The sequence below is a fragment of the Vibrio rumoiensis genome (genome assembly GCF_002218045.2).
GTDB classification, from domain to species: domain Bacteria; phylum Pseudomonadota; class Gammaproteobacteria; order Enterobacterales; family Vibrionaceae; genus Vibrio; species Vibrio rumoiensis.
Genome location: NZ_AP018686.1, coordinates 692,059 through 749,729 on the forward strand (window position 1 = coordinate 692,059; position 57,671 = coordinate 749,729).

54 protein-coding genes and 2 pseudogenes (2 of these 56 only partly in view) are annotated in these 57,671 nt (G+C 39.5%); 24 read left to right on the forward strand and 32 right to left on the reverse strand.

The genetic code is table 11. The annotated features are described in order from the left end of the window. Positions 1-534, reverse strand: the beginning of a protein-coding gene (locus tag VRUMOI_RS15600; RefSeq protein WP_089140350.1) for a chitinase. Its footprint begins 1,143 nt before the window's first position; 534 of the gene's 1,677 nt are visible here — the first part of the coding sequence; the start codon lies at positions 532-534; the stop codon falls past the left edge of the window. 323 nt (positions 535-857) lie between these two features. On the opposite strand from VRUMOI_RS15600, the gene VRUMOI_RS15605 reads away from it, so the two are divergent. The 3 genes from VRUMOI_RS15605 (at position 858) to VRUMOI_RS15615 (ending at position 3,160) form a co-directional block, all read left to right on the forward strand. Next, positions 858-1,739, forward strand: coding sequence for a hypothetical protein (locus VRUMOI_RS15605; RefSeq protein ID WP_089140351.1), 882 nt, complete (start codon positions 858-860; stop codon positions 1,737-1,739). 251 nt (positions 1,740-1,990) lie between these two features. Further along, positions 1,991-2,653, forward strand: a complete 663-nt coding sequence (locus tag VRUMOI_RS15610) for a Bax inhibitor-1/YccA family protein (RefSeq protein ID WP_089140352.1) — start codon at positions 1,991-1,993, stop codon at positions 2,651-2,653. Between the two features lie 177 nt (positions 2,654-2,830). Further along, positions 2,831-3,160, forward strand: a complete 330-nt coding sequence (locus VRUMOI_RS15615) for a TusE/DsrC/DsvC family sulfur relay protein (protein WP_089140353.1) — start codon at positions 2,831-2,833, stop codon at positions 3,158-3,160. A 39-nt stretch (positions 3,161-3,199) separates the two neighbouring features. Here VRUMOI_RS15615 and yccX read toward each other — a convergent pair whose 3' ends face one another. Further along, positions 3,200-3,472 carry an acylphosphatase gene (gene yccX, locus VRUMOI_RS15620; RefSeq protein WP_089140354.1) on the reverse strand — a complete coding sequence of 91 codons (273 nt, stop codon included), beginning with the start codon at positions 3,470-3,472 and terminating at the stop codon, positions 3,200-3,202. 154 nt (positions 3,473-3,626) lie between these two features. Here yccX and VRUMOI_RS15625 point away from each other — a divergent pair, with 154 nt between their 5' ends. Both VRUMOI_RS15625 and VRUMOI_RS15630 read left to right on the forward strand, forming a co-directional pair. Continuing rightward, positions 3,627-4,814: a class I SAM-dependent methyltransferase gene (locus tag VRUMOI_RS15625; protein WP_089140355.1), complete on the forward strand. Its 1,188-nt coding sequence runs from the start codon at positions 3,627-3,629 to the stop codon at positions 4,812-4,814. 88 nt (positions 4,815-4,902) lie between these two features. Then, on the forward strand, positions 4,903-5,253 hold the full coding sequence (locus tag VRUMOI_RS15630) for a DUF2750 domain-containing protein (RefSeq protein WP_089140356.1): 351 nt from the start codon (positions 4,903-4,905) through the stop codon (positions 5,251-5,253). 69 nt (positions 5,254-5,322) lie between these two features. Here VRUMOI_RS15630 and queC read toward each other — a convergent pair whose 3' ends face one another. The 3 genes from queC to VRUMOI_RS15645 are packed head-to-tail and all read right to left on the reverse strand — an operon-like array spanning position 5,323 to position 7,971. After that, positions 5,323-6,012: a 7-cyano-7-deazaguanine synthase QueC gene (gene queC, locus VRUMOI_RS15635; RefSeq protein WP_089140357.1), complete on the reverse strand. Its 690-nt coding sequence runs from the start codon at positions 6,010-6,012 to the stop codon at positions 5,323-5,325. Between the two features lie 10 nt (positions 6,013-6,022). Then, positions 6,023-7,471: a bifunctional NUDIX hydrolase/phosphatase PAP2 family protein gene (locus tag VRUMOI_RS15640; protein ID WP_162598434.1), complete on the reverse strand. Its 1,449-nt coding sequence runs from the start codon at positions 7,469-7,471 to the stop codon at positions 6,023-6,025. A 23-nt stretch (positions 7,472-7,494) separates the two neighbouring features. Beyond that, on the reverse strand, positions 7,495-7,971 hold the full coding sequence (locus tag VRUMOI_RS15645) for a GNAT family N-acetyltransferase (protein ID WP_089140359.1): 477 nt from the start codon (positions 7,969-7,971) through the stop codon (positions 7,495-7,497). Between the two features lie 181 nt (positions 7,972-8,152). Between VRUMOI_RS15645 and VRUMOI_RS15650 the strand changes: the two genes are divergently transcribed. Next, positions 8,153-8,776: a LysE family translocator gene (locus VRUMOI_RS15650; RefSeq protein ID WP_089140360.1), complete on the forward strand. Its 624-nt coding sequence runs from the start codon at positions 8,153-8,155 to the stop codon at positions 8,774-8,776. Positions 8,777-8,986: 210 nt separating this feature from the next. Further along, positions 8,987-10,363 (forward strand): L-cystine transporter, encoded by a 1,377-nt coding sequence (locus VRUMOI_RS15655; RefSeq protein WP_089140361.1) that lies wholly within the window; start codon positions 8,987-8,989, stop codon positions 10,361-10,363. Positions 10,364-10,460: 97 nt separating this feature from the next. Here VRUMOI_RS15655 and VRUMOI_RS15660 read toward each other — a convergent pair whose 3' ends face one another. Next, positions 10,461-10,991: a 3'-5' exonuclease gene (locus tag VRUMOI_RS15660; RefSeq protein ID WP_089140362.1), complete on the reverse strand. Its 531-nt coding sequence runs from the start codon at positions 10,989-10,991 to the stop codon at positions 10,461-10,463. A 349-nt stretch (positions 10,992-11,340) separates the two neighbouring features. Here VRUMOI_RS15660 and VRUMOI_RS15665 point away from each other — a divergent pair, with 349 nt between their 5' ends. From VRUMOI_RS15665 to VRUMOI_RS15680, 4 genes are all read left to right on the forward strand, one after another. Beyond that, positions 11,341-11,967, forward strand: a complete 627-nt coding sequence (locus VRUMOI_RS15665) for a DUF2760 domain-containing protein (RefSeq protein ID WP_089140363.1) — start codon at positions 11,341-11,343, stop codon at positions 11,965-11,967. Beyond that, positions 11,967-13,781 carry an Hsp70 family protein gene (locus VRUMOI_RS15670; protein WP_089140364.1) on the forward strand — a complete coding sequence of 605 codons (1,815 nt, stop codon included), beginning with the start codon at positions 11,967-11,969 and terminating at the stop codon, positions 13,779-13,781. Before VRUMOI_RS15665 ends, VRUMOI_RS15670 begins: the two co-directional genes overlap by 1 nt. A gap of 105 nt (positions 13,782-13,886) precedes the next feature. Next, the gene (locus tag VRUMOI_RS15675) at positions 13,887-16,697 is read left to right on the forward strand and encodes an Hsp70 family protein (RefSeq protein ID WP_089140365.1); all 2,811 of its coding nucleotides are present in this window, start codon (positions 13,887-13,889) and stop codon (positions 16,695-16,697) included. Positions 16,698-16,795: 98 nt separating this feature from the next. Continuing rightward, complete coding sequence (locus VRUMOI_RS15680; protein ID WP_089140366.1) at positions 16,796-17,470, forward strand: SDR family oxidoreductase; 675 nt, start codon at positions 16,796-16,798, stop codon at positions 17,468-17,470. Between the two features lie 73 nt (positions 17,471-17,543). On the opposite strand, the gene VRUMOI_RS15685 is transcribed toward VRUMOI_RS15680, so the two are convergent. The 10 genes and pseudogenes from VRUMOI_RS15685 to VRUMOI_RS15730 all read right to left on the reverse strand — a co-directional run bounded on the left by VRUMOI_RS15685 (position 17,544) and on the right by VRUMOI_RS15730 (position 30,134). Further along, positions 17,544-18,872: a mechanosensitive ion channel family protein gene (locus tag VRUMOI_RS15685; RefSeq protein WP_089140367.1), complete on the reverse strand. Its 1,329-nt coding sequence runs from the start codon at positions 18,870-18,872 to the stop codon at positions 17,544-17,546. Positions 18,873-19,055: 183 nt separating this feature from the next. Beyond that, a complete protein-coding gene (locus tag VRUMOI_RS15690) occupies positions 19,056-20,351 on the reverse strand; it encodes an NRAMP family divalent metal transporter (protein WP_089140368.1) in 1,296 nt (431 codons plus the stop codon). Positions 20,352-20,727: 376 nt separating this feature from the next. Then, entirely contained in the window at positions 20,728-20,916 is a 189-nt protein-coding gene (locus tag VRUMOI_RS15695; RefSeq protein ID WP_089140369.1) for a hypothetical protein, read from the reverse strand. Positions 20,917-21,154: 238 nt separating this feature from the next. Next, positions 21,155-21,768 (reverse strand): annotated as a pseudogene (locus tag VRUMOI_RS15700) (fumarylacetoacetate hydrolase family protein). A 49-nt stretch (positions 21,769-21,817) separates the two neighbouring features. After that, complete coding sequence (locus tag VRUMOI_RS15705; protein ID WP_089140370.1) at positions 21,818-25,561, reverse strand: AAA family ATPase; 3,744 nt, start codon at positions 25,559-25,561, stop codon at positions 21,818-21,820. Then, the gene (gene sbcD, locus VRUMOI_RS15710; RefSeq protein ID WP_089140419.1) at positions 25,558-26,874 is read right to left on the reverse strand and encodes an exonuclease subunit SbcD; all 1,317 of its coding nucleotides are present in this window, start codon (positions 26,872-26,874) and stop codon (positions 25,558-25,560) included. The genes VRUMOI_RS15705 and sbcD overlap by 4 nt, the downstream gene beginning before the upstream one ends. An 851-nt stretch (positions 26,875-27,725) precedes the next feature. Continuing rightward, positions 27,726-28,559: a CsgG/HfaB family protein gene (locus VRUMOI_RS15715; RefSeq protein WP_089140420.1), complete on the reverse strand. Its 834-nt coding sequence runs from the start codon at positions 28,557-28,559 to the stop codon at positions 27,726-27,728. Between the two features lie 16 nt (positions 28,560-28,575). After that, a complete protein-coding gene (locus VRUMOI_RS15720) occupies positions 28,576-28,980 on the reverse strand; it encodes a curli assembly protein CsgF (RefSeq protein ID WP_089140371.1) in 405 nt (134 codons plus the stop codon). Between the two features lie 9 nt (positions 28,981-28,989). Next, a complete protein-coding gene (locus VRUMOI_RS15725) occupies positions 28,990-29,460 on the reverse strand; it encodes a curli production assembly/transport protein CsgE (RefSeq protein ID WP_089140372.1) in 471 nt (156 codons plus the stop codon). Then, positions 29,457-30,134 (reverse strand): LuxR C-terminal-related transcriptional regulator, encoded by a 678-nt coding sequence (locus VRUMOI_RS15730; protein ID WP_089140373.1) that lies wholly within the window; start codon positions 30,132-30,134, stop codon positions 29,457-29,459. Before VRUMOI_RS15730 ends, VRUMOI_RS15725 begins: the two co-directional genes overlap by 4 nt. 328 nt (positions 30,135-30,462) lie before the next feature. Here VRUMOI_RS15730 and VRUMOI_RS15735 point away from each other — a divergent pair, with 328 nt between their 5' ends. From VRUMOI_RS15735 to VRUMOI_RS15745, 3 genes are read left to right on the forward strand one after another with little or no spacing between them, the layout of a single operon-like run. Next, a complete protein-coding gene (locus VRUMOI_RS15735) occupies positions 30,463-31,038 on the forward strand; it encodes a hypothetical protein (protein ID WP_162598435.1) in 576 nt (191 codons plus the stop codon). A gap of 15 nt (positions 31,039-31,053) precedes the next feature. Beyond that, positions 31,054-32,271: a beta strand repeat-containing protein gene (locus tag VRUMOI_RS15740; protein WP_089140375.1), complete on the forward strand. Its 1,218-nt coding sequence runs from the start codon at positions 31,054-31,056 to the stop codon at positions 32,269-32,271. Between the two features lie 2 nt (positions 32,272-32,273). Next, positions 32,274-32,627: a hypothetical protein gene (locus VRUMOI_RS15745; protein ID WP_162598436.1), complete on the forward strand. Its 354-nt coding sequence runs from the start codon at positions 32,274-32,276 to the stop codon at positions 32,625-32,627. Positions 32,628-33,243: 616 nt separating this feature from the next. On the opposite strand, the gene tdh is transcribed toward VRUMOI_RS15745, so the two are convergent. Both tdh and VRUMOI_RS15755 read right to left on the reverse strand, forming a co-directional pair. Beyond that, entirely contained in the window at positions 33,244-34,278 is a 1,035-nt protein-coding gene (gene tdh / locus VRUMOI_RS15750) for an L-threonine 3-dehydrogenase (protein ID WP_089140377.1), read from the reverse strand. A 20-nt stretch (positions 34,279-34,298) separates the two neighbouring features. Further along, positions 34,299-35,495, reverse strand: coding sequence for a glycine C-acetyltransferase (locus VRUMOI_RS15755; RefSeq protein WP_089140378.1), 1,197 nt, complete (start codon positions 35,493-35,495; stop codon positions 34,299-34,301). A 146-nt stretch (positions 35,496-35,641) separates the two neighbouring features. Here VRUMOI_RS15755 and VRUMOI_RS15760 point away from each other — a divergent pair, with 146 nt between their 5' ends. Next, the gene (locus VRUMOI_RS15760; RefSeq protein ID WP_089140379.1) at positions 35,642-36,553 is read left to right on the forward strand and encodes a LysR family transcriptional regulator; all 912 of its coding nucleotides are present in this window, start codon (positions 35,642-35,644) and stop codon (positions 36,551-36,553) included. A gap of 7 nt (positions 36,554-36,560) precedes the next feature. On the opposite strand, the gene VRUMOI_RS15765 is transcribed toward VRUMOI_RS15760, so the two are convergent. Then, positions 36,561-37,310: a phosphatase gene (locus VRUMOI_RS15765; protein WP_089140380.1), complete on the reverse strand. Its 750-nt coding sequence runs from the start codon at positions 37,308-37,310 to the stop codon at positions 36,561-36,563. A 238-nt stretch (positions 37,311-37,548) separates the two neighbouring features. Here VRUMOI_RS15765 and VRUMOI_RS15770 point away from each other — a divergent pair, with 238 nt between their 5' ends. After that, on the forward strand, positions 37,549-38,670 hold the full coding sequence (locus VRUMOI_RS15770) for a DUF3541 domain-containing protein (RefSeq protein ID WP_089140381.1): 1,122 nt from the start codon (positions 37,549-37,551) through the stop codon (positions 38,668-38,670). Positions 38,671-38,717: 47 nt separating this feature from the next. Here VRUMOI_RS15770 and VRUMOI_RS15775 read toward each other — a convergent pair whose 3' ends face one another. The 7 genes from VRUMOI_RS15775 to VRUMOI_RS15805 all read right to left on the reverse strand — a co-directional run bounded on the left by VRUMOI_RS15775 (position 38,718) and on the right by VRUMOI_RS15805 (position 42,856). Next, the gene (locus VRUMOI_RS15775) at positions 38,718-39,032 is read right to left on the reverse strand and encodes an AzlD domain-containing protein (protein ID WP_089140382.1); all 315 of its coding nucleotides are present in this window, start codon (positions 39,030-39,032) and stop codon (positions 38,718-38,720) included. Then, entirely contained in the window at positions 39,029-39,766 is a 738-nt protein-coding gene (locus tag VRUMOI_RS15780; RefSeq protein ID WP_089140383.1) for an AzlC family ABC transporter permease, read from the reverse strand. The genes VRUMOI_RS15775 and VRUMOI_RS15780 overlap by 4 nt, the downstream gene beginning before the upstream one ends. A gap of 32 nt (positions 39,767-39,798) precedes the next feature. Beyond that, entirely contained in the window at positions 39,799-40,647 is an 849-nt protein-coding gene (locus VRUMOI_RS15785; protein ID WP_162598437.1) for a tetratricopeptide repeat protein, read from the reverse strand. Between the two features lie 109 nt (positions 40,648-40,756). Then, a complete protein-coding gene (locus VRUMOI_RS15790) occupies positions 40,757-41,290 on the reverse strand; it encodes an NUDIX hydrolase (protein ID WP_089140385.1) in 534 nt (177 codons plus the stop codon). Between the two features lie 46 nt (positions 41,291-41,336). Then, positions 41,337-42,044, reverse strand: coding sequence for a phosphonate utilization transcriptional regulator PhnR (phnR, locus tag VRUMOI_RS15795; protein WP_089140386.1), 708 nt, complete (start codon positions 42,042-42,044; stop codon positions 41,337-41,339). 147 nt (positions 42,045-42,191) lie between these two features. Further along, positions 42,192-42,353, reverse strand: a complete 162-nt coding sequence (locus tag VRUMOI_RS15800; RefSeq protein WP_089140387.1) for a YqaE/Pmp3 family membrane protein — start codon at positions 42,351-42,353, stop codon at positions 42,192-42,194. Between the two features lie 107 nt (positions 42,354-42,460). Further along, on the reverse strand, positions 42,461-42,856 hold the full coding sequence (locus VRUMOI_RS15805) for an OsmC family protein (RefSeq protein WP_089140388.1): 396 nt from the start codon (positions 42,854-42,856) through the stop codon (positions 42,461-42,463). Between the two features lie 307 nt (positions 42,857-43,163). On the opposite strand from VRUMOI_RS15805, the gene VRUMOI_RS15810 reads away from it, so the two are divergent. From VRUMOI_RS15810 to VRUMOI_RS15825, 4 genes are read left to right on the forward strand one after another with little or no spacing between them, the layout of a single operon-like run. Then, positions 43,164-43,463: a hypothetical protein gene (locus VRUMOI_RS15810; RefSeq protein WP_038151902.1), complete on the forward strand. Its 300-nt coding sequence runs from the start codon at positions 43,164-43,166 to the stop codon at positions 43,461-43,463. Positions 43,464-43,465: 2 nt separating this feature from the next. Beyond that, positions 43,466-44,011, forward strand: coding sequence for an ABC-three component system protein (locus VRUMOI_RS15815; protein WP_079859494.1), 546 nt, complete (start codon positions 43,466-43,468; stop codon positions 44,009-44,011). Continuing rightward, positions 44,005-44,520, forward strand: coding sequence for an ABC-three component system middle component 5 (locus VRUMOI_RS15820; protein WP_069540689.1), 516 nt, complete (start codon positions 44,005-44,007; stop codon positions 44,518-44,520). The genes VRUMOI_RS15815 and VRUMOI_RS15820 overlap by 7 nt, the downstream gene beginning before the upstream one ends. Continuing rightward, the gene (locus VRUMOI_RS15825; RefSeq protein ID WP_089140389.1) at positions 44,517-46,406 is read left to right on the forward strand and encodes an ATP-binding protein; all 1,890 of its coding nucleotides are present in this window, start codon (positions 44,517-44,519) and stop codon (positions 46,404-46,406) included. The genes VRUMOI_RS15820 and VRUMOI_RS15825 overlap by 4 nt, the downstream gene beginning before the upstream one ends. A gap of 308 nt (positions 46,407-46,714) precedes the next feature. Here VRUMOI_RS15825 and VRUMOI_RS15830 read toward each other — a convergent pair whose 3' ends face one another. Next, positions 46,715-48,328 carry an IS1634 family transposase gene (locus tag VRUMOI_RS15830; protein ID WP_089140390.1) on the reverse strand — a complete coding sequence of 538 codons (1,614 nt, stop codon included), beginning with the start codon at positions 48,326-48,328 and terminating at the stop codon, positions 46,715-46,717. Positions 48,329-48,836: 508 nt separating this feature from the next. On the opposite strand from VRUMOI_RS15830, the gene VRUMOI_RS15835 reads away from it, so the two are divergent. From VRUMOI_RS15835 to VRUMOI_RS15845, 3 genes are all read left to right on the forward strand, one after another. Next, positions 48,837-49,985, forward strand: coding sequence for a DUF6035 family protein (locus tag VRUMOI_RS15835; protein ID WP_069544682.1), 1,149 nt, complete (start codon positions 48,837-48,839; stop codon positions 49,983-49,985). A gap of 124 nt (positions 49,986-50,109) precedes the next feature. Continuing rightward, positions 50,110-50,733 carry an AbiEi antitoxin N-terminal domain-containing protein gene (locus VRUMOI_RS15840; RefSeq protein WP_069544681.1) on the forward strand — a complete coding sequence of 208 codons (624 nt, stop codon included), beginning with the start codon at positions 50,110-50,112 and terminating at the stop codon, positions 50,731-50,733. A gap of 1 nt (position 50,734) precedes the next feature. After that, on the forward strand, positions 50,735-51,766 hold the full coding sequence (locus tag VRUMOI_RS15845; protein WP_089140391.1) for a nucleotidyl transferase AbiEii/AbiGii toxin family protein: 1,032 nt from the start codon (positions 50,735-50,737) through the stop codon (positions 51,764-51,766). A gap of 87 nt (positions 51,767-51,853) precedes the next feature. On the opposite strand, the gene VRUMOI_RS15850 is transcribed toward VRUMOI_RS15845, so the two are convergent. From VRUMOI_RS15850 to VRUMOI_RS15870, 5 genes and pseudogenes are all read right to left on the reverse strand, one after another. Then, the gene (locus VRUMOI_RS15850; RefSeq protein WP_089140392.1) at positions 51,854-54,010 is read right to left on the reverse strand and encodes an AAA family ATPase; all 2,157 of its coding nucleotides are present in this window, start codon (positions 54,008-54,010) and stop codon (positions 51,854-51,856) included. Positions 54,011-54,289: 279 nt separating this feature from the next. Next, positions 54,290-54,406: pseudogene (locus tag VRUMOI_RS15855) on the reverse strand (OsmC family protein); the annotation flags it as partial. A gap of 30 nt (positions 54,407-54,436) precedes the next feature. Next, positions 54,437-54,835: a YccF domain-containing protein gene (locus VRUMOI_RS15860; protein ID WP_089140394.1), complete on the reverse strand. Its 399-nt coding sequence runs from the start codon at positions 54,833-54,835 to the stop codon at positions 54,437-54,439. Positions 54,836-54,940: 105 nt separating this feature from the next. Beyond that, positions 54,941-56,308 (reverse strand): TrkH family potassium uptake protein, encoded by a 1,368-nt coding sequence (locus VRUMOI_RS15865; RefSeq protein WP_089140395.1) that lies wholly within the window; start codon positions 56,306-56,308, stop codon positions 54,941-54,943. A gap of 10 nt (positions 56,309-56,318) precedes the next feature. Beyond that, positions 56,319-56,981 (reverse strand): potassium channel family protein, encoded by a 663-nt coding sequence (locus VRUMOI_RS15870; RefSeq protein WP_089140396.1) that lies wholly within the window; start codon positions 56,979-56,981, stop codon positions 56,319-56,321. A gap of 314 nt (positions 56,982-57,295) precedes the next feature. Between VRUMOI_RS15870 and VRUMOI_RS15875 the strand changes: the two genes are divergently transcribed. After that, positions 57,296-57,671 carry the beginning of a mechanosensitive ion channel family protein gene (locus VRUMOI_RS15875; RefSeq protein WP_089140397.1) on the forward strand. The gene runs 782 nt beyond the window's last position, so only the first 376 of its 1,158 coding nucleotides appear in the window; its start codon is at positions 57,296-57,298; the stop codon falls past the right edge of the window.

The following is a 57,671-nucleotide window of genomic DNA, read 5'->3' on the forward strand; positions in this document are numbered from 1 at the left end:
TCTCACGTGCACTAATGCTTGTTGCCACTCTTCTAAAGCAAGTGGGTTATCGGAAACATTATCTTTCGCGATATGCCCACCCGTTTCTTGTGAAAAATGAGCAAATGCGGTGATGATGGATTTTTTACATATCGCATCCGAATCACGGCCATCGGTATACTCCCCACAGAAAGCAGGAAACTTACCTATGGCTTTTAAAAAACGGCTATAGGTATATTCTGGAGCCGCCATTTGGGTTAAATAATTCCAATCAGAAAGCGGAAATACCCGTTCAACACGCTTAACGTTGTCCGGGTTAGTCTCAGCTCCCGGTTCAATCGCATCAACGATACTGTTATCTCTGGTTTCAAGCGCTTTCGACCATACCGCATACATAGGATCTGCGGTCTTTTGTTGCTCTATCGCTTCAAGCTCGCCACGGTCAACAACATAACCAGTCGGGTTATCCGGATCCGGTTGAATCGTCATGTTTGCATAAGTTGGGAGGGCGTAAAATGCCGCTAAAGCGACAACGATCGTTTTCCGTTTAAACATAGGTGTCTCCTTATTGTTTTGAACCACCTAGAGATTAGTGCCGGATAAGGGAATAAAAACAGCATCAAAACTGAGGATATATTGCTTTTGCGAGTGATTTAAAGATCACAGTGAAAGTAATTGAATTAACGGAGAAAAGGTATGAGAAGTAAACTGACATGCTGAGGTCAATGCTGGAATTTACGTAATCAATGTAATTGAGTAATTGAATAGTTCAAAGTGGCTCTCAAAAAAGCACCAACAGCTCGATGCTGTATAGCCGTCACATTTTTGCCTGATTAGAATGCCCACTACTTTACCGATCAAGATGGGCCTAGAGCAGTATGAGTTTACCTACCCAACGCGCCAAATTACTTTTGAACGTCACGTCGATTCAACATGATGGTTTTATACAATATTTATTGTCATCAAAATGCTATGACTCTGAAACCGGTTTTTTTTCTGTCACTTGCGACATTATCCAGCATCCGAGTCATTGGTATGAAGGGATAGAAACGAGTTTGCAATGGCTCATCCCTAAAGGACTAAAAAAGTACGGGGTTGCTTTATTAGCAGATAAAGAATCGCGACACATTAGGGCTCAAGACGTCCTATTTTGCTCTCCTGAACTCAAACTGGGAGACAATACGGTTGCCATTTTACAATCGATTCCTAACGCTTTAGATGAATCTCTTTTATTCGAGTACTTAGGCGTCAACACGACTTCACCTCATCATCAAACCCTATTTTGGCAATCCGCTTTAGGTACACTTTCCGATGGCTCACTGGGAAAGAGTGTTGTTGATTTATTTGGTTTACCTCATAACAAACAATCTAAAATCACTTCACGCTTTAATGGTCAATCATGGTTAAAGTCAAGTATTGAAACATTATGCGAACGAAAAGAAAGCCAGCTATGTTACGCCGTTTCACGTAACCAAAATGACCGTACACAATATCTTTCCTTCGATACTGACGACACCAATAAATTAGTCAATTTGCAGTGGAAAGAATGTGTCAGTAAGGCTTTTTTATTTGCCAAAATCCCACATTCTCAAGTACAAGAGATCACCTCAGCTTATAAAGATGAACACCAAATTAACAAAGTGTTACGAGAATATTGTCATTTCCAACAGCAGCTAGAAGCATTAGAAGATATGTTACCTTTCTTACGAACCATGGATAATTCGGTCAAATTAGATTGGGTCACATTGAATGAAACATAATAGTTAAATAACCGTTTATTCTATAGGCCGTTACCTTTTCATATCATGTTACAACTTACCCTTACGGCCACAGCCAAATTCCCGTAGAATAAAGTTACTGAGTATATTTAGTGAAGGCCTTGAAAAAGTGAACTTTTACCACCATAAATGTACTTAACGATACTTAGTTTATTTTTTAAGTAAGCCAATAGCATTAACCAAGTACTCAAATTTTAATGTTATAGGTATCAAGTGTATTAACGAGGGAAACTATGAACAGTCCACTAACATCACGCTCTGCAAGAAGCGAAAGCGTTGTACAAACAAACCGAGTGTTACGTAACACTTACTTTTTATTGTCAATGACACTACTTTGGTCTGCGGTTGTGGCTGGTGTATCAATGGCGCTAAACTTACCTCGTCCAGGCATTATCCTGATGCTAGTTGGTTTCTATGGTTTACTTTTCTTAACGGAAAAAAACCGCAACTCTAGCTTAGGTTTAGTCTTCGCTTTCTTATTCACGGGTTTCTTAGGCTATAGCCTTGGTCCAATCCTGAATATGTACGTTGGTGCTGGAATGGGTGATGTTATTGTCACTGCACTTGGTGGTACTGCTTTATCTTTCATGGCAGCCTCGGCTTATGCATTAACCACTAAACGTGATTTATCAGTGCTAAACGGCGTTATGATGGCAGGTGCAATTGTATTGATCGTTGGTATGGTGGCAAGTTTCTTCATCCAAATTCCGATGTTCCACCTAGCTCTAAGCGCAATGTTTGTTCTATTCTCAACTGGCGCTATTTTGCTGACAACACAGAACATCGTACGTGGTGGCGAGACGAACTATATCTCAGCGACGATCACTCTGTATGTTTCAATTTATAATATTTTCATTAGCTTATTGAGCATCTTAGGTATTACAAGCCGAGATTAATTCTGCTACTGAAATGATTAAATATACTAAAGCCTGAAGGGAAACTTTCAGGCTTTTTTGTGTCAATTTAATGCAGCTAAAAAGTTTTGATACCAATATCATTAGATTCAGCCTCTGATTACTATTATGATTACCGCCAGCAATGAATATTCAGCTAACGCTGACAGGACTGTATAAATGTATCAATATAACGGCAAAACCATCGAAACAGATAAAGAAGGCTACCTTCTCAACCACGCAGACTGGGACGAAAATCTTGTTCCTATGATCGCAGAACATGAAGGAATTGAACTTACTGACGCGCATTGGGAAGTCATTCTCTTTGTCAGAAAGTTTTATCTTGAATTTAATACTTCTCCTGCGGTACGTATGCTGGTTAAAGCAATGGAAAAAGAACATGGCCCAGAAAAAGGCAATAGCAAATACCTGTTTACATTATTCCGCAAAGGCCCGGCGAAACAAGCCACAAAATTAGCCGGTTTACCGAAACCTGCAAAATGCTTATAAACATGAAAACTGGTCATATTAAGGGATCATGCTCTACCACTATAAAATAGCGAAATCCCTTTCTGTGACTAAGTTCGTTTCAATTTCTTTTACCGACTCAACATAAGCAGTTCTTGGCCCTTTCTTTAACCACTCATAGAACTCCGCGACCTTTTGTTCATTCCCGCACGCGAGCACTTCAACATCACCGTTCGTAAGATTTTTGGCGTGACCGGTCAAACCTAGTGTCAGCCCATAATGTGCTGTTTGATAACGAAACCCGACTCCTTGCACCCTACCTGACACCACAAACATTCGGTTTACCATCGTCATATACGTACTCCTATTTTTACGTTCATTTATTCTTCGTTCCTATATAAGCTTAGTGATAAAGCATCGGATACAAAACATTTATAGCGATTCATTTGCTTTCCTACTCACATTCCATGAAAATAGCGCATCCTATTTTTTCAGGCAATTTCTAACTATGTCAGCAGCTATCTATCTCGTTAAAGGCAGAGAAAAATCTCTACTTCGTCGCCACCCTTGGGTTTTTTCTCGTGGTATTCAAAGAATCGATGGAAAACCAGCATTAGGAGAAACGGTAGATATCTATTCCAACCAAGGACAATGGTTAGCGAAAGCCGCTTTCTCTCCACAATCTCAAATTCGTGCTCGTGTTTGGAGCTTTGAGAAAGAAGACATTAATACCGATTTCTTTATTCAACGCTTAACTGATGCTCAAAATATGCGTAATGCGATTATCGAACGTGGTGGATTGACTGGTTATCGTTTAATCGCAGGTGAATCGGATGGACTACCTGGTATCACCATTGATCGCTACCAAGATTTTCTCGTATGCCAACTACTCAGTGCCGGCGCAGAAGCAAAACGTGAAGAACTCATTGAAGCATTAAAAGTCGTTTATCCAACTTGTAGCATCTACGAACGTTCTGATGTATCGGTACGTAAAAAAGAAGGCTTAAAAGAACGTCAAGGCGTCTTGCATGGCGACACACCACCAGATGTTGTCGTTATTGAAGAAAATGGCGTAAAGATTCAAGTTGATATTAAATCTGGCCATAAAACTGGTTTTTACCTTGACCAACGCGACAGCCGTCAGCTTTCAATGAAATATGTCGATGGAAAAACCGTACTGAACTGTTTTTCCTACACTGGTGGATTTGGTCTTTATGCATTAAAAGGTAATGCTGAACATGTTGTAAATGCTGATGTATCACAACCTGCCCTCGATAATGCTAAAGCAAACGCGGAATTAAATGGTTTTGATATTTCTAAAGCTGAATTCTTAAATGCCGACGTATTTAAACTTTTACGCGAGTATCGTGAAAATGGCACTAAATTTGATGTCGTTATCATGGATCCACCAAAGTTTGCCGAATCAAAAGCGCAATTAAATGGAGCTTGTCGTGGTTATAAAGACATCAATATGTTGGCCATGCAGATTTTAAAACCGGGTGGCACTTTGCTGACTTATTCATGCTCAGGTCTTATGGAGCAAAACCTATTCCAGAAAATCTTAGCTGATGCAGCTTTAGATGCTGGACGTAAAATGCAATTTATAGAACGTTTTGGACAAGCAGCTGATCACCCTGTAGATAGCGCCTACCCTGAAGGTTTTTATCTTAAGGGATTTGCCTGTCAGGTCATTTAGTGGCTATTGTGTATCCATACCTGATCTTACTTACAATATGCCTAACTTTTAAACAAAATTCATAAAACTCACAGTAGAGAGTAATAACATGTCAAAATTAACATCGGACATTCAAGCTAATCTTGATCTTTTCGTACAAGAGACTCAAGAAACAAAATTGGTTTGGGGACTTAAAAATGAAGATGGCTGGTTAGCTTGTGATTCTTCAGAGTTTGAAAATAGTGAAGTGATGCCATTCTGGTCATCAAAAGAAGACGCTCAAATGCACAATGTTGAAGAGTGGGCGGATTTTGAAGTTCTAGAGATTCCGTTAGATATCTTTGTTGAAGACTGGTTAATCACGCTTTCTGAAGATGGTGTTTTAATTGGTACTAACTGGAATACTCAACTTGAAGGTAAAGAAGTTGAGCCGAGTGAGCTGGCTAAAATGTACCTTTAAGTACAATTGGCAGTAATAACCGAAAAAGCCCTTCATCATCGAAGGGCTTTTTTATGGCGGAATAAAAATTTAAGATTGTTTCGCGTTCAAAGCCGCCATGATTGCTTCTCGGTTTTCTAAGTAATCGACTAAACCCGCCTTTCGAAGATCACAGGCAGGACAGTCACCACACCCATCGCCGATGATTCCGTTATAACAGGTTAATGTTTCATTTCTTACGAGATCTAATGCATTAAATTGATCCGCTAGTGCCCATGTTTCCGCTTTGTTTAACCACATCAGAGGAGTTTCAATGGTAAATTGACGATCCATACCTAAAACTAAAGACTGATTAATTGATTTCACAAACTCATCACGGCAGTCAGGATAACCAGAAAAATCGGTTTCACAAACTCCGGTGATGACGCTATGAGCCCCAATTTGATAAGCATAAATCCCAGCAAGGGTTAAAAATAAGATATTACGCCCAGGCACAAATGAATTAGGTAGCCCATTAGCTTGCAATTCATGCGATACCGGAATGTCGTCACGAGTTAACGAGCTTATCGCCAATTCGTTTAACAGACCAACATCCATCACTTTATGAGCTTTAACCCCTAGCTTTTTTGCTAGAGATTGAGCCACTTCAATTTCTAATTTGTGCCTTTGACCATAATCAAAAGTAATGGCATGCACTTCATCAAATTCTTTTAAGGCTTTCACGAGACAAGTGGTTGAATCTTGCCCACCACTGAAAACTACAACCGCTTTAGATGTCATGAGGATTTCTCTATTTTTTCGGATAACTACCAATACAACTGATTTTAATGACAATATACGTTAATACAAACCAAAAACCACATTGAGCAAAATAACCACTAATTGAGCTTTGAGTAATAGAAGTTAGCCAGTGTTGTTGGGTGATGAAAATTCCGTAGGTAATCAAACACGTTGCTACCATTTTTACGATTAAATAAGGTAACGTTAAATGAGGAACTTTGATTAGACTTGGTAATGAAATCACAAAAGCAAATGTGATCCCAGCAAGGTTAGCTAACTGTATTGAATGTAGGGAGTAAGCCAGTATAAGTAAACCACCAAGGGAGCCCCACCACAATGCTGGTTGTAACATAATAAGCTTCGCCGCGACAGACTGTTTATCATCAAGGCGAATGTAATGCCACAAAATTAATAGCCCTATAACATATCCAAATAGTACATCCGAAATAAATTGCTCTCCGAGCATAATGCTGGATAGCCCTTGAATAAGAGTTACACCAATCAACAACACTAAACATCGCCAGATAGACTCATATTCATACATTTTCTTCCATATATGAAAAAGATAACCAATCAGCACGATACTAAGTGCCGTTCTTATACTTGGTGTACTAAAGCCTAATATATCCGTTAGCTGCAACGGTGGTAGATAGATAAAGGGTCTTGGAAACTTTAATCCCAATTGAATTAATAACGTAATCGTTACCGTTACGATACCAACATATGCCATTTGTAAGCTCGGCTTTCCACCAAAATAATAAATCATTATTGGCATTAAGAATAAAACGCCAAAAATACTTGCCGTTGAATTAAACACTTTCAATACATCAAAAATAAACGCTGAAATCCATTTGGGCAGCAACGAAATTGTCGACTGTATTTTTTCAATAACAGGCAACTCAAATTGATGCATTAAAGGGGCTGCACTTATGGCCGAATCGATATATTGAATAGGTGCATTGGGTACATCATGATTAAGCACTTGTTGATGGTATTGAGCTGGATAACGATATTCTTGAGGTTTAATCATATCTGCATAGCCAAGCAATACTTGTTTCGTTTCAATACCAAAATCAGGGGCAAACCATGCTGGTAATACATGAAAACCATGGTGATTTCGAGCCGTAAAAGCGATGACACCGGATGCAGGCTCACAGTGAAAAACTACCGCAGTTTCAGTTTGAGTGAGTATTTCTTTTGCGGTGACAACCAACCCCGTTTCTTCCCATGTTTCTCGTTCTGCTGCTTTATTAGCGGCTTCGTTTAGATCAATCGTTCCACCTGGTAACGATAGCTTTTGCGTAAATACTTCCTTAACAAAAACAACCTGATCATCTGATTGTATGTAGCACAAAGCGCCTTTTATGTTCGATGGAATTTTTTCTGGCACGGGCTGTTGAGCAGCAGATACCATTAATGGTGCTATAAAAAATAAAAGCAAAAATAGATATTTATTCACTCGATGACCTAAATTGAACCCAACTAAACCACTGACTTTCGAAGCCAATGAATATGTGCGGAAAATCCCCGTTTGTTATATAAAGACTGAGCGGCTTGGTTAAAATTCCATACTTCAACAAAAATTTGTTGGACGCCATAATCAATCAAGGTGTGCTCAATCTTAGATAGAAGCTGGTCCGCTACGCCTGTTTTTCTATATGCAGGAAGAACAAATAACTCATCAATGCTTCCCATAGGAACAGCTTTACTCACTGTTGAAACTAATTCACAAAAATGTCCAGTAACAAAACCAATAATGACACCAGAATCTTCCTTCGCGACATAAACGAGACATTCGGGTGAATCTAAATATCGAGCGATGCTTTTTTCTTGCTCTATTTCTTCAGGCGTTTTAAAAAAGTCGGGACATGACTCATGATGGTGGCTATGAAGTTGAAACATGAGCTCATCCAGTTGAGGTAAGTCTTTTTGCGAAGCTGCACGTATTTGAATCGTCATATCCAGTTGATTATTTTCTTAAAATAGCTATCAAACTAAGTATTCTACTGCATTAAATTGATTTTGTACTTAGCATGTTACTGATTTTCTTTATTGACGTGCGGTGACAGCAATAACTCAACCCTTTCTTATTTTTGCGAATTCTATTACAGTAAAAACCTCCTTCCAAATGGATCCGATTATGCTCGATTACGCACTTTTATCTGCCTTTATTCCAACGTTTTTCTTTGTATCAATCACTCCTGGCATGTGCATGACACTCGCATTAACACTCGGAATGAGTGTGGGTATTAAACGCACTCTCTGGATGATGGTTGGAGAACTGGCAGGCGTTGCATTAGTCGCAACATTGGCAGTGATTGGTGTCGCAGCAATTATGCTCAATTACCCTAACTTATTCATTGCACTAAAATGGCTAGGCGGCTCATACCTCATCTGGATAGGCATTAATATGTGGCGCAACAAAGGTAAAATGTCACTAAACCTTGAGCAATCAAACCAGCCAACTGAACGTTTAAAACTAATGAGCCAAGGTTTTGTCACCGCAATTGCAAACCCTAAAGGCTGGGCGTTTATGATTTCTTTGTTACCTCCCTTTATTAATATTGATAAATCCGTACCACACCAAATGGTCGTACTAATTAGTATTATTTTGACGACAGAATTTATCTCTATGATGGCTTATGCTACTGGAGGTAAAAGTCTTCGACTCTTTTTGACTCGTGGTGATAACGTGAAATATCTTAATCGCATAGCTGGGACGCTAATGATTGGCGTAGGTATTTGGTTGGCTATTATTGATTAAGTAAACAAGGCAACGCTGTATTGGAAAGCCATTTCTTTTGATGGCTTTTCATCTGCCTATCACGCTTCATCTAGTCGATTATTTCATCTATATAACTAAACGTCATAGTTCATACCTTATTTGGCTTTGTGAATACTTATTCTCACTGTAAATTTACCTTAATTAAGAATACTTCCTCTCTTTTGAATAAACCATTTTAAGGATTTCATTATGTCACTTGCAGTTATCGCTAACTTAGCGGTATTTGTGCTCATTCTTTTCTTTTTATTTCAACAACAAAGAAAATCTAGCACGTTATCTCGCCTCGTTTTATTAGGTCTAGTACTTGGTAGCGCATACGGGTTACTTATCCATGTCTTCTATGGTGAAGGTAATCCAATTATCAAAAATACTCTAGATTGGGTCAATGTGGTCGGCAGTGGTTATGTCGGCTTACTTAAAATGGTGATCATGCCACTGGTATTAATTTCCATGATTTCAGCCGTAGTCAAACTGGACAACTCTGGTTCACTAGGCAAAATCAGCGGATTAACCATTGGCGTATTACTGTTCACTACCATGATCTCGGCTTTGATTGGTATTGCAGTGGCACATGGTTTTGGCTTATCAGCCGAAGGTTTATCAGAAGGTGTTCGAGAAACCGCTCGTATGGCAGTGCTAGAAAACAGAATGGGCAGTGTTGCCGATCTTACTATCCCGCAAATGTTAATAAGCTTTATCCCAACTAATCCATTTGCTGATTTAACAGGGGCACGTTCAACCTCTATTATTGCCGTGGTGATTTTCGGAATTTTAGTCGGTATTGCAGCGCGTCACGTGATGAAAGAGAAGCAAGATCTTGAGTCACCAATACGCACGTTTGTTGATGCAGTGCAATCGATCGTTATGCGTCTAGTGAAAATGATCATTGCCCTTACCCCATACGGTATTGCGGCACTAATGACAAAAGTCGTCGCAACTTCTAGCCTTAATGATATTTTAAGCTTAATTGGCTTTATTGTTGCCTCTTATGTTGCGATTTTCCTAATGTTTGTGGTGCACGGCATACTGGTTTCTTTCGTTGGTGTAAGCCCAAAAGAATACTTCAAGCGTATTTGGCCAGTACTTACCTTTGCATTCACATCTCGTAGCTCTGCGGCGACGATTCCTTTGAACGTAGAAGCGCAAATTACTAAGTTAAAAGTGCCACCAGCTATTGCCAACTTAGCAGCTACCTTTGGTGCGACTATCGGTCAAAATGGTTGTGCGGGCATCTACCCTGCTATGCTTGCCGTCATGGTTGCCCCTACTGTTGGTATAAACCCAATGGATGTGAACTTTATTCTTTCATTAGTCGCAATCATTACTATTAGCTCATTTGGTATTGCAGGTGTGGGTGGCGGTGCAACATTTGCGGCGCTTATTGTCTTACCTGCTATGGGTTTACCCGTCACTATTGCTGCACTATTGATTTCAATAGAGCCGCTGATCGATATGGCTCGTACCGCTTTAAACGTTAGTGGTGCAATGACAGCTGGTACCATCACCTCACGTTTACTTGGTGATAAAAAAGAAATCAATAAAAGCTTTGATGAAGCGAACGCTTAACCCCGTTACACAAAAATGAAAAAGCCCGCTTAGTTAACTTCAACTAAGCGGGCTTTTTAATGACTCAAAGTTTTAATAATTTTCGGTATATTGGTCGCTATAAAATCGCTAAAGCTAATTTCGCCAAATTATACGCATCCACGTACCCTGAATGTTGACGTCCTTCCCACTCGATATTCAAATTTTCTTGTGCCGCTTTATGACCGATTCTTTTATCTTTCAAACGATACTTCATTCGATATAAAGTGGCCAAGTTTAAAAATTCTTTAAAAGGAAATTCTAACCCTTTTTCCAGACACTCATTCCGCAGAATATCATCATCATGCCCCCAAGCAGCATAGATCTTATTCGGACCACCAAAATTTTTGATCATCGACTTCAAGACATCTTCCAATGGGCGGCCTTGTTTTTGTACCTTACGTGGTGTAATGCCCGTTAGCTCAAAGCAAAATGCAGATATTTCATCATGTTCAGGTCGTACGTAATATTGAGCACGCTTAACGATCTCACCTTTGTTAAGGTCAATCTCGGCTAAACCCACTTCAATAATTTCACCGGTTGTGCCAACACCATCGACATTCCAGCAACACATTTCTAAATCGAAACAGACGACTCTGTTATAGTTCATGCGACAATTTACCCATAAAAATCAAGAGTTGAATTCTAACCAAGATCCAATAATTTCTCGACCCCAATTCGTTCATAGCGTCATCAACTAAACCACCAAACGTACTTTATCTGTTATTTTAATCGCTTAACCACTTATGTATAACGACAAATAGCCGCCAGATAGCACAAAGAGTAACCAATAGTCTTAATGTAGGCATGATTCTATAATGGAATTTAACAAGCTTATGTTAAAATATCTGACATTGCGCTTAAGTGCTCTCTGATACTTGTGAATTCAATTTTCACCCTAATATGATCACTTAGAATCGAATTTAACTAATCAAATTAAGCTACGAGATAAAATAATCATGACTTTTGACTTATCGGCAATTCCAACCACTATCGATTTATTCCATACCATCTTAGCGGTAACAACACTCCTATTTCTTCTATTGAGCTTTCGAACTAAAACGGTAGAAAAAATCGTCGAAAAACCTGTCGAAAAAATTGTCGAGGTAGAAAAGCCGGTTGAGAAGATCGTTGAAGTGGAAAAAGTCGTCGAAGTCGAAAAAGTAGTTGAGAAAATTGTTGAAGTTGAATCTAAATTAAAAAGCGCTCCAACCGACTCAGCACTTCAATTAATGTCTATTTTCCAGCAAGAAGCACGTTTAATTGATTTCTTATCTGAAGATTTAACTGGCTTTAGCGATGAAGAAGTCGGTGCAGCAGCTCGCGTGATTCACATTGGTGGCCAAAAAGTCTTAGCCGATCACTTCAAATTAAGTCACATTCGCGCAGAAGACGAAGAATCTCGCATTATCATTGAAGAAGGCTTTAATGCACAAGAAGTTCGCTTAACCGGCAATGTATCAGGTCAAGCGCCATTCACGGGTACGCTGGTTCATAAAGGTTGGAAAGCCGATACCATCACCCTACCAAAGCTATCTGAAAATTACGATGCCAAGGTATTAGCCCCAGCAGAGGTTGAGCTGTAATGTCTACTAGTCAATATTTTATCGGTATCGACTTAGGTACTACCCATTGTGTTTTGTCGTATTGCCCAATCGGTGTCGATGAACCACAAGTGAATGTGTTTGCTGTGCCACAATTAATTGCTCAAGGCCAAGTTGATTCATTAAACCAACTTCCGTCATTTTTATATCAAGCGCATGACAGTGAAATGGCTTCAGGCACCAATACCCTACCTTGGTCACACTCGACGTCAAATACACTCGTGGGTAGTATTGCTCGCAACATGGGTAATAAGACTCCAATGCGTTTAGTCGCTAGTGCTAAAAGTTGGTTATGTCACGGTGGTGTCGACCGTCGTAGTGCTTTTTTACCACAAGGTAGTGATGACGAAGTACAAAAAGTCTCGCCATTGAAAGCAACACAACTATATCTAGAGCATTTAATGGCCGCTTGGGATCATCAGTATCAAGATGCACCTTTGCGCGAACAACAAGTGACGATCACCATTCCAGCTTCATTTGATCCTGCCGCGAAAGAACTGACAGCTGAAGCGGCACGTAATGCAGGCTTCCAGAATGTGACCTTATTAGAAGAGCCTCAAGCTGCACTTTATAGCTGGATTGACAGTAATAGCGCCGCTTGGCGTGAGCAAGTAGAGCTGGGTGACTTAGTTTTAGTGGTCGATATCGGTGGTGGTACCACAGATTTGTCGTTAGTTTCGGTCACCGAACAAAACGGCAATCTTGCTTTAGAACGTATTGCGGTTGGCGAGCATATCTTGCTTGGCGGTGACAATATGGACTTAGCTCTTGCCTACCGCCTCAAAATGAACCTAGCTCAACAAGGCAAACAATTACAACCTTGGCAAGTTCAAGCCATGGCGCACCTATGCCGTGATGCGAAAGAAGCGCTATTAAATGATCGAACTTTAACGTCTGTACCGATCGTCGTACCTAGCCGAGGTTCAAAACTATTAGGTAGCACCCTCAAAACAGAATTAACGCAACAAGATGTTGAACAAACACTGCTTGAAGGTTTCTTCCCGACAGTGACGGTTAACGAACATCCGGTTCAATCGGCTCGCAGTGCTTTAACCCAACTGGGCTTACCTTATGCGCAAGATGCCGGTATTACTCGTCATATCGCGGCTTTCTTATCTCGTCAAAGTCAGCAAAATGATTCCAGCTTTATTAAACCTACCAAAGTATTATTTAACGGTGGTGTATTAAAATCTGAGCTTATTTCTGAGCGTTTGCTTGGCATTATTAACTCTTGGTTAACTCAAGAGCATAACGAAAAAACACAAGCGCTAACTGGTGTTGATCTTGATTTAGCGGTCGCTCGCGGTGCAAGTTACTACGGCTTTGTTCGCCATAATATGGAAAACAATAACAGTGGTGTTCGTATTCGCGGTGGTATTGCAAACAGCTACTATGTAGGTATAGAAAGTGCCATGCCGGCTATCCCAGGAATGGCACCACCGATGGAAGCGATTTGCGTTGCACCATTTGGTATGGAAGAAGGTAGTCACGTTGAACTGTCTAGCCAAGAATTTGGGTTAGTCATCGGTCAACCTGTACAGTTCCAATTCTATGGTTCTACCATTCGCCGCGAAGATGTCGTCGGCACCCATCTCGATTATTGGGCACCAGAGGAACTCGAAGAGCTTCCAGAAATTCATGTCACTTTGGATGCCAAAGAAGGTCGAAATGTAGGTGACGTGGTCGTAGTGAACTTGGCCGCAACCATTACTGAAATTGGCACCTTAGAACTTGAAGCCATCGCCAAAGATAATGGCCAAAAGTGGCTAGTTGAGTTTAGCGTTCGTCAGCAGTAACGAATTAGACCACACACTCTACATCAACTAAGGGCATTGAATTGAATAGATACTAACGCTTTCATTCAATGCCCTTTTGTTTTTATTTTGCTTTAGGAAAACATCATGAATTCTCCAATCAAATCAAATGCCCGTTACCTAATTGGAATTGATTTAGGCACCACCAATAGCGTGCTTGCCTACTGTGAAATTCAAGATGATTTAGCCCAAAGCCAGGTGAATATTTTTGAAATAGATCAACTGGTTGGCCCTGGTGAAGTAGTGCGTAAGCCTCTGCTTCCCTCATTCCGCTTTCACCCGACTCAAGGACAATTTCAATCATCTGATATGTCACTGCCTTGGGATTTACAACCGGTTGAAGGTGAGTTAGAACAAGTCATAATTGGTGAGTGGGCCCGTGAATTAGGCGCTCAAATTGAAGGCCGCCAAGTCGCCAGTGCCAAGAGCTGGCTATCTCATGATGCGGTTGATCGAGAGTCTGAAATCCTACCTTGGTCGAGTTCGGATAACGTAGATAAAGTTTCCCCGTTGCTTGCGAGTGCCAGCTACTTAAATCATATCCGTCAAAGTTGGGATCATCATAACCCTAACCACAAGCTAGCAGAGCAAGAAGTGGTCGTGACCATCCCGGCATCCTTCGATGAAACCGCCCGTAACCTCACCTTAAAAGCGGCTCAATTAGCCGGCCTACAACATATTCATTTATTGGAAGAACCACAGGCAGTTTGTTACGACTGGTATAGCCGTCATATCGATACTGCAGCGACTCAACTGAAAGATATTCCATCAATACTCGTTTGTGATGTTGGAGGGGGGACCACTGACTTGAGTTTGATTGAAGCCCAATATCAAGAACAACAGCTCACACTGAACCGTATTGGTGTGGGCGATCATCTCATGCTAGGTGGCGACAATATCGATTTAGCTCTCGCCCATTTGGCAGAGCAACGTCTAAATCAGCATAAAAAACTCAATGCCGCTTCGCTGATGAAACTTATTCAACAGACACGTAAAGTGAAAGAAGACTTATTACGTCCTGATGCGGCAGAAGAAGCAAAGATTTCCATTTTAGGTAGTGGTTCACGTTTGATTGGTGGGACAAAAAGTGCACCGATTACGAAGCAAGAGATCCATCAAATTGTTATCGAAGGCTTCTTTCCTTTAACTCAACCAAACGAAATGCCACAACAAAGAAAAACCGCCGTGGTTGAGTTTGGCCTGCCTTATGCAGCAGATGCTGCCATCAGTCGTCACTTAGCTGAATTTATTCAACACCATTCTCCCGATAGTAAAACGCCGACAGGGCTACTACTCAACGGCGGCGTATTTAATAGTGAGCTCGTTGAAAATCGTATGGTTGAGCTACTTAGCCAATGGCATGGCTCTCCCATTACTCTACTTGATAATCCTAGCCCAGACTTATCCGTCGCTTACGGTGCAGTCGCTTATGCCAAAGCTCGTCATGGCGCACAACTTAAGATTGGTGGTGGTTCGGCCCGCTCATACTTTCTACACTTAAAACAAAAGAATGTTTCGGCGTCAAAAGCTTTATGTGTTCTCGCTAAAGGCACGGATACCGGGCAAGAAATTCGCCTAAATGGCCGTCAATTTTTACTCACTCTAGGTGAACCCATTCAAATTGATTTATTAACCTCAACGCAAGAGCAATTTATTGATGCCAATGGGGCTTTAACACCACCGCAAAATAGCTTATTACTCAACGTACAAACCAACTTAGAGCGCGCTGCGTTTAAACCTCTCCCACCCTATATTGCGACATTAGAAGGCAGCCAAGCGCGTGAAAGTTTGCAAGCCAATCAGAAAGATCGAGTGGAAGTGATGCTCGCTTGCCAACTGACCGAAGTGGGCACCTTAAAAATTGAATGTGTTAGTACAACAAACGACAATCAACGTTGGTTACTCGAATTTGATACACGAAAGCATGAAGAATTTGAACAAGCCCAAGCTCACCCTCGACTAGAACAAGCAAAACAACTGATTTCAGCCGCCTACTCTGCCAATAAAAAATCGGACAACACCAAGTTAATTAAAACTTTAAGTAAAGATCTAGAAAAGCAACTGGGTAAGCGCGAGCAATGGGACTTTTCCATCCTACGCCAATTATTTGATACCTTTGCTCTCGGTAAAAAACGCCGTCGTCGCTCAGAAGCACATGAAAAGCAATGGCTGCGCCTCGCCGGTTTTGCCCTACGTCCAGGCTTTGGCGACCCTACGGATGAATGGCGCTGCGAGCAAACCTGGGCGCTATATCAACAGGGTATTCAATTCCCTTCTCATCAAACCTGGTCGGATTGGTGGATTTTTTGGCGTCGCATTGCCGGTGGACTTAACCAAGAACAACAAGAAACCATTTTGGCCGATATCGCAAAATACCTACACCCTGGCGCTCATCGTGGTAAAGGAACTGGCAAAGAAGCCACTGAGCATGGATATGAAGCCATGGTTCGTCTCTCGGCATCACTAGAGCATTTAGACAGTGAAGATAAAATCCTATTATCTAATTGGTACTTAAGCCGTGCGCAAAAGTCCTCCGAATATGTGCAAGCACATTGGTGGGCTCTAGGTCGCCTTTCTTCTCGCACTCAAATGTACGGCAGTCAGCATAATATTGTGCCTGCTGCACAAGTGAATCAATGGCTATTAAAAATGCTTGAACTTGATTGGAAACAAGAACCAATGATTGGCTTCGCCGCGGTCATGATGAGCCGTAAAACGGGTGACCGCAGTATCGATATTAGTGAAGATATTCGCGAGAAGATTATCGAAAAGCTCACGGCGAGTCGTGCAACTCCAACGTGGATTGAATTAGTCAGAGACGTAAAACAACTCACAGAAGATGAATCGAAAAGAGTCTTTGGCGATTCTATTCCCGCGGGTCTGCAAATGGTGAATTAATGACTTAATCACATATCGAAATTTGATTGGAATACGGTAAAGCCACTGAAATAGAGTGGCACACAACATGTTATAGCTATAAGGATAGAGATAAACTCATGAAGATACTTATCACAGGTGCAACCAGCGGTATCGGGCTAGAAACAGCAAAATTACTTGTAGAACAAGGCCATCAAGTCGTTGCGACCGGACGAAATCAATCCATATTGAATGAATTAAAAGATCGCCATCAATGTTATGTTATTCAAGCTGACTTAACCGACTCCGACCAAGTTATCACCATGTTTAATGAAGCTTATCAGCACCTTGATGGACTCGATGTGCTAATCAACAATGCCGGTATGAACACTAGAAAGTGCAACATTGAAGATATCACTCTAGAAGAATTGGATCTGCAATATGCTGTCAATTTAAGAGCGCCAATATTACTCGCCCGTGAAGCCTTAAAAGTCATGCAGCCCCAAAAATCTGGCTATATTCTTAACGTTGTCAGCACCGTCGCTAAACGCTCAAATGAATCGATGAGTGTTTATACCGCAATGAAGCAGGGTTTTGCTGGGTTTAGTGCCATCTTAATGAAAGAGGCGCAGCCACATGGTATTAAAGTGACATCATTATTTCCGGGCGGTGCCGATACCAACTTTCGTGAAGCAGACAGACCACAATATATGTCACCAGCAAGTGTTGCTAAAACCATCTGCCATGTATTAGCGCTACCAAGTGATGTGATCATGCATGAAATGACATTTCGACCGCCAGTTGAAGTGGAATAATAGTCAACAATCACCTTAAACCTGTTAGCGAAATAAAACGAACTCAACCTGAGTTGCGATTCCCCCTCGCAATTCAGGTGGTTTTATTAACATCAACATGGTCATCAGAACGTAGTACTCGTACTTCTCGTTGAGGGAATGGAATAACAAAGCCATTGTCACGCATCGCTTCAAAAATCAGTAAAAGAAGATCCCCTCCAACGCGGTTTTTCCCATCGTCGATCCCTTCCATCCAAAATTCGACGAACATATTGACTCCTGAATCACCAAATCCCGCGATTTCACAATCGGGTTGCTCTTCAAAGGGAACACCTTCCCCACTGATCACTTGTTCATGGCCAGCGACCGTTTCTTTAATGATCTCAACTAACTTACGAATATCAGTGTCGTAAGCGACAGAGAAATCAACACGGTATCTTTGTTTCTGATTTTTATGCGTCCAGTTAGTAAAGCTCTCAGTCACAAATTTTTCATTAGGCACCATGATGTCTTTACCATCAAAGGTTTCAAGTGTCGTAGATCGTAACGTTAACTCACGCACGACCCCTGTTCGACCATCGTCTAATTCAATATAATCATCAATCGAAACTGAGCGATCTAATAAAATGATAATGCCCGAAATAAAGTTAGACGCGATCGCCTGTAAACCAAAACCAAGCCCAACACCAAGCGCTCCACCAAAAACGGCTAATGCAGTTAAATTGATTCCCATCACCTTGAGCAATAACAAGAAGAAAAAGACAAATACCGTGACTTCAAACAGCTTAGCCGCCACTTCTTTGGTTCTAAAATCAAGCTTGTCTTGTCGGCGGATCAGCTCTTTACCTGTGACATTAGAGATTCGCCCAAGCCAAAATAATACCGAGCCAAGTAAAACAACACGGACCACATCATAAAAAGAGATTTGAATCTCACCGAAGCCTAGCTTCATAGACTCTAAGATATTGATAATAGGCGCTAACAAATTCACTAGATGTAGAAATAGCAGCGGTATGCCAATCCAGCGAAAAACAAAGCGAATAAAATGAGACCGAACAAAGTCATGAGTGACACGATTACAAATCAGTAATATCGCGATGACCAACGCGGTATTGATTAGCCAAAAGTGTCCTAATAATCTTTGGACAATCTCGATTGAAAGCATAAGGGTAAAAACCGTAATAAGAGGAAACACTAAATTACCAAATTTACTCGAAATTTTACGGAGTTGATTTGCCTCTTCTACCGGGTTTATTTTGGTTAAAGCAGGCACATTTTTACGAACAGTCTTAGCAAAAAGAAAAGAACACCCGAATACAATCAGCACAATAAAAAGCTGTATATAGGTTGCCGTTTGCGTCAAAGCATCAAAAACTTGCTGACTCATTTGTTGCAGTAGATGGGCGTAGTATTGAAAGTCCAATCTGATATTCCTTGATCGTTAAAATGCAGTGAAGAAATCATCTTCAGACCATGCTTATTAAACAAACTATAGGTCATCTTTCATGGATTATATGCTTGATTTCATACATTAATACGATGCATAAAGAAAAAGCCTAAGTAGATCCCACTTAGGCTTTAAAAATGAAGAATATCTTTACCCAGGTTACATGAACCAGCTCCACCAGATGAATGCAGCGAGGAAACCGAATAAATACACAAACCCAACCCATGATAAGGCTTTCAACTTACCGCCAAACTTTAGGTTGTCAGGTAAATCGGTTTTCGTCACTAAGCGGTAATTCAATACAGCAAAAATTGGCGTGGTCATAAAGGCAAGAATCATCGCGAAATGCATCATCGCCATTAGAGATGAAGTGAAAAATAAGATCACAGATAATGACAATACACTTACAATCACCATCCATATGTTTAGAATACGTTTTGCTTCAACAGGATGGTTATCTTCACTTTTCTTACTCAGCAATAAAGTACTTTCCGTAAGCACTCTAGAGTAGCCATCAATACAAGTAATCGTACTACCAAAAATACAGAAGAACGCGATCACCGCAATCAAGTAACGTGACCATTCGCCAATTGAGGCAGTATACATGCTGACTAATTGGTGTGAAAAGCCAATACCCGACGTTTTAAGTGTTTCACCGCTACCATTCAGTACCAATGCGCCTAATGATAAGAACACAATGGCTAAAATCGCTGTACCAATATACCCCACATTAAAATCAAACAAAGCGGAACGAGCCGTTACTTTCTGCTCTTTGCTTTGCGATTTTAACCATAACGAATTAAAACAAGAAATTTCGATTGGCGCAGGCATCCAACCCATCATGATCACAATAAACCCGAAGGCCGCCATCGTCCAAGCTGAAGGGCTCTGATAGTCCGCTGGTGCAACCGCCCCTTTACTGGCAGCAATCATAACGGCCAACACTGTTGTTATCACTAGGACGGCCATAATCACTTTAGATAGCGTACTTAATGCATGAAAGTGCCCAGCCATCAAAATAAACAAGCACACTAACAAAATACCACCAGCAATCACTGGAATAGATAAAGAAACCGGTAGGAAGTACCCCATTAAGCTCGCACTAAACATCAGCAAGGCTGCAATGTTGACAAAAGCAGAGACAAAATTTAAAACGTTAAATAGCCATAAATAACCAATCCCCATTTGGCGATAACCTTGAACTAGGCTCTGGCCAGTTCCCACCGTATATTGAACACCAGCACGAAAGAAGGGATATTTAAAAAAGTTTACCAGCAGGATAAGTGCAGCGAGTTGCCAGCCATAAATAGCCCCCGCTTGAGTCGATGATACTAGATGTGAACCTCCGACCGCTGCCGATGCCATCATGATACCGGGACCAAGCGCTTTGATTAGAGAAGCTTTCTTATTGATATCTTCCGTTTGAGAAGTTGAAAGTGTGGCAGTATTTTCCATAACATGTCCTTTATCAAGCCTGTGAACTGAATCAAGGTTCAGTTGCTAGCTCTTTTATTGTTATTGCCTTCCATTATTATCAAACTGATTGATAACGCATTTGGCTTTTTGGGGAAGTAAGCGGTCAATGATTCGTGATTACTAATAGAACACTTAACGCTACTTTTAGAACATTCTGCTAACTTTATGACAAAGAAACAAGGGTTGAAATTAAACCAACAGAGTTATTAACTGTATTTTCAATTAGATTTAGTAATTTAATTCAACATCATTCCGGCAACAGAATGACTGCCTTGTTTAATTGGACAAAAATAAGATAAAAAAAAGCTGACCATTAGGCCAGCTTCTTAAAGTCTTCATTGTAGAAATCGGTCGATTAATATAAACCAAGATCTTTTTGCAAATGTGACGACAGTAATGATGTGTCGTAAGCTGCTGTACTTGGCTTATTACTTGCTCCGAACAAAACATCTACAATGTGCTTCATCAATCCTTTGACGTTAACCGAGTAGGTCTTTTGATCCATAGATGGTGTTGCAATAGTTTCTAAAATTGCTTGTGTCATCTTTGTACTCACTCTAATTTAACTATCAATTTGAGCGCATAATAAAAGTACAACTGCAGAGTTAACAATGAAAAATAAGCACAGTTCGCATTAGTTTTTCTAATTTACATTCATTTAACAATTGCAGGTAACCAATAAAAACAAAATCATTAAAAAACAATCGATTAAATTAAAATACACACTAATCATTTTACCGGCACAATGGCATTTAACAATTTCATAACCATAAAATTGTTTTTTAATTTGCAATCCATTGGGTTTCAATTAAAAGTTGGTCGTATTGCTTAATCCTACCTGTAAAAATGTCACCTTCATGAACAATACCAACGCCACTTGGTGTCCCTGTCATAACTACATCACCATTATTAAGCGTGGTATACGATTTCAGCTCATTCAAAATATCATCAGGGGTATACATCATATTCATGACCCCACCCGCCTGTACTCGTACTCCATTGATCAATAATTCCAGAGACAAGCCTTGCCAATTCCCCCCTTTAGCGAAACGAACTTGCTCAAAACGGCTGATCCATCAAATGCCTTTGCCCTTTCCCAAGGGAGTTGCTTCGCTTTCAAAGCGGACTGTAATTCGCGCTTCGTTAAATCTAACCCAAATCCAACCGCGTCAATTTCACCATTTTTAATCGAAAAGCAGATCTCACCTTCATAATGTAAAGGTTCTTGATGATAAGAATTTAACTGAGTAGTAATTGACGTGTTTGGCTTATTAAAGACGACCATTTGATCTGGCATTGCATTGTTTAGCTCTTTAACGTGCTCAGCATAATTTCGTCCGACACACACAACCTTCGAGGGCTTCTGCTTTTTATTATCCACCAATATTATTGTCATACTTATCCCTTTCTAAATGCTGGCTGCTTATGTTCGATGTCTCTGTTTATTAAGAAGGCACGCGAAATGAAGCGTCCAATTCACTCATTCCTAGCCCATTGCGTTTATTGACTTTTATTTGCACGGGAATTCGTTCTTTCATTGCATCAATGTGGCTAATGACGCCTATCATTTTACCCGATGCATTTAAATTATCTAATGCATTCAGAGCCATATCTAAAGTATCGGCATCCAATGTACCAAAGCCTTCATCTAAGAATAAGGAATCAATACTGGTTTTGTGACTCACCAAATCAGATAAGGCTAACGCTAACGCTAAGCTCACTAAAAAGCTTTCTCCACCAGACAGCGTTTTAGTGTCTCGAACCGTATCACCTTGCCATGTATCAATCACCGATAGCGCTAGCCCATCGGTCGCTAAATTGTCATTGTCCTCGATTGAAACGCCTGAACGCTGTAATAAGTAACGCCCATGGAGTTTTTCTAGCTGCTTATTGGCAAGATAGACCAAGTTATCTAAAGTAAGCCCTTGAGCAAACTTTCTGAATTTATCGCCGCTTTTGGAGCCAATTAACGCATGTAGGTACTGCCAATCATCATAATAGGATTGTTGTGCTTCGATCTGCTTAAATAATCCGAGTTGGCCTTCACGCCTTTTTTTATCACTTTCTAATTCATGTTCAATTTGGCCTATGCGGTAAGTTTGAGCATCGAGACTATCCGACGCTTGCTGATGATATTTGAGTACCGCTTCATAATCCGTTTTCAGCCATTCTATCGCCTTCTCATGTTGCTGAATTTTATTCCATTGTTGATGAGCGTTTTCAACCAAGGCAAGTGCTCTCTCGGCTTTATTATTAATATCTTGCTGTAACCTTAGTAGTGTCTGCCTTTCTTTTTCGCTAAGTAACGACGCCTCAAACATCATCTGATCATCAAATGGACTCTCGGCTAATGCTCGTTCCCATGCTTCTATCGATTGCTGATGAGCTTGAGCTTGCTGTTTATGCTGCGCTTGAATACTTTCAATTTCACCATTCAATTTTTCTAGCTGAACTTGTAGGCGGTGAAGATCCTGTTGAGCGGTACTACTGGCGAGCTCTTTTTCATCCAACTTTTTCTGGCTTGTTTGTTTTTCTTCAACAATCTTTCTTTGGCCAAATAAGGCTTGTCTTTCTTGTTTACATTTCGCTAGCTGCTCCACCTCAGAAGCCAATGTTTTATGAAGTCTTTCCAGCTTATTTCCCTGCTCGATGAGCACTTTCTCTAGGCGATTTTTATCTTGTTGTGCTTGTTCTATTTTATGCTTAAGTTCAACTGATTTTTTATTATGCTGTTGCCATTTTTGCCAATCATGATGTTTTTGTTCTAGCCACTGGTTCAATATTGAAACATCATAACTTTGATTTAATTGATAATCGGGTAATGAATAGCCTAATGCCTGCCAATGTTCACACAATGTTTGATAGATTTTTGTTCTTTCCGTTTTTAACGCTTGTAATGATTGCTCTTTTACTGCACTTTGCTTTAACAAGCCGCTTTGTTGCTGTTTCAGGTTATCCAGTGTCGCTTTGATTCTATCTTGCTCATAGGTGCACAATTGCAGAGCTTCTTTACATGAATTTAAATGCTTTTCTGCTTGTTGGGTTTGTAAAAGTGTATTCTTAAGCCTTTCAATTTGTTGCGGAATATCAAGCTCATATTGTTGTAACTGAGTGGAATCTTCAATTGAAAATACTGATAACGATTGGTCGACAAAACTCTGAGCCCAAGACTGTTCAATCGTGGTCAATTCTGTTTTATCTTGTCTCTGCTTCTGCATTAATTCATCAATATGGCGCGTAGTAGAATCAAGCTCTGAGCGAGCTCTCATTCCTTTTGCCTCGATCTCTTTTTTCTCAGCCTCTGCTCGTTCTTTATCAACGCTTACTTGCGAGCGATTTAATGCCACGACATTATTTAATGCTGGGTGATCAGTAGCGCCACACAATGGGCACTCTTCACCAGATTTCAGCTTCGCTCGATAATCAGCAAATTGTACATCTTGATCGATAAGCTTCGCATAGCTATGTATCTCGGCATCTTTGGCTTTATAAGCCTGACGTAGAGAATCGCAATATTCCCTTAATTGCTTTTGATGTTTCGTTTGTTCAGCTAAGGTTTGCGCGTCACGTTCCAACGATTGGGATAGCTTTAACCAAGCGTCGTGCTTAATTCTCAATTGATAAACTAAGTGGCGTTGTTGCGTTTTGCTGTCTATGTTCTGCTCCAACTGTTCTCGAGTGTGTTGGCTATTCGTTGTTATATCAAGCCATGCCTGATTGGCTGCTTTATATAGCGCTTCTTTACCATGCAACTCTACTTGGTATTGTTGATGCCTTTTTTCTTCACTCGCTATCGCGTCATCAAGCTTGACCTTTTCTTCTTTGTCCGCCCGAATATTTTTCTCTAAATCTGATAAATCCCGTCCTTTTTGGGAAATTTGATCAACTTGTAGCTGCCATGAGTTTAAATGTTGTGATAATGCTTCATCATTTGAGTTCCGAGTTAAATATTCAGCACAAACGGAAAGCTGAGCCTGTTCCTGCTTCAATGCCGAGGAGACTTGATTAAGCTCTTGTTGTGTTTGGTTGGAATATTGGCTTTCAGTCTGATATTGATCATTTAAATGAGAAACTTGTGATTCTTTTTGTGCGATATCGTGATCAAGTGGTTGAACCTTCTCATCAATAAGACTCAATAACGATCTATGGGCATTCTTTTGTTGTTCAAACGCTAAAGTGGCTTCTTCGAATTTTTGCTGCTTTGGCTGTTTATCTTGAGATAACGATGAAAAGTCTTTTTGTTTTACCGTTAATTGTTGAGTAACCAAATCAAGTTGTTTAGCCGCATTGCGCCAAGTTTGAAAAGGCATTCTTAATTTTTCAGCAGGCTCACTTTTGGCCAGTTTATCTAACTGGGCTTGTGCACTTATTTTCTGTTGCTTGATGTCGTCTTGGGCCTGTTCAGCCTCTTTAATGGCTTGTTGCGCAGCTTGATATTGCTGCCACCAATAACGGTGTTCATTCCAGGCCTGCAAGTGTTCTTTGTTCTGTTGTAGGCACTGTCTAACTTCCTTTAACTCATGATTAAATTCGCTAACCTGTTCAGAAGAAAGCAACTGAACGCCTTTCGCTTGAGACTCTAACTCCGCCAATTTTTGTTTGGCATCCGTAAAGTATTCATGCACTTTTTCTGAAATTTGGCCGTAGATTTCTGTTCCAGTGAGCTCTTCCAGTAGCTCGGCACGCTCAGATTCTTTTGCATTTAAAAACGCAGCAAACTGACCTTGCGATAACATCATCGACTTAGTAAAGCGCGAAAAATCGAGCCCTGTTATCTCTTTTAGCAAGCTATCTTTACGCTTAACCTGATTGGCGATAATTTTGCCAGTTTCGACTTCAGCAAGTTCAACCGTCGCAGATTGCAAATTACCATCCGCCTTACCTCGCGAGCGGCGCATACTCCAAAATGCCCGATAACGCTTGCCCTTCACTTCAAACTCAACTTCAGCGAGGGACTCAGCTGTCCCTCGGGTCATGATTTCATTGCTAGAAGTAGAAATAAGACCAAGGCGTGGCGTTTGGTGATACAAAGCTAAACACATTGCATCTAATAATGTAGTTTTACCAGCCCCTGTCGGCCCTGTAATAGCAAATAACCCATTTTCAGCAAAAGGGGATTGAGTGAAATCTATCTTCCACTCTCCTTTTAATGAGTTTAAGTTTTGGAAGCGAACCGTTAAAATTTTCATTCCTTCACTTCCTTATCATCAGACTCATGATTGTCATTGTGTTGATTGATGACATCAGAAACGACTTGTTCAAATTGCTGCATTATACGTGACTGTCTAGCTTGTGCCTCTTCCCCTTCAAAGGATTCCAGGCTCATGCGTTTATTGAACACATCTTTAGGAGTCAGTTCTGCAAGTGTTTCATTTCTCACTTGAGTCAGAGATTGAGCCTGTTGAGAACGGCTACGACGAAGTTGTAAGACTTCAACATTAAGATGTTCAGTCATGGATTGAATTCTTGGCTGTAAATCTGACAAATAATCGTCAATTTCTACATGAATACACAGCCAAACGGTTTGCTCTGAATCAGTAAATTGCTGCAACTGTGACTCAATACTTTCCAGTGACCCTTTTAACGTCATCATCGATTGAAATATTGGAATCGGCAGTGGTTCAATTCGCTTCCCACTCTCATTAAATTCAACTAATACCACTTGTTTATTTGATAACATACGATGACTTTTGCCAGTTTTATCACTTTCAGTCGCTTTGGTTTTAATCTCATCGAAGCTCAAAGGAATGGGGGAACCGCAATAGCGAATAGACTCTGACTTGGCGACAATCTGTGGTCTATGGATATGGCCAAGGGCGATGTAATCCACCGGAGGAAAAGCATTCGCATCAAAGGCTTCTAGAGTGCCTATATAAATATCACGAACCGATTCTGAGGCCGTCACCCCTAACGCGGTTAAATGTCCTGTCGCGATAATCGGTAACTTGCGGTGGATTTTCTGCTCTTGCTCGTTTTGTATTTTTAACGCTTGGGCGTGTAAATTTTGATAATGACGTTGAATGGCCTCACCTAGAGCTTGTTTCTTCTGGGTACTGGTCTCACCAGCAACACTTTGCAATACATCTCGCGGTCGAATAAAAGGGACAGCGCACAAAATAGCTCCAGCTTGCTTGTTTCGATCGTCCAGCAAAATCACCTGTTCATCGACATTTTCCGTCGTATTCGCGATAACATAAGTATTTAAGCAAGCGAGTAAATCTTTAGATTCATTAAGCATCGAAACGGAGTCATGGTTGCCACCTAGAACAATGAGAGTGGTACCAAGCTGACTCAACTTCACGACAAACTGATTGTACATCTCACGGGCATAACTCGGTGGCGCGCCAGTATCAAAAATATCTCCTGCAATAATGACGGCATCAATTTGTTGTTCTTTTACCAGTTCAAGGAGCCAATGAATAAAAGCTTGATGCTCATTCCTACGACTTTTTGTAAAGAAATTTTGACCGAGATGCCAATCTGAAGTGTGGATGATTTTCATAATAAATAAAGAACGCACCTGCTTAAAAATATGGTTGGGATTGTGCCATAAACGATTGAATAAAAAAGAGGGAAGCATAAATTTTATTGCAAAAGTTGACGCGAAATTCTTTTGAGCAGGCATAAAAAAAGCTCAGGAAATTTAACCTGAGCTCGTTACAAAAACCATCACAAAAGTAACGGCCAGCTATGCGTAACCACCAATATGTGTTCAATTGTTTAGCTGATCGGCGGCCAAACCAAAAGCTAAACGAACACGTGGTATGCGACTAATTTCGTCGCTTTACCAATACACTGCTTGTTAATAGTAGACAATCTTTAAAGATTACTTTCTATACAACAAGCAACATGTATCTCGCCAATAGAATTAAAATGTAGAATTATCTAGTGGTTACCGTTTTATAGAGGGAAAACTAAAATGCAATATCACACATTTACAATCTATTTCATTGAAAATTTGTGATATGAAATCAACCACTAATGTAACTCAAAGATAACACTGCTTAACAACTCTAAACAGACCGTAATTCTAGCGCTTCTGCTTAACCCTGTCATCAAAAGTGTGAATAGCATCTCTAAAATTGTGAAATGTAAATACATTCCAACATTTTATAGTGACATGTTCCTATATTCCCTTATCAGAACTCCAAGTTCTAAATGAGGCTCAATTTATCAGCTTTAGACTTGAGAATGACATAGTTACATCGACATGCTACACAAATATTACAGCCATTGATGTGAAACACTCATGTACTTAAGTTAATCAAAAATTACGACTTTAAACACATAAAAAATGCCCACAAAAGTGAGCATCTTTATTAAAATTACCGTTCAAGTAAGATCTAGCGGACTCTATAAAACTTCAACTTTATCATCTACATATCTCTGAAAAACTGGATTATTGAGTTCATCCACACTGGCCGGATTCCATAAATGATTTTTGATGCCTTTAACTACCGTATAGATCACAGCAGTATCAATTGCCGACATTAAAGCAATGTTGACGGGTTCATTATTGGTATAACCCATTTCAACCTCGAGTAAATCTTTATAATCGATATAACGGAATGCACCAGCGCTGACTTCATAAGATAATATTGTCTTTGTTGTCGTAACACTGGATAAGATCTTTCCGGTACGAACATCAACCGAGCGTAAGTTCACTGTAATCTGATCCGTTCTATACTGACCTGATGCTCCAATACCTAAATAACGAGCACCTAGTCCTCCTGTCTTAATATTAGTATCGTAAGCAACAATACCACCTTCAATTAATATATTCGCAGATTGGAGTGAAGGTAATTGATTTCCTTGATTAAAAGCTTCCCCTTTGGTCTGGGCCGCACGTATAATTTTTCGCTCTGTTAATAGGTTTTGAAGGCCCTCCCTCTCAAGTGGAGCAAACCAACCAGAATCGATAAGAGACATCGTCAATAACGACGTTGCCCCCTGGGACACCGCGGTAGAAAAGTTACTATTAGGCTGAGGGCGGTATTGACCTGTTTGATCTCTGAAATTATAAACAGAAACCATGATAATTCCTTGTGGCTTAGGCAAATTAATCAAATCTTTATAAGCAACACCTCGATACATCAATTTAGATTCTTCTTCAGTATCAGGAATTGAAATGGAGTTTGAACAAGCCGTTAATGCCATGATGATGGCGACTAAATAAAACTTTTTCATCATTCGATTCTCCATCTCAATTGCCTAAGGGGTCACTAACTTGGATCACTGATGATTCACCAGTCACTTTGTCGTAAATGTTCAAAGTTAAACCACCATTTCCGTCATCAACCACATTTAAGATGAAATCGTCTGTTTCAAGCTGGCCACCATCAGATTTCCCCGAACTCACATCATCTAATAAATTATTCAAAAGCCTTGATTGTAAAGTCGTTTGCAATCGATCAGCGGCGGTTAAACCTAGCTCATCATCTGGCTCATACTGATTAATGGCATTTGCAATATTTAATAAATGAGTACCGTTATACGGGTTTCCTCCAAAACTTGGGTTAACTGGCTGATACACTAACTCTGTTGCTGTAGCATCAAATCCAGCCATAGCACAGCTTATTAATATGATTTTTTTAAACGTCCTTTTCATAATTACACCTTATAGCTCATCAGGAGCAAGATCGGTTTTATCAGAGAACTTCCTGTCTAGCTTCCATCTTAATAAGTAGTAGGAAATGCTATCAACGGCTTGATCAGCCTTTAATTCAGCTTGTTGTAAACCCGGTGATAAGCTTGTTCTATATATTGGAGTGTTAAAGTGAAAGATGGTAATAATGCTGCCAGATAATGCCGTTGGTCTTTCTTTAACACTAAGATTTATGGATAAATTTTCATGTTTTTCATTTAATTTTTGTGAAAAATAAAAATAAAAATTTCTTCCGAGTACAGTCATAGTCTGATCAACAATCAACCCGTTTATACCGCCTTCTGTATCTGGCAATATTTTAGTTTCATCAATGGGTTGATTGCTATCTATTGAATTATTACTACCTTCATCTTCAGCGACAGAATAAAAAGCCACTAAAGTAAAAATAATTAAAATAACAAACCTAAAATTAAATCGCTTCATATCGCGCCATCAAATTTGTATTTCTTAGCCCACATCAAAGCTTGCAGTCTGTTTCTCACTTTTATTTTTTTAAATACATGATGCAAATGTGTTTTTACTGTATTTTCACTGACAAACAACTGCTCTGCAATCTGAACATTAGAAGCCCCTACCAATAGAAGCTTTAATATCTCCTCTTCTCTACAAGTTAAATCAGCAAAAGCCCTAGAAGAAAAAAGATCATTTTTCCGATAATATTCAATAATTTTCTGAGATAGTTCACTTGATAAGCTAAAACGACCTAGCAATATATCATTTAGCCCTGTAGTTATATTGCCTAGGCAATCATCTTTAAAAAAAACACCGACAACATTTGGAAACTGTAAAATAAAAGAAACGTTGATATCTCGGCTATTATTTATAAGAATCTCTTTAACTTTCCTACCTTCACTATGCATATGATTTAAATAAACTTTAATCATGTTATCTTGTATATATTCCATATCTAATATCACATGCATCCCAGATATGTTCGGAGTATTAGTTAACTCTAGAAAATTTGAAAATGTGACAGGGTCAATTTTTCTATTAACTTCGCGCTCTAAGTTTTCTTTGAGCAAAGAAGACTGCAATGTCTTGCTCGTAATCAAGTAAAGTCTTTCATCCATGGTTCCTCTCCATTCTAAATCCTGCATAGCTTTCCGATATGTTCAGCCTAGACAAATAACTTGAAACATCCATTACATCTATCGTTATCCACATGCTTTTTGTCTAATTCTCATTTATAAGAAAGCTTCGACAAAAAGTTCAAATTTATTTAAGAAAGGTTAGGACAATGTCAAGCCAGTGTAAACTTAGGTTCAGAATTTTTTTTGGCATAAAACTTTTGCAGTAAAAAACACAATGGACAGCTACTACTTTAGTTTACTTAATATATTAAACATTCAACTATTAGTTTATAGCCACAAGTAGAACTCGATACCATAATCCCTATTAAATAAATCATAGGGAATGGGTACAAAAATGATAAAAATAAAAAACTTGCTCTTCTTTAAGATCATAAGCGCTCTCTTTTATTTTTTATCAGTAAATGTTGCATTAGCAAATTTAGACTTAGGTAAAAGTGAGCTTTCTATAAATGAAGAATTAAGCCCTGACCACATTGGAAACATGGCAAATATAAATATATCTGGTGAATTCAATCATGCTTATATAGAGCAGAACAGCTCTTATAAATCGGGAAATATCGCATCCATCAATCAAAATGGGAGAAATAATAAATCATTGATTAATCAAGGGGGTGAAGCCAACAGTGCAAATATAGATCAATATGGAAATAGTAACTTAGCCATTATTCTTCAAAATGGAAGTGGTAATAACGGTTCTATTAGTCAATACGGAAACGAAAATGAAGCCATATTAAGCCAGTCTGGAGATAGCCTAGATGGGTCAATCTCTCAACTAGGTAATGGTAACCTTGCTTATATTGTCGACAACAGCAGTGTAAGTATGTCTGGATATAATATAAATCAATCTGGACAACAAAGTTTAATAATAATTAATGGTATGAATAGAAATATCAGCATGACACTAAAATAATAGAAGGAATTTATTATGAAAAAGTTAACAATTGCAATTTCAACTATATTAGCCACTGGATTTAGTGCACACGCGCTAGCGGTGGATAATACATCTTACATTAATGTTTCTGGTGGTTCGAGCTCAGCTCTTGTCACTCAATTAAGCCTTGGGGATGATGGCGGAAACGTATCTAATGCTTCTGTGACAGCAGGTTATAACAATCACGCTCTTGTATTTCAAGCAGGCTCAGCAAGTACTTCTAATGTATCGATTGCAGGTGGTGCGGGTAACAACGCCTTTGTTAGTCAAGGTGCGCTAGGTGCTCAAAACACTGCATCAGTGAATACAACAAACTCTTTTGGTACAACATCTAGTATTAACCAAGGTGCATCAACTACAGAGTTTGGCTTGCTTGTCAACGCAACTAGTTCAAATACTGCAGGTATAACAACCACAAATTCAGCAGCTGTAAATTCATCAATTAACCAAGGTGCTTCTGCATCTTCGTTTGGTTTTTTTAATGGTGCATCCAGTAACAATACTGCTTATATATCAACAACAAATTCAGCATTTGTAAACTCAACGATTAATCAAAGCTCAACTGCTTCATCGGGGTTTTTTCCTGAATATAATTCGAACTCAAATCTTGCTAGTATCTCTACGGATCAATCTATATTCGTAAGCTCAGCAATTAATCAAAATAATGCTAGTGATGGTGGTATGAATACCGCTGGAATTAGTGTTAGCCAATCAGGCGGTGTATTATCAACTGTAGATCAAGAAGGTACCGCTAACACGGGTTATATTAATGTGATGAACTCAGGTGGCGTAACATCATCTATTGATCAAAATGGAGAGATGAATACTGCTGGTATTAGTTTAAATGGTGCCCTTTCTTCAAGTGCTTCAATTGACCAATATGGTGAAGGCAACGAAGCATACATTAGTGGTTCTGGTGCATTTAATGAAACTAGTATCCTTCAAGTTGGTGAAGGTAACCTAGCATCAGCGACAACATCTGGAGTTGGAAATGATTCTCTTACCCACCAATTTGGTGAGGGTAACATCTCTGGTACCAATGTTTCTGGCTGGTTTAACGATGCTGTAACGGTGCAAGTAGGTGAAATGAATACTGCTTATACTACTGTAAGTGGTGTAAATAATACTGCATTAACTTTCCAAAATGGTCATGACGTAGCGAACACAACGGTTAGTGGTTGGAATAACTTAGCTGTTACAAACCAATGGTAATCATGAAAACTTTTAATACAATAGCGGCGCTCTGCGCCGCTCTTTTCTTGTCTACTCAACTTCTCGCGGCTGAAATGAATATGCTTAAACCATTCCCAAATTCAGAGCTCAGCTGTCAATCAACAGAGCAAGCAACAAAAGTTATACTAAAAACCACCAACGCTGATGTTATACAAGTTAAGATATCGAGTAAAAGTGGCAACACAATGATGTCGCAAGTATCTGGTCATTCTTCCAATCAATTTCAATTTTCTATTTCAGATTTACCGCTTAACTTAGAACTAATAAGTAATCGCACAACTCTAACTTATCAAGTCGTGATGGAAGACTCTGAATGTCATATTGTCACAAGGTAGATTTCACCTTAAGAAAAACCCCTCAATATCAAAAATAAAAAATCCCCAATGCTCATACGAGTTATTGAGGATTGGATACAAAACCTGCGTTTTCAAGTAAAAAAACCGCCTAGGAGTAAAGACTAGGCGGCTAAAAATAACACATATACTTACTACTACATACGGGGCATTTTGCACCGAAATCTAATTGGGGGATTAGATATACAGGATTATAAATAAAAACCAAACAAAATGATTAGCAAGAAGAAAATTTCCAGCGATGCAATGCCAACCAACAAATCATCACGCGATAAAATCACAATCTCATTAATGATAAAAATCACCAAATTGAATATCCAATCGTATTTATTGCCGAGTGTCGTTATCGGTGGGCATCAACGCCCTTACGACAAAGTACTATTGAGGCGCCGTGCGGATAAGTGATATCGCCTTTTTCTTTTTCAGCCTGTTCCAGTCGTTGTGGGACTTGGGAGGAATAAGGAAAGCCTATCGCTAAGCAAAAGACTATTTAGAATATTAGGGCTAAATTAGGGCTTTATTGCTTTTCTAAACAAGTTCTAAGGGCATAAAAAAACGCACCCGAAAGTGCGCTTTTATTATCAATCTTATGGGCTAATTACTTAGTCCAATCTAAGATCACTTTTCCAGAAAGCCCGCCACGCATAGTGTCGAAGCCCTCTTGGAAATCATCAACGCTGAAATGATGTGTGATAATTGGAGTTAGATCTAAGCCTGATTGAATGAGGCTCGCCATCTTGTACCAAGTTTCGAACATTTCACGACCATAGATGCCTTTAATCACTAAACCTTTAAAGATCACTTTAGTCCAGTCGATGGCCATATCGGATGGTGGAATGCCAAGTAATGCGACACGACCACCGTGGTTCATGCCTTCTAACATAGCGTTAAATGCAGAAGGAACACCTGACATTTCTAAGCCAACATCAAACCCTTCGGTCATGCCTAAATCTGACATTACATCTTCTAGTTTTTCTTCAGCTACGTTAACAGCGCGAGTTACGCCCATTTTACGAGCCAATTCTAGGCGATATTCGTTCACATCGGTAATCACCACATGGCGTGCACCAACATGCTTGGCAACTGCTGCCGCCATAATACCAATTGGACCAGCACCGGTGATTAATACATCTTCACCCACTAAATCAAATGAAAGAGCGGTGTGCACAGCGTTACCAAATGGGTCAAAAATAGACGCTAAATCATCAGAAATTTCATCTGGGATCTTAAAGGCATTAAATGCTGGAATGACTAGGTATTCCGAAAATGCACCGGTACGGTTAACACCAACACCAGTGGTATTACGGCAAAGATGCGTACGACCACCACGACAGTTACGGCAATGCCCACAAGTAATGTGGCCTTCACCAGAAACACGGTCACCAATTTCAAAACCTTTTACTTCCTGGCCAATACCAACCACTTCCCCCACGTATTCATGACCGACTACCATTGGGTATGGAATGGTATTTTGAGACCACTCATCCCAGTTGTAGATGTGCACATCAGTACCACAAATAGCCGTTTTACGAATTTTAATTAAAATGTCGTTATGACCCATCTCTGGCATATCGACTTCAGTCATCCAGATACCTTCTTCAGGCTTTAATTTTGAAAGTGCTTTAATTTTCATTGTGATTTCCTAAAGTCGATTTAAGCGATAATGCCCATGTCTTTACCAACTGCGATGAATGCATCAATCGCGCGATCAAGTTGCTCTCTGCTATGAGCTGCAGACATTTGAGTACGAATTCGAGCTTGGCCTTTTGGCACGACTGGGAATGAGAAGCCCACTACATAGATGCCTTTTTCAAGCGCACGCTCAGCAAACTCAGCAGCGACTTTTGCATCCCCAAGCATAATAGGAATAATCGCATGATCAGCTCCAGCCATAGTAAAGCCAGCTTCTGTCATACGAGTACGGAAATGGCCCGCGTTTTCCCAAAGTTTAGCACGAAGATCATTGCTTTCAGCCAGTAGATCAATCACACGAATTGAAGCTGCAACAATCGCAGGTGCTACTGAATTTGAGAATAGGTATGGGCGAGAACGCTGACGCAACCAATCAATGACTTCTTTCTTACCCGAAGTATAACCACCTGAAGCGCCACCCATCGCTTTACCTAATGTTCCGGTGATCAAATCAATACGGCCCATTACATTATTGTATTCGTGCGTACCACGACCATTTTCACCCATAAAGCCCACAGCGTGAGAGTCATCAACCATGACTAACGCGTTGTATTTATCGGCTAAATCACAAATGGCGGTTAGGTTTGCAACCACGCCATCCATCGAGAATACACCATCGGTTACAATCAATTTATAGCGTGCGCCCGCTTCATCAGCGGCAATCAATTGTGCTTCAAGTTCAGCCATGTTGTTATTGGCATAACGGAAACGCTTTGCTTTACATAAACGAACACCATCAATGATAGAGGCATGGTTTAAAGCATCAGAAATAATTGCATCTTCCGCCCCAAGAATGGTTTCAAATAAACCAGTGTTTGCATCAAAGCACGATGTGTAAAGAATCGTATCTTCCATACCTAAGAAGTCAGAAAGCTTACGTTCCAACTCTTTATGTGCATCTTGTGTACCACAAATAAAGCGAACGGAAGCCATACCAAAACCGTGTTCGTCCATGCCTTGCTTAGCCGCTTCAATCAGATCAGGGTGATTTGCTAAACCGAGGTAGTTATTTGCACAGAAGTTCAATACTTCTTCGCCTGTTGAAATAGAGACTGCAGCAGCTTGCGCAGAAGTAATAATACGCTCAGATTTGTACAAACCTTCAGACTTAACATCTTCAATTTGTTGATTAATTTGACTGTAGAATGCAGAAGACATGAAATTTCCTTTTTATATTTGTGATTTTTTCAATTAAAAACCTAACATCTATTCTAGTTTATGCCATAAAAGACTATTATCCCCCCGCATGGAAAAACATTAGTGAACTGAATTCACAAATAGACTAGCAGCTTGGAGGTAGTGACATGCTTAACTCTCGATTGATCGCTCTTTTGCCCGATTTAGCCACTTTCATACTAGTGGTCAATAAAGGTAGTTTTACGGCAGCAGCAAAAGAATTAGGTGTCACCCCTTCTGCGTTAAGTAAACTCATCACGCGCTTAGAGGCCTCGCTTTCTGTAAAGCTATTTGACCGCACTACTCGCACTCTACAAATTACTCAATCAGGCCAAAAAATTTATCAACAATCGGTTGCCATGGTGAACGCTGCTCAACAAGCCGTGGATATCTCCAATGCAGAACATGAAGCGCCAGTGGGTACCATTACTATCGCCGCGCCCAAAGCCTTTCTAAGTATCGTACTGCAACCCATTGTTACCCCCTTTCTACAACGTTATCCAGACATTGAACTTAAACTCAAAGTTTCTGATGGCGATATCGACATGCTAGAGCAAGGCATCGACATCATGTTTCGTTTAACCGATAAGCCTTATGAAAATTTAATCTCTCGAGAACTCGGCAAGGTTAACCTGTCATTGTGTGCTAGCCCTGATTATCTGGCTTTAAAAGGAGTACCGACGCACCCAACCGAACTCAGACTCCATGATTGTTTATACCTTGGTGAAACTCGTACCGATCACATTTGGGACTTTGTAAAAGGCAATGAAACCCATACGATCCCAGTGTCTGGTCGCTATGCGGTAAACCACTCTCAAATGCGCTTGAATGGTGTCAAAGATGGATTAGGGATTGGTATATTCCCTGATTTTGTAATTAGAGAAGCTTTAAGCAATGGTGAAGTGATTCAAGTGTTAGAAGATTGGACGATTAAAGGCAACTATCACGGGGTCATTGCCATGCAGTACGCGTCGAGTAAATACATGCCGACGCGTCTAAAGGTGTTTATTGATTATGCAGTGAAACATTTGCCGATATAAACACGAATTAAATCGCCATGCTTTCAAATTCAGCGATCGGTTGACGCCCTCGTGTTGCTAAGAATGCTAAAAACTGTTTCGGTGTATGAGTGATCACCTGTTCAGCTGGCATTTCAATACGATCCAGTAATTCACTCACCTTCTCAAACTTGCCTAAGTCATGAGCAAAATGCGCATCGGTTCCTGTCGTGATATAACCACCCGCTTCTTTTACCGCCAATGCGATCGCTTCACAACGTTCTTCACTGCCCGCTCGACTGCCACCTTTTAATGAGGAATTATTCAACTCAATGGCGACATCATGCTCTTTGGCACATTCAGCAACGGCTTTAAAATCAAAATCGTATCTCGGGTTGCCTAAATGACCAAGTGCATCAATACGCCCGCTTTTAATTACATTGATTAGCGTTGTTGTGTGGATGGCTTTCGTTGACGGAGCAAATACAGGTTCATGAAAACTGGCAATCACCCAATCCAAATGTTCATCGCAGCTTGGATGAATATCAACCTCTCCAGATTCATTGATGATATTGCTTTCCATACCTCGTAAAACCGCTACATCATGAAGAAATCGAGGTAATATGCGCTGGTTATTAAAGAACCAATAGTGAGGTGCGCCCGGCATACTTGAAGCGTGGTCAGTCGTGCAGAACATCTTCATACCATGTTGCTGCGCACACTGGGCATTTTCGATTAACGTACTGTAAGCATGTCCGCTCGCATAAGTGTGGGTATGAGTATCAACTTGTATCTGCATCATATTTCTCCTTAAAACATCAGCCAATACCATAGCATTTTAAAGTTACTGCTGTATTAAAAATCCACTTAACGACTTAAAGAAATTCACCCAATCAGATTGAGCCATTATCTTAGGTAAGTTTACTGTCAATTTTGCCATGTAAATGCAAATAATTAATACAAGAACGCCTAAACAAGTGTAATTTATAATAATAAAAGGCCATTGAATCCATCATCAAAACGAAAAGGATATTCTTATGCTTAAGCTCAAACCGGCATCCTTTATTACGATTGCCATTTTAGGTTTATCACAGCTCGCTTTCACTCCCACCGCTTTCGCAAAAAATAACCAACTTCAGCCAACCACTTCCATCCAAGCTACTCGCTATCAACAGGATGCAGAGCTGATTAAACACACGTTTGAAAGCCAACTATATACCTTAAATGCCAGTACAGCAGGGCATTACGGACTAAGGATGTTCCGCCAAACTTTAGATCCTAAATACTCAGCCGCCGTTTGGTCGGATATGGCAAGAGTTGCCAGTACCTTGAATGAAATTGCCGCTGAAATTCAAACCCCAAAGCAAGCAAAAGCATACGGTCAGAAAAAACTACAATATTATAAAACGAAAGGAACCACTCGCACTCAAATGCGCTACGAGGTGACTAAAGATAAACCGGAATATTTATTTTTAGGTATTGACCTTCTTGGCGCTATGGCTCGTGCCGATGAATATGGTTTGAAGCATAAATACAATAAACATTTACATAACCTAATTCGTCAATTTGATTTTAAACCTTATGCAACTGATCCTGAAATGATCAAAGCGTGGGCAGCTCAATTAGCCAACCAAGTATATTGGTTACGTCAGTTAGATGAACAAGATGTGGTCAATGATTTCATTACGGCTTTTCAAAAGACCTACCCAGATAGCCAAGATAAACAGCTTTCCGACCAACAATATGCCAATAAAATCTATGGTTTAACCCATATTATTTTTGCTGCCTCTGAATACTATCAACACCCAATTGATACAAAAGAGTTTGCTTGGATTTATGACTACTTCGATAAGAATATTGAACAAATTTTAGAGCGCACTAAAGATGATGTAGTTGCTGAAGTGGGCATCAGTTATTTACTCGCAGGAAAACTAGACTCGCCAACACTGGCCGATACACAAGCCACTATTGCTCATGCCATTGATAAGAAACAAGGAATGATCCCATCTACTGATGGCGATTTTGAATTGAGAAAAGGTGAACACCGAAATGTATTGGCGATTATGCTACTTAATTGGCAAGGTACCAATGCCGCACCAACAATCTCACAGCAACCAGCGGTATTTAAAGATTTGCCTTATGGGTTAGTCAAAAAATAAGGCCGCATTGAACACCTCTTTACTATTAAACAAATAAAGAGGTGTTTTTATTTCATCCAGTAATTTAAGACAAAAAAACAAACCATACTCAAAACCGTTGTCGCAATTACATTCTTTGTTTTCCAAGCAATAAAGGCCGCTAAGATAGCCGCAATCAAATAGGGATTATGGTAAGAAATGGATAATGCATCATCATGGATGAATACGATGGGCGCCCAGATAGCGGTTAAAACCGCAGGGCTAGAATAACTGAGCAATCGTTGCGCATTACCATTTAGCTTTAATGGCAATTTAGGGGAAAGAAACAAATAGCGGCTTAAAAACACGACTGCCGTCATCGCGAGAATTGAAAGTAGAATCATGCTTTCCCCTCACTATGTGAATGAGAAGTTCCACTATTTTTGGCTTTTCCCTCAACCAAGTAACCAGCAACCATCGCTAGTAAGCTAGCAATAATAAGACTACCCTCGATTTTCCAATAGCTAAGTAAAACAGATGAGATCAAAGCAACAATAACCGATGTTAAGACAGGCCAAGATTTAATTGTCGGAATGACGATAGCAATGAAAGTTGCCGCAACCGCAAATTCTAAACCCCATTCATCTAAATTCGGGATCTGCTTCCCGGCAATGATGCCAATGAAGCTCGCCATGTTCCACACTAAATAAAAGCTCAGCCCTGCCCCTAATGCATACCAACGATTAAAGGCTTGCTGAGTTTGATGCCCACAAACCGCGAACAATTCATCCGTCAGCAGAAATCCTAACGACAAACGCCATTTAAGGGATAAAGGGCTGATCTTTTCTCGCATCGACATACTGTAAAGAAAGTGACGAGAAGTAATAAAAAAGGTGGTAAGTAGCATCGTCCATAGCCCAACATTCGCATCAAACATTCCTGTTGCCACTAATTGTGCTGCTCCAGCAAATAAAATAGCGGAGAGCGCTTGAGCTTCAATCGACGTTAAGCCAATATCAATCGCATAAGACCCCGCTAATAAACCCCAAGGAATAACCGCAAGGCTTAAGGGAGCAATCGCTAGAGCGCCTCGCCATATTTGCGATATTCGGGAAATATCTGAAGATGTTTTGTCCATATCTTTCTATTGCTGCCTTAAAAAACTCAATATTAAGAGTGTTCATTGCTATCAATCAGTGTTTCAAAACGAGGATTGCCTCTCAACATTTCAAAATCTGGTTCATCTGATGCTAACTCTCTCAGAGAGGCACTGGATTCTATCGCTAAGACAAGATCATTAATGGCTTGCTCTTCTGCACCTAATCGTGAGTAAGCACAGGCACGTTGATATAAAGCATGCGCGTTATTATCATCAACTTCTAGCACTCGGTTACAAATACTCAATGCCCAATGGTACTCATTGATCTCCATCGCGGAGTCGGCCTTATGAGTAAGTGCTTCAAGGTCACCAGGACGAATTTTTAAAATCTCATCATAAGTTTCAATTTTTTGCTCAGGGGTTTGAGCACTCTGCGCACGAAGCCACAAATTATGCACTTCATTGATAATCTCAATTTCTCGGTTGTTCTCTGTGATGATCCGCGTCTTACGTTTTAAGTCACGCTCCAAAGCGCTAAATTTTTTCTCGTAAGACATGGTGATTTCATTCAGACGCTTATCAGCCATTTCTTTGGTATTGTGCTTAATTTCTTTTAGGGACTGCCAACCGACTAGTGCCACCAAAGAAGCCACACCGGCAATGATGTAGAAAAAGTAAGTCACGGTAATGTTTGAATAATTGAGGGATTTATCTGCAACTGCAAGTTCACGATCCGTAATTTGTACCGTTAAGCGTCGTTCCAGATCTTGTTGATCAGTCCGTAATGATTTCAATTCATCGAGGATATAGCGTTCCATCAGAGGACGATCGAGCATTTCCGTTTCTGAATATTGTTTAGGTTCAGCTGCTAACGTCTGAAATGACAATAACGATACCAGTACAATCCATAACCACTTCATAATTTCGTCCTATATTATTGTCGTCTTTAAGTGACAAACCTTAACATAAATACAACGAAATTATAGCCTTATCGCCGTCATAAATAAGGCATAGCAGCGATACTCTAGGCTAGCTACTCGCTTTTTCTAAGCACTGTTCCGCAATCAACTGAAGCAAAAAAGTTTCCCGTTCTATCGACATGCCTTTTTTAGCACTTAATTCGATGGTTTTTAAATTATGTTCAATGGCTTCATGAATATTAATCCAAACTGGCTTCATACCATTATTGACTTCATGGGATTCAAACCGCGTTTCACCAAGCGCTCTATCCACAACGCAGGTATAGCAGTAAGACAGCATGTGTATTACATTGGCCTCATCCTTGTTCCAGGGGCGAAACTCTTCATAACAACCAAACGGTTCAATATTGCGAATATTTTGTGCACCCGTTTCTTCTTCTAACTCACGAATCATTCCTGCTATTTGCTCTTCCCCATCCTCTAACCCACCACCAGGCAAGCTATAATCGTGATAACGCTCTGTATAGAGCAACAGAATATCGTCACCTTGCATAGCAATCGCACGGGTTGATAAACGCTGTATAACAGTTTGAAAAGACAACGCTTGAACATCAGGGTGAACGGTACTACGTAATAATTTCATGAATAACAGTATCTCTAATAATTAAGTTGACGCACACAATAACAATTTATTCACTAGCGAAATTGACGACAGATTCAATACACATCGCATCATGTCGCCAAAATTCCAAGGCACAATCAAGTAATAATCCATCTTGGTTATAGCGCATTTTCTCAACCAGTGTAGCAGGACTACCTGACGTAGCACGTAGCGCCTGAGCAGTTGTGCTCATTAACGAGGAAGCCGTGATTCGATAACGGATGCATTGATATTCTTGCTGATACTGATCACGATACACGTCAATTAAAGAAGCGTTTAAGTCATGCTCAAGCAGATTAGGAAATAAGGTAGGCTGAACATAATTAGTCACAAAAGCGACAGGACGTTCATCTAAATAACGCACACGATCAATACTATAAACATGACTAAAAGGGGCAAGCTTTAATAGCTTAGAAGCGAACTTATTCGCCAACATAGATTTCGCAGTAATTAGTTTTGTATCAGGCTTCCGATGCTGTGCCAAAGCCATTGCTGAAAAGCTCAAAGCTTGGTTAGGATCATAAATTAAAGGCTCTGGTGAAATAAACCATCCTCGACGATCTTCACGATAAACCTTACCTTCAGCTTCCAATAAAGATAATGCTTCTCTCAATGTCACTCTCGTGGTGCTGAAAGATTCCGCAAGCTGACGTTCGGAAGGTAACTTTTGTTTAGGCATTAAAAGGCCAGACTCTATTTGCTCTACAATCGCCTCTTTAATCTTCACATACTGCATTGGTTGCCCCATTACCCTGAATGACATTATTGATATTTATACAAATTCTATCATGCCCTATTTCGGTTGCTTTTAAAAAATTAAAAACGCCTCATACGAGGCATGAGGCGTTTTATATTATTTACAATTTTAGCAATGAAAAAGCTTTTACTTAGTCACAAGCCACAATGCATGGATCATCGCAGGGAAGAAGAAGAAAAAACACAATACGATGTTGATTAGAAAATCTTTACCTAGACCACATTTCAAAAATACCGCAACTGGTGGTAATAGTACGGCTAAAATAATCGCAACTAGTTTATTATCCATTCGAAATCTCCTAGAGTTCAATAAAGTACTATTATCAAATAGTTAAGTTGATATATCTACTAAAATCAACTTTATTGCATAATTTTAACTCTGCTCAGACAGAAACTTTATACGATTGACCAACTGTGCGTCATTTTAACACCCGCCCCTAACATTAAACAGACTGAACAATATTTTTCTAACGAATCAGAAACGGCTTTTTCAATTTTATCCGCGTTCAATTGGTCACCTTTTAACTCAAAGTGGATATTCATCTCGGTGAATAACTTTGGTGCGGTTTCTCGACGCTCTGCGGTTAGTTTCGCGATACAAGACTCGATCTTCTGCCCCGCACTTTTGAGACTATCAACCACATCAACAGAGCTACAACCACCGGCCGCCATTAATACCATTTCCATTGGTGAGAAATAAGTACTGTCACCACTTGCCATTATAATCTCTTGATTTTTATCTGTTTTACCAACAAATTTTAAATCTTCAATCCACTTAACTTCTGCTTTCATAACTCAATAATCTCGATAAAATGCATTTTTTAACAATCTGATTATATCCGTATATGACAGATAAGAAAAATCCATACCGAGGAATAGCTTTTCATGTTTGGTAGTAAGAAGACGTGTAACTACTATTGAAACTTAGAAAGAAAAGCCTATTGAACAAATCGGTAGCAGATTGCTACTAAACCGCGTCTGGCATTGAGCAACAAATCGAGCAGGAAAGCTTGTATGAACTTTGGCAAACTTGAGCAAGATTCTGGAAAATAAATGCAACTTAGTGCATCATTGCTGAAAAAATCAGGGTGTCGCATCTATGATCAAAGAATGGGAAGGAATAATCAAAGTCACTGGAGCTGTTGGTTTAGTAGGGTTGTTATTCGCCCTGTTAATGCGACACTTCTTTAGTGAGCAAATTATATCTTTACTCGGTTCGGACAGAGTTTTCTTCATAATCATAGCACTTGTAGCTATATTCTTTATTTTAATGATAATTGCTCTATTGAATCGTTCAAGTTCAGTAAATGAACCAAACAACACTACGAGTCCGACCAAGAAAGAGGTAATTGTCACATACAGAGACAATGCTAATCACAACGGAGACAATAAGTTCTAATTATGGCTCAATCGATTAGTGTCACTTATGAAAATGAAGCTCAACACAATGGCAATAATATTTTTGTTCAACTTACATCGTTGGAGCAAGCTATTGAGCAAATCAAAACTAACTTAGGCGATTGTACTGAATCTGTTGCAATTATTGAGGATTTAGCTGATTACATCACGGATTTTCCTTCTCGTGAAGTTATCGGTCTTGAGAAGAAACTTGATAATGGCGGACGGAAAGAATTAAAAGACCGCGCTGTTCTACTCAAAAGTCGCTTCGAACGGAGAGTTGCTAAAAATCAGATGTCTTTATCCGAACAACACGTTTACATACAAATTCTTTCTGCTATTAGCACTATTTGGCACTCAAAAATAGCTCCACTAATAGAGAACAACGCTGCTACACACCAAATAGATCAGACTATATTTGATGAATTGGTAGAACCAATACACAAAGCAATTGTGAGATATGATACGCTAATAACAACCGATTTAGTTAGTGGTATGCTCTACTTCCTGACTGGAAAGTGTCATATTCAGTGGAGCAAGCAATGTTAATGTATCATCCAGCTCAAGATATAAACCACTGTTTATATAGATTAATATTAATATTGGAATTATCCGAGAAAGACTCAATCAACATCGAAACATATCGTGTCATGGATTTTTATACACTTTTCCCTCACCTATTAAAGATGATAAAACCATTACCCAATGAATTACGTTCATATCGAGAAGCTTTCAATAAAATCAAAGAACCTTTTGAAGCGATAAAAAACACAAAGAGAGTAATGTTTGAGTTGGAAAACTTCCAGTCAATTTGTATTCAAAACCTGATCGCAAAAGGGTTACTGGATAAAAAATCTTTCACAGATGGTCAGTTAAAGATTAATAGCGCAAACATACCAAAATCCTTAAAAGATTCAATTAACAATTCAAAGTTGTCCGATGAATGTTGGTTCAAGGCCATAATAAATCACCTTCCTGATATTTCATTCAATGGAAAAAAAGGATTGAAAGCTCGTTCAGGACTTATGGAATTTAGATATGATTTGGAGAAATCATGAGTTTATCAAAGCTATTTATAAATAGATTAGTGGTGCATGGTTCTGGGAAAATTGTCTACGATCAAAAGTTTCACCTTGGCGTCAATATTATTAGAGGGAAAAATGGCACAGGTAAATCTACGATTATGGATTTGCTCAATTATGGACTTGGCGCTGAAATTACAGAATGGACTGAACATCAAATACAATGTGATTGGGTTGCACTGGAAGTAACTGTTAATGGTCATATTGCGACCTTAAAAAGAGATATAACCCCTACAGGTCAAGAAAAGGTACTGTTCTTTGATGGAGAAATGACATCTGCTCTTAAAGACCATGAACGTTGGACCAGATACGGAATGCGTAGAAGCGGCGACACACATAGCTTCTCTCAGCACATGTTTGAATTGTTAAATATGCCTCGCCATCAAACTGATGACAGTAAAAATTTAACCATGCATCAGATTCTTCGATTAATCTACGTTGACCAACTTTCTGCTCCACAAAAGCTTTTAAAAGAAGACACTAAGTTTGACAATTTGACGATTCGAAGAGCTATTGGTGAATATCTTTTAGGCATTGATACTCTTGACGCATATAACTTAAGACAGGAATTAATTGAAGCAAACAGAGAATTTGAAAAATTCAATGCCGAGCTAAATTCCATTTATAGAATGTTTGGTCATAGAGAGAACTTAGTTAACTTATCGTCGCTAAATAACGATATTGAAGCGGTAAAACAAAACATTGTCGATTTAGAAAATAAACGCTTAGAAATAAAGAGCACACCATCAGCCGAGGTTTCGATAGACACATCCAAACGAATTAGAGAGCTTGTATCTAAAATTGAAGAACTATCGAATAAATTGAGCAAATATTCAGCTAATAGATTGGAAACACAAGTAGAGCTTAATGAAACAACGCTATTCCTTCGCTCATTGGAACAACGTAAATCGGCTCTTGGCGAGTCTCAGGTAACATATAACTCCCTTGGTACTATCACTTTTAAATACTGTCCTTCCTGCCTTGAACCATTGGAAAGTGCAGGTAGTGATAATTGTGGTCTTTGCAAATCACCAAAACATAATTCAGAAAAAGACTTTGCATATTCACAACTACTTAATGAACTCAACTTTCAAATCAGTGAAAGTAAAAAGTTAATTAAAAGCTTTGAGGATGATTTATTAACAATTGACTCTCAAACTCCTTTAATAAAACAAGAACTAAATGCACTAAAATCAGAGTTAAAAGAAATAAACTCATCAACTGATGAAAAAGAGGCAGAACTCCTTAAAATATCAACCGAAATAGGCTTTAAACAAAGCCAAGTCATTTCATTAGAAGAGAAGCGAGAACAAGTATCTAATGTAGATAACCTACAACGTAAAAAAGTATTAGCACAGAATAAGATCAATGAGCTTCAAGAAAAATTAGATACGATATCGGCTCGGCAAGAGCAAAGATATGTCTCTGTTTATGAGGGTATTGAATCAAAGGCCAAAGAGTTACTAAAAGCTGACGGTGGCTACGAAGGTGCTTTTGATGATCCAGATGACATCGTTTTTGATTTTTCTAAAGACAAAATGTATGTGAATGGAAGAAACAAATTTTCTGCAAGTTCAATGGTAGTGCTGAAGAACAGTATAAGATTCTCCATATTCTCTCAATCTGCCGATGATTCTTACTCTCGCTTTCCTAACCTAATCCTCATGGATAATATAGAGGATAAAGGAATGGTTGTTGAGCGAAGTCAGAACTTTCAACGCCAAATGGTCGAGGTATGTAATACCATCAAAAATGACTTCCAGTTGATATATACCACTTCTATGATCGCCAGCGAATTAGAAGGTACAACAATGTGTGTAGGTCCTTTTTATGAAAAAGGCTCTCATACGCTTGAGTTCTGATTACGGTAGAGTGCTACTTAGAAAAATCTGAGTAGCACGATTAGATAAACGATGATCTTACTGTAACTGCAATCACTTTTTGAAATACAACATTAACAAGCCTATGTTAAATTACTAAAGAGTAACGATCTCCATTGATGAAACAATTGTACTATCGCCTGCGCCAAAGGTAATTTCTCGTTTTTATCAACTTTACCAACGAATTTTAGATCTTCAATCCACGTTACTTCTGCTTTCATCTTGCCTGAACCTACAACACATAATGATAGTTATCATTTTAACATTAGAACCGAGATTCCGCAGCCAATTTAGGAATAAACTGCTTCATACAGAACACCAAGAAGCTTAAGCAGCCGAGTCTGATGCTCTTGAACACCCGTTATGAAGCTTTGGCCGCCAAATTCGAGTGTGTCGATACCTTCGAATTTTAAGAATACCCAACGTGCCGTCGGTTTAGTTGTCGTCTTGTTCTTTACCATGCTAGGAAAGAATTCCTCGGTCTTAGTGAGACTCTCTCGGATTTTGTGCTCTAAGCTTGCGTAGACGAGTAGGCTCAGCGTCATGATCATCAGTAGTGCCTCGATTCGCTGAGGTTTCTTCAGGAAAATTGATGATGTTAAGAACTCAGGGCTTTTCAAAAAGCGAAAGCCGCGCTCGACCTTTTGCTGAGACTTGTAATGTTCAAGCAATGCAACCATTGTTAGGTCGGTGTTGTCAGTATCGTTGGTGGCGAGAATAAACATACCTACTTTAAGCTTGGCCAGTTTCACCTTTTCTAGATCGGTATAAGGCGTAGCATCTATCAAATAGTGGTATCCCGTCGGCTTTTCATCTTTCTTCGGCCGACCACGACCTGAATAAATTGGCTCTTTAACGATGGTTGATTGCGCGAAGCCAAGCAAATGACACTGGTTGGCGAAGTCGCTCATTGCTTGCTCGGCATCCACTGCGCAAGCAAACTGCTTTTTCTTTAGTTGTCCCAGCGCTTTCAGCTCTTTGGTGATATTTTTGTCTAAGTTCTTATAAAACGTTACCTGTTCTCGCTTGGTTGCTTGTTCACTATGAATCAACAGCCACTTCTGAGATACCGAGCCATAATCAGCGTCAATCCAACAACCCGAGTAGCCATTGCCGATATGGCTCAGCTGCTCTGGCTCAAGGTTCATTAAGGCCTCTTTGGCTGATTTAATGGTCATTGGAACACGCGTAATAAACTTCTGTTGTTGCTCATCCAGTGAACGAATGCTCTCTTCGGTGTATAAAGCGGCATCGGCGATGAAGTAGCGACTGTTTTGAGCTGCCTTCAGGCAATGAATATGCCGTTTAGTGACTTCTGAGAATGCCTTAGCATCATTGGTGTTACCACTAAGCGCTTGCATGTAAACAGGCAGGCCAGCTTGATTTTCGCAAATCAACTCAAGGACCACTTGATTTAGCTCTGGACGGTGGTCTCGGCTGTAGCCTTTTACCAGCTTGATGGCATTAAGATCTTCGTCCTGGGCGTATTCACCATCGACATGGAAGCTAGTGATATCAAGGTGTACAGAGTCTGTTTTAAGTCCTAGCTTATCAACGACATGCTCTGCAATCGCTTGATAAAGTGCGGAGACATCTGCTTCATATAAAGCATCTAACGTGCGTCCGAGTACATCGTCCGTTAAATGGTGAGCTTCAATATCTTTAGCAAGCAACTTGGCAACAGGCTTCGTCTCGAAGAAGTCAGAAAACATATGCAGCGTTCTGCTGTGAAAGCCAAGACCATTGAGAATCATCGCCAAGACCGCATCGCCATGTGAAACGTTATGATCCGAGTACTTGGGAATGATGCGATCAATAATACCAGGTAAACCGATTTCATGGCAGAAAGCAGCGATCAGCCCTAAGTGATCTAGGCGTTTAATGACAGGTTGAGCAGCAGACATAATAAAGTGACCGTTAAATAACAGTAATAGATCAAAACTGGGGATCGCGGTCAAGAGGTCTGTCGCACTAACATTTGTAAACGATCACTGGATCACATTGTTTTAATTCTGAAATTGGCTGCGGAATGACGGTTAGAAGCAAATTCATGACTTCTTTAAATTAACCAGAGATGGCTAATTTCTATTATTTTTCGATAATGAACGAAGCTCTACACACCTATGATATTCAATCAGATAACAGATCTTCTTGCCATTGATTATAAAAAAATATAGGGATGTAGTATTGCACCTTACGCACTGAACTACTCCTTTACTGTTCTCGTTATAAACCAATAAGACATATACATTGTGCACCTTTTCAGCAAACTTGGAAGATAACTGGGCAGCGAAAATTCTTTTGCTATGTTGTGATGCATCACAAAATCAAATCATGTTCATTTAGACAGTATCCCTTTGTTGCATAATGAATTTGTAGTCACAGTCTGTGGGGGTATTGAGTATGAGAAACATGACTTATGTTTTCATGACAGAAGAAAGTAAAGTTATTGATGCTAATGAGTTTTTAGATACTACTGACGAAAAGATACTGTTCGAGTTACGAACTGATATTGCTAAAAATCGAAAAACCACCCCTGTTGTACTGTGTAATGTCTGCTTTCAACCTGTTTTATTGAAAGGCACACCTCAAAGAACTAAATACTTCGCTCATGTAAAAGACTCTGAAGATTGCCCAATTAAGACCACTACAAACCTTACAGCCGAGGAAATCCTCGCTATGAAGTATAACGGTCAAAAGGAAGGTCGGCTTCATCGGGAAGGGAAAGAAACTATAGCCCAATACCTAAGAGCGGATAGCCTGTTTCACAGTGATGTTCATGTTGAAAAGACGTTCAGAGAAAAACATCCAACTGGCATAGCCAAACGCTGGCGCAGACCTGATATCTCAGCAACGTTGCTCAAAGACTCGCGTGAGGTTGTTTTTGAACTTCAAGTATCAACAACCTTTCTCGATGTCATTATTAGTCGTGAGCAGTTTTACAAGGAAAATGATGCCTATATTACGTGGGTGTTCCTTGATTTTGACGCTGAGAAGTTTACGACTCTTGATATCGCTTATGCCAACAAAGCCAATGTTTTTGTGTTGGATAACGAAGCAAAACATGAGTCAGATTTGAATGGAAAACTTGTTTTAAAATGCTACTACCGTCAACCATTTATGACCGAAGACTTAAACATTTCTCATAAGTGGGTTCATGAACTCGTTGACTTCTCAATGCTCAACTTTGATGAGTTAAATAAGAAAACATATTTTGTCGATACTGATGCTCTTAGAGCAGAAGTCATCAACAATATAAACGACGAAAAGCGTAGGCAACACCTCGAACAAGAAGCAAGAGAAAGAGCTAAACAAGAAGCACTGAGACAAGAACGAGAAGAACAGAAACGACTGGATAAACTTGCACGATCATACTCTCACTTTCAGACTCCAAATCATTACAAAGAGAAGGCTCATAGAAGTAAACATCTTTCCCAAATCCCCTCTTCTGCCAAGTCATTGAATGGAACCTTGATATGCAGAAAATGCATGAACATAGGAAAACCGAAGAAAGTTGGTAGACTTACTGTTTGTGGGCGATGTGGTCATGAACTTGCTTAGTTTTCAATGTGTAAATCTGTCGATACAGACCACTTAGTGTCAATAGGTTACATTTTATGATGCATCATAGGTGTCAATAGGTCACAAAATTAGTATACTCATCTAAGTAATTGAGGAGGTTTTTATGTCAGTATCTCAGCAAGTGACCAGTTATATAATGCATCAGCGATATGGTCGTGTTTTTACGCTTGATGATTTCATGAAAAGTTCAAGTCTTGAATCAAACCGAGCTGCAGTCACTGCGTTCAGTCGCTGCGTTGAAATGAAATTAGTCAAACGTCTATCTCGTGGAGTCTATTACAAGCCCCAAAAGAGCCGTTTTGGTACTCTGCCTGTTGATACACAAGAACTCATCAAAGCACTCAGCAGAAAAAAACATGCTGAATATGTAGTGTCAGGTGCAGCTGCAGTGAACTCTTTAGGCTTATCTACGCAACTCCCAATGGTCAGGAGTTATTTAATGACAGAGCGTATCAGAGCTGATCTTAAGTCCGTCAATATCAAAATTGAATATAGTAAAGCACTTGATCATTTTTCGAAGCACCTAAAAGTCAGTGATAAAGCACAGAAAAAACAGGCTTTTATTTTTTGGAGTGCACTACATTACATAGGCAAGGATCGATTCTCTGATTATAGAAGTAAGTACATTTCACGTTTTAACAAAACGTTGAGCAGTAATGTTAGAGAAAAATTCTTGCAAGCTCTTCCGCCATCAATGAATTGGGCAAAAATTGAATTAGGATGTTAAATTGAGCAAATATTTAGAGCTATCTGCTTCTGAGAAACGTGAAGCATTATTGGCAGCAGAAGAGCAGCATGTAAGTAAACTTCCTGCGTACATAATTGAAAAAGATTATTGGGTTACACAGACTTTAAACATTCTCTACACTAAGATTGCACCTACTTTTTCTGAGAAATGTGATAAGCCATTTCTCTTTAAAGGTGGAACGAGTCTTTCTAAAGGTTACAGCCTAATCAATAGAATGTCTGAAGATATAGACCTATCTTTTTCTTTAAACCTTCTTGAGTGTAAACCTATTGACTTAGAGGAAGTAACCGGTAGGAAAGCCAGACAAACCGCAGCTATAGCAATCGATACAAAAGCTGAAGAGTTAATAAAGCAACAGCTCATTGACCAACTTACTGAACATTTACAAGCTCTGGATACAGGAGTCAAAATTGAGATTGAATCTGATGCACCACTCAACATCGCCATATACTATCCTAAAGCTCTAAACGAGGATGAATATGGAAGTTCTGCTCAACAAAGAGTTTTGCTCGAAACTGGTGGGCGTTCTGATAATCAGCCTGACAAATTGATTGAGATTAATCATATGTTGGGCGAGGCTATACCAGATCTTTTAGATGATGGTTTTGATGTTTTAACCTTGTCTCCTGAAAGAACAATTTTAGAAAAGATGTTCGCAATACACACGAACCATGTGAAAGAGTCCTTAGCTGATAAACATGCTCGACATCTTTATGATATTGTCGAAATTGATTCGAAATTCCCAGAATGGTGTACAAATAGAGCTTTGTTCGAAGTTGTGGTTAACTTTTGCGATGTCTACTACAAATGGCACGCTGATTCATGCTCATCAGCTTTGAAGGGACCGTTAATGCTTGTCCCTCAGAATCAAGACATGACGGATAAGTATAAACAGGATTGGGAAAGCATGGCTGATATGTTCCCTAAAGCTGAACTGCCCTATTCATTCGAAGATTTAATAGATAATGTTAAGTCGATTGAAGCTAAGGCAAATGGTAGCTTCTACGCTTGATCTACCATAGAAGAAATTTTAACTACCTACCTTTAGCTTATTCTTATCTACAATATAGCCACTCGACTGAGTGGCTATTTATCATATTTATATCTGAGACATTTTCTGGTAGTGATCACTGTAACCTGTATCTTCGAAAATGAACTTAAGTCCATCTCTAAACGCCCCATAATCAAACTCTTTGAAGTCAAAGATATTCTGTCCAAGTGAATGTGATTCACGGTTTATGTATCTAATGAACGCTTGATATTTGACTTCTTGAAGCTCAGGTTTTTGCATCACGTTGCTTAGATCTGACTTTTGAACGAAGTTGAAGAAATACTCCACCACGTTGCGCATACAGTTTGCAATCAATGCAGGTGGTTGATTTTCGTCATTTATCACAGACCAGTACGATTGATAGTCATTCTGCACTTCTTCGTAATTCATGGTGTCGATAGTCGTGCCTTTCATATTCTTAGACAATCTGAATAACGATTGATTTGCTTTTCTTCGTTTATGATTTGCGTCCACCAGCTCATAGAAAAAATACAAGCTATGCGTCAGCACAAAAACTTGTTCCAAGTTTTTTGAATTGAAGAAGTCATTTTTGATGAGCTGACCGATGTTATAAACAAATATATGAGAAAGGCTTGATACTGGATCGTCAATCACAGCAATTTTCTTAACATGAGCTTCATCTGCTGTTTGTTTGCCACGAAACAGTTCTCTGAAGTACAAAAAGCTTATAATCATCTTTTCACCTTCTGACAACGATAAAAAGATTGAACCTTCAGAACCAGACCTTACAAGGCGATACAGTTCATCTCCACAACTCTCAATATAAAAGTCAGTTATGCCAATATCAGAAAGACCTTTGTTGATATTAATTATTGATTCTTCGATACTTATCGTTTGTTTCTGATACTTAACTCGATCTTCTTCCAGACTTACAATCTCAGAATCTACAGTATTTTTACTTGCCGTTAGTTTTTTAATTTCTGCATTACCATCGCTTTCAATGGTATCAAAGCTCTTGATCGTCTGATCGTACTCCCAACGAACAATCTGCCAGAACTCATTTTTAATTTTCTGTAATTCATTACTTGAATTGGCAATTCTTTGATTATGAGCACCAATGCTTTGGTTTACCTGTTCTACATACTGGTTGAATGATGTTACATGCGCACTAAAGCCTTCCAATTCAACCTTAATGCTTGGAGTGTGTTCTTTTTGTTCAATCTTGCGTAAGTTCGAGTTTAGTATTTCATGTATTGACGAATGTGATTCTGTCATCTCAGCCAACTTATCGGCTGCAAATGGAGTAATTTTGTATGTTTCTAAGTCAGTAAAGGAATCGACTATTTTTTTGTATTTGATGAGGATATTGCTGATTTTTGTTTTACTTTCTTCATAAGATTCATCAAAGTAATCTCTAATCTGCTTTATTAAATCGGCTGTAATCGTTTTGGATTGGCAAAAAGGACATGTATCATCCTCGATGTTGTCGAGATATTGAAGCCCATCACTTACCCAATCGGAGTTGTTTAACTCTGTGATCAGCTTTGCAACAGCACTATCTTCATTACCTACAATGACCTCGTTCAGTAGTTCTATATCTTCTACTGATAGTTCAGATAAAGTGATTTTGGGTAAAACGGAATGAGTGGTAGCTTTATCGCCATTTATAGCGGCAACGTCTTCTTTGAGCTGGTCAATCGTTTTCTTAGGCTTCACGGAAGCTAAAGGTATAGAAGCTAAATGCTCAAATAGTGTTTCTTTCTTACCCATTAAACCTGAGAGACAAAACTCAAGAACTCGATCACCACCAGAGTAGTTTTTCTTGATATCCCAAACGACCTTTTGTGCTTTTTCTTTGGCTTTAGATATATCACCTTTTTGCTTCTGGATCTTATCTCGATACTTTTCACTGTCGATGTTTTTTTGATCAAGTTCTTTCGCTATTTGTTCAATCTTTTCTTTGGCTACCTTATTCTCTTTTGAAAGACTGAATATTCCATTAATTGTGTCTTCTGTGTAAAAGTTATCTCTTATAAATCCCTGATTATAAACAAGAACTTTTGAACCATCATCAGTATGCGAACATTTGTGGTATTTTCCGTCACATGGTTTGTAAAAGTAGTTAGAGAAAGTGCTTTTCCCCGCCCCGTTTAAGCCATAGATTATGTTCACTTTCTTGTCTGTATTGAGCGATGTTGTGTTTCGATAACTTGCTACATCACCAAGGTTTATTTGTGTAATCATATTCTGCCTATACCAACTGGGAATTGAACTCATTAGTTATATTGATTTGAAATAACCTAAATCATTGGAAAATTAAGGCACTTTCAACCAAATTCCCACTATATACGTAGTTGATATTCTTTACTTTGTTAGAGAACACAATTTCAACCACAGATTAAGTTTCAAAATTAATCTGAAACAACTTGGAATGTTGATAGGGTTTAACTTAAGAAGGAGCAAGGATAGATAGAAACGCAGGGAGAAATGTATCTAAAATGTTAAATTTCAGCTCTACCCGCCAATTTCCATTGGACTTGGCGCAGCTTTACCGCCATTGCCATCCATCACAACAGAGTGACCAGACTGTGATTCACCAATGAATTGAAAACCTTCTACCCATTTTACTTGTGCTTGCATCTTTCTTCTTCCAATAATATCAAAGACGTATTAATACTTTTTAATGATTGTTTGGCCAATTGGCGCAAGTGAGATCACCGCTAATTTAATATGTTGAATTCCAAATGGAATACCGATGATCGTTACAAAACAAGCTAATGCTGAGGTTAGATGGCCTATAGCAAGCCAAACACCTGCAAACAGAAACCAAACGACATTTCCTAGTAAACCTAAAAAACCAGTACCAATATCGTCTTTAAACGTTAATTCGTTCCGTTTTACGGCTTCTTTACCAAATGGAAAGAAAGTAAATGTTCCAATAACAAAACAAGATTTAGCCCAAGGAATGCAAATAATGCTCACAATACAAATCAAGCCGGCTAACCACCAAAATAACCCCATGAACACGCCACCGAGTAAGAACCATAAAATATTACCAATTGTGCGCATCTAAACCTCGTTATTTATACGTTGAAGCGAGCACCCTATTGACTCGCTTTCACACATCATTTCAAATTAATACCAAATCCAATAAGGAACTGCTCTAAATAATGATTAACCAGTAAGGACGTTATCTTCTGGATATTTCAATAAAGTTGGCTTTGGTTTTGCCAACATATAGGCCAATGTCAAAGGACCGATACGACCAATAATCATAATCACAACCATAATGTATTTACCGGGTTCAGACAATTCAGCCGTCAACCCTGCTGATACACCTACGGTTGCAAATGCTGAAATAGTTTCAAACATCACCACACTAAAACTGGCTTTTTCGGTAAGCATTAATAAAAACATCGATGCCGTTAAAATAATACCGCTCACCACAATAATCGCTAATGCTCGCGTCACTTTTGGCCAACTAACCGTTCTGCGGAAGATCACCGCATGTTGTTTTTGTCTTAAAAAAGACCAAGTAGCAACAATAGCGACAACAAACGTTGATACCTTGATACCGCCACCAGTAGAAGCCGAGCCTGCCCCGATCAACATTAATACGATCATGATAAGCAAGGCTGGCTGCGTCAATTGGCTAATATCAACACTATTAAAACCAGCTGTACGCGCCGTCGCAGATTGGAAAAACGCCGCTAACCACTGACTGCCTTCCGACAAATGTCCCATGGTGGCAGGGTTATTACGCTCCAACAACCACAACATAACGGTACCAAACAACAATAACGCTGGCGTTGCCGTTAACATAATCTTGGTATGCAAATTAAAACCACGAAACCCACGGCGCCAATTCGCACTCACATCGGTAATAACAGTAAAACCAATACCGCCAATAATAAATAAACCCGCAAGTGGAATCACTAACGCCGGATTGCCCACATAACCCATGATACTATCGGAAAACAATGAAAAGCCTGCGTTATTAAAAGCGGATACGGCATGAAATAAAGAATAGTATAAGCCTTTTCCCCATCCCATTTCCGGAACCCAGGTAAAGGCCAATATGGCCATGCCAATTAATTCCGCGACGCAAGCAAAGATAATAATCTTAATCACCAACTTTTTGAGGTTAACATTTTTATCTTGCCCCAGTGCTTCTTTCGCAACCGCTTGTTGCTTTAAGCTGAGACGAACACCGAAAATATACAACAAAACGGCCGATAAGGTCATTTGTCCCAAACCACCAATTTGCATCAACAATAACAGCAATATTTGGCCTTCAATCGTAAAATGCTGCCCAGTATCAACCACCCCTAGACCGGTTACACTAATTGCGGAAGTAGCGGTGAATAGCGCATCAGTGAATGACAAACCGGATACAGAAAAAATGGGTAACGTCAGTAATATTGCCGCTGGCACTAAAATCGAAAGGAAACTGCCTAGTATAATTTTCGGTTCAGACCAACCTTTCTTTTCACCATCTTGTTTAATGGTGAATACTGAACCTCGAGTTTCTAATAGTTTCATGGTCGACCCATTACATAGACTTCATTCGATGAACCATCGATTCTTGTGGCCCAATAATGAACAGAATATCGCCCATTTCAAGCGCAGTGTCGTACTCAGGTGAATCAATAATTTCCGAACCACGTTTAATCGCAAGCACTTTCATTTCAGGGTCTTTACACAAAGATAAATCACCCAATTTCTTGCCCATATTTTTAAGCGCAATCACAATTTCACTGATCGCTAAGCCACTGCCGATATCATGAAAATCAAACACGCGTCGATCTAACATTTTACGTGCGACACGAATGCCCATATCTCTTTCAGGTAAAATCACATGATCCGCACCAATCTTCTGTAAAATCTTAGCGTGGAATTTATCGTTCGCTTTCACCCAAACATTTTTTGCACCCAACTCTTTAACCACTAAAGTGGTGAGAATGCTCGCATTAACATCAGAACCAATTGCCACCATCACCATATCGTATTCTTCAAGCTTTAATTCTTGAGCGGTTTCTTCATTGGCACAATTCGCTACAATCGCATTCGTCGCGATCGAGGAAACATTTTTCACTCTCTCTTCATTGATATCGATCGCCAGGACTTCCGCACCCGCATCACATAATTCTTCACAGACTGAGCGCCCGAAGCGTCCTAATCCAATAACTGCAAATTGTTTAATTGAAGATTTCATATTTTGATATAGCCTTTCAAATCACTGAACAGTAAGCACAGCTGAAAATAATGAAAAAGATCGGCAAACACTACCAATTATTTCTTTAAACACCAACTTATTATTAATCAAAAACGTAAACCGTGCTTGACCTCGCTTAATTTTTTAATAACTCATCATTAAAATGTTTATATTTTGTACCGCATTAAGCCAATCAATAGATAGCACTCTTTGAAATAAAAGAAAGATTGATGCTATTAATGATAAAAGTGGGAATAAACGAGAATATTTGTTAGCGTAACCAACCATTAGTCATCGTTTCACAGGCCGCCATTTTGAAAGCATTTTTCGATAGCATTTATAATTTTCTCACAGAACATTCTTATAATTGGGCGACCGATTTAATTGCCATTGGTCTGTTCAGTTTCGTCGTTTGGTTAATTTGGCGCTTTGTATACTCTCGCCTTATCAGTATTACTGATCGCACGGCTTTACAGTGGGACGATGTCATCGTTCACTCATTACAAGCACCTGTTAGTACCTTAATATGGTGTTGGCCAATGCTGATAGGTATTGGTGTTTTACTCGAAGATTTATTAGATCGTTCAATTAGCTGGATTTACACTGTCCAAATTCTAATGTGTATTTGCTTGATAGTTTGGACCTTATTCAGACTCGTCAGCAATGTCGAATTAGTCGTATTGCGTAATA

Coding starts and splice junctions, on each gene's coding strand:
- VRUMOI_RS15790 (WP_089140385.1), bottom strand. CDS start 41,290: ATGAAATTATTACGTAGTACCGTTCACCCTGATGTTCAAGCGTTGTCT.
- VRUMOI_RS15815 (WP_079859494.1), top strand. CDS start 43,466: ATGGCTCAATCGATTAGTGTCACTTATGAAAATGAAGCTCAACACAAT.
- VRUMOI_RS15850 (WP_089140392.1), bottom strand. CDS start 54,010: ATGATTACACAAATAAACCTTGGTGATGTAGCAAGTTATCGAAACACA.
- tdh (WP_089140377.1), bottom strand. CDS start 34,278: ATGAAAATTAAAGCACTTTCAAAATTAAAGCCTGAAGAAGGTATCTGG.
- VRUMOI_RS15755 (WP_089140378.1), bottom strand. CDS start 35,495: ATGTCTTCTGCATTCTACAGTCAAATTAATCAACAAATTGAAGATGTT.
- VRUMOI_RS15675 (WP_089140365.1), top strand. CDS start 13,887: ATGAATTCTCCAATCAAATCAAATGCCCGTTACCTAATTGGAATTGAT.
- VRUMOI_RS15680 (WP_089140366.1), top strand. CDS start 16,796: ATGAAGATACTTATCACAGGTGCAACCAGCGGTATCGGGCTAGAAACA.
- VRUMOI_RS15715 (WP_089140420.1), bottom strand. CDS start 28,559: ATGAAAAAGTTTTATTTAGTCGCCATCATCATGGCATTAACGGCTTGT.
- VRUMOI_RS15860 (WP_089140394.1), bottom strand. CDS start 54,835: ATGCGCACAATTGGTAATATTTTATGGTTCTTACTCGGTGGCGTGTTC.
- VRUMOI_RS15615 (WP_089140353.1), top strand. CDS start 2,831: ATGTATCAATATAACGGCAAAACCATCGAAACAGATAAAGAAGGCTAC.
- VRUMOI_RS15840 (WP_069544681.1), top strand. CDS start 50,110: ATGTCAGTATCTCAGCAAGTGACCAGTTATATAATGCATCAGCGATAT.
- VRUMOI_RS15820 (WP_069540689.1), top strand. CDS start 44,005: ATGTTAATGTATCATCCAGCTCAAGATATAAACCACTGTTTATATAGA.
- VRUMOI_RS15785 (WP_162598437.1), bottom strand. CDS start 40,647: ATGAAGTGGTTATGGATTGTACTGGTATCGTTATTGTCATTTCAGACG.
- VRUMOI_RS15610 (WP_089140352.1), top strand. CDS start 1,991: ATGAACAGTCCACTAACATCACGCTCTGCAAGAAGCGAAAGCGTTGTA.
- VRUMOI_RS15745 (WP_162598436.1), top strand. CDS start 32,274: ATGAAAACTTTTAATACAATAGCGGCGCTCTGCGCCGCTCTTTTCTTG.
- VRUMOI_RS15825 (WP_089140389.1), top strand. CDS start 44,517: ATGAGTTTATCAAAGCTATTTATAAATAGATTAGTGGTGCATGGTTCT.
- VRUMOI_RS15775 (WP_089140382.1), bottom strand. CDS start 39,032: ATGATTCTACTTTCAATTCTCGCGATGACGGCAGTCGTGTTTTTAAGC.
- VRUMOI_RS15735 (WP_162598435.1), top strand. CDS start 30,463: ATGATAAAAATAAAAAACTTGCTCTTCTTTAAGATCATAAGCGCTCTC.
- VRUMOI_RS15665 (WP_089140363.1), top strand. CDS start 11,341: ATGACTTTTGACTTATCGGCAATTCCAACCACTATCGATTTATTCCAT.
- VRUMOI_RS15770 (WP_089140381.1), top strand. CDS start 37,549: ATGCTTAAGCTCAAACCGGCATCCTTTATTACGATTGCCATTTTAGGT.
- VRUMOI_RS15835 (WP_069544682.1), top strand. CDS start 48,837: ATGACTTATGTTTTCATGACAGAAGAAAGTAAAGTTATTGATGCTAAT.
- VRUMOI_RS15660 (WP_089140362.1), bottom strand. CDS start 10,991: ATGAACTATAACAGAGTCGTCTGTTTCGATTTAGAAATGTGTTGCTGG.
- VRUMOI_RS15605 (WP_089140351.1), top strand. CDS start 858: ATGAGTTTACCTACCCAACGCGCCAAATTACTTTTGAACGTCACGTCG.
- VRUMOI_RS15765 (WP_089140380.1), bottom strand. CDS start 37,310: ATGCAGATACAAGTTGATACTCATACCCACACTTATGCGAGCGGACAT.
- phnR (WP_089140386.1), bottom strand. CDS start 42,044: ATGCAGTATGTGAAGATTAAAGAGGCGATTGTAGAGCAAATAGAGTCT.
- VRUMOI_RS15720 (WP_089140371.1), bottom strand. CDS start 28,980: ATGAAAAGGACGTTTAAAAAAATCATATTAATAAGCTGTGCTATGGCT.
- VRUMOI_RS15690 (WP_089140368.1), bottom strand. CDS start 20,351: ATGGAAAATACTGCCACACTTTCAACTTCTCAAACGGAAGATATCAAT.
- VRUMOI_RS15695 (WP_089140369.1), bottom strand. CDS start 20,916: ATGACACAAGCAATTTTAGAAACTATTGCAACACCATCTATGGATCAA.
- VRUMOI_RS15865 (WP_089140395.1), bottom strand. CDS start 56,308: ATGAAACTATTAGAAACTCGAGGTTCAGTATTCACCATTAAACAAGAT.
- VRUMOI_RS15760 (WP_089140379.1), top strand. CDS start 35,642: ATGCTTAACTCTCGATTGATCGCTCTTTTGCCCGATTTAGCCACTTTC.
- VRUMOI_RS15650 (WP_089140360.1), top strand. CDS start 8,153: ATGCTCGATTACGCACTTTTATCTGCCTTTATTCCAACGTTTTTCTTT.
- yccX (WP_089140354.1), bottom strand. CDS start 3,472: ATGACGATGGTAAACCGAATGTTTGTGGTGTCAGGTAGGGTGCAAGGA.
- sbcD (WP_089140419.1), bottom strand. CDS start 26,874: ATGAAAATCATCCACACTTCAGATTGGCATCTCGGTCAAAATTTCTTT.
- VRUMOI_RS15870 (WP_089140396.1), bottom strand. CDS start 56,981: ATGAAATCTTCAATTAAACAATTTGCAGTTATTGGATTAGGACGCTTC.
- queC (WP_089140357.1), bottom strand. CDS start 6,012: ATGACATCTAAAGCGGTTGTAGTTTTCAGTGGTGGGCAAGATTCAACC.
- VRUMOI_RS15655 (WP_089140361.1), top strand. CDS start 8,987: ATGTCACTTGCAGTTATCGCTAACTTAGCGGTATTTGTGCTCATTCTT.
- VRUMOI_RS15805 (WP_089140388.1), bottom strand. CDS start 42,856: ATGAAAGCAGAAGTTAAGTGGATTGAAGATTTAAAATTTGTTGGTAAA.
- VRUMOI_RS15800 (WP_089140387.1), bottom strand. CDS start 42,353: ATGGATAATAAACTAGTTGCGATTATTTTAGCCGTACTATTACCACCA.
- VRUMOI_RS15730 (WP_089140373.1), bottom strand. CDS start 30,134: ATGCAGGATTTAGAATGGAGAGGAACCATGGATGAAAGACTTTACTTG.
- VRUMOI_RS15670 (WP_089140364.1), top strand. CDS start 11,967: ATGTCTACTAGTCAATATTTTATCGGTATCGACTTAGGTACTACCCAT.
- VRUMOI_RS15645 (WP_089140359.1), bottom strand. CDS start 7,971: ATGACGATTCAAATACGTGCAGCTTCGCAAAAAGACTTACCTCAACTG.
- VRUMOI_RS15705 (WP_089140370.1), bottom strand. CDS start 25,561: ATGAAAATTTTAACGGTTCGCTTCCAAAACTTAAACTCATTAAAAGGA.
- VRUMOI_RS15625 (WP_089140355.1), top strand. CDS start 3,627: ATGTCAGCAGCTATCTATCTCGTTAAAGGCAGAGAAAAATCTCTACTT.
- VRUMOI_RS15830 (WP_089140390.1), bottom strand. CDS start 48,328: ATGTCTGCTGCTCAACCTGTCATTAAACGCCTAGATCACTTAGGGCTG.
- VRUMOI_RS15810 (WP_038151902.1), top strand. CDS start 43,164: ATGATCAAAGAATGGGAAGGAATAATCAAAGTCACTGGAGCTGTTGGT.
- VRUMOI_RS15780 (WP_089140383.1), bottom strand. CDS start 39,766: ATGGACAAAACATCTTCAGATATTTCCCGAATATCGCAAATATGGCGA.
- VRUMOI_RS15630 (WP_089140356.1), top strand. CDS start 4,903: ATGTCAAAATTAACATCGGACATTCAAGCTAATCTTGATCTTTTCGTA.
- VRUMOI_RS15725 (WP_089140372.1), bottom strand. CDS start 29,460: ATGAAGCGATTTAATTTTAGGTTTGTTATTTTAATTATTTTTACTTTA.
- VRUMOI_RS15740 (WP_089140375.1), top strand. CDS start 31,054: ATGAAAAAGTTAACAATTGCAATTTCAACTATATTAGCCACTGGATTT.